The 54,750-nt window shown below is 63.1% G+C and carries 58 protein-coding genes, 1 tRNA gene, 1 other RNA gene, 2 pseudogenes and 1 riboswitch (2 of these 63 cut by a window edge); of the genes and pseudogenes, 26 read left to right on the top strand and 36 right to left on the bottom strand.

Going from position 1 to position 54,750, the window contains the following annotated elements:
- Positions 1 to 644: the 3' end of an MATE family efflux transporter gene (locus tag ACSQ84_RS28450; protein ID WP_436215040.1), read on the top strand. The gene continues 703 nt to the left of window position 1, outside the view; only the last 644 of its 1,347 coding nucleotides appear in the window; its start codon lies off the left edge, out of view; its stop codon occupies positions 642 to 644.
- A gap of 156 nt (positions 645 to 800) precedes the next feature.
- Here the strand turns inward: ACSQ84_RS28450 and ACSQ84_RS28445 are convergent, their stop codons facing one another.
- Together ACSQ84_RS28445 and ACSQ84_RS28440 are read right to left on the bottom strand one after the other, a co-directional pair.
- The gene (locus ACSQ84_RS28445) at positions 801 to 1,898 is read right to left on the bottom strand and encodes a quinone-dependent dihydroorotate dehydrogenase (protein WP_436215039.1); all 1,098 of its coding nucleotides are present in this window, start codon (positions 1,896 to 1,898) and stop codon (positions 801 to 803) included.
- Positions 1,895 to 2,239 (bottom strand): DUF952 domain-containing protein, encoded by a 345-nt coding sequence (locus ACSQ84_RS28440; protein ID WP_436215038.1) that lies wholly within the window; start codon positions 2,237 to 2,239, stop codon positions 1,895 to 1,897. The genes ACSQ84_RS28445 and ACSQ84_RS28440 overlap by 4 nt, the downstream gene beginning before the upstream one ends.
- 183 nt (positions 2,240 to 2,422) lie before the next feature.
- Here ACSQ84_RS28440 and ACSQ84_RS28435 point away from each other — a divergent pair, with 183 nt between their 5' ends.
- Both ACSQ84_RS28435 and ACSQ84_RS28430 read left to right on the top strand, forming a co-directional pair.
- Entirely contained in the window at positions 2,423 to 3,076 is a 654-nt protein-coding gene (locus ACSQ84_RS28435; RefSeq protein ID WP_436215037.1) for a S24 family peptidase, read from the top strand.
- Entirely contained in the window at positions 3,043 to 3,597 is a 555-nt protein-coding gene (locus ACSQ84_RS28430; protein WP_436215036.1) for a mismatch-specific DNA-glycosylase, read from the top strand. The genes ACSQ84_RS28435 and ACSQ84_RS28430 overlap by 34 nt, the downstream gene beginning before the upstream one ends.
- 254 nt (positions 3,598 to 3,851) lie before the next feature.
- Here the strand turns inward: ACSQ84_RS28430 and ACSQ84_RS28425 are convergent, their stop codons facing one another.
- The 6 genes from ACSQ84_RS28425 to ACSQ84_RS28400 all read right to left on the bottom strand — a co-directional run bounded on the left by ACSQ84_RS28425 (position 3,852) and on the right by ACSQ84_RS28400 (position 9,157).
- Positions 3,852 to 4,631 (bottom strand): class II aldolase/adducin family protein, encoded by a 780-nt coding sequence (locus ACSQ84_RS28425; protein WP_436215035.1) that lies wholly within the window; start codon positions 4,629 to 4,631, stop codon positions 3,852 to 3,854.
- A 291-nt stretch (positions 4,632 to 4,922) separates the two neighbouring features.
- Positions 4,923 to 6,566, bottom strand: a complete 1,644-nt coding sequence (locus ACSQ84_RS28420) for a lysine--tRNA ligase (protein ID WP_436215034.1) — start codon at positions 6,564 to 6,566, stop codon at positions 4,923 to 4,925.
- A 149-nt stretch (positions 6,567 to 6,715) separates the two neighbouring features.
- Positions 6,716 to 7,636: a transporter substrate-binding domain-containing protein gene (locus tag ACSQ84_RS28415; RefSeq protein WP_436215033.1), complete on the bottom strand. Its 921-nt coding sequence runs from the start codon at positions 7,634 to 7,636 to the stop codon at positions 6,716 to 6,718.
- Between the two features lie 93 nt (positions 7,637 to 7,729).
- Positions 7,730 to 8,320 carry an SCO family protein gene (locus ACSQ84_RS28410; RefSeq protein WP_436215032.1) on the bottom strand — a complete coding sequence of 197 codons (591 nt, stop codon included), beginning with the start codon at positions 8,318 to 8,320 and terminating at the stop codon, positions 7,730 to 7,732.
- 23 nt (positions 8,321 to 8,343) lie between these two features.
- Positions 8,344 to 8,580, bottom strand: a complete 237-nt coding sequence (locus tag ACSQ84_RS28405) for a hypothetical protein (protein WP_436215031.1) — start codon at positions 8,578 to 8,580, stop codon at positions 8,344 to 8,346.
- A 106-nt stretch (positions 8,581 to 8,686) separates the two neighbouring features.
- The gene (locus tag ACSQ84_RS28400) at positions 8,687 to 9,157 is read right to left on the bottom strand and encodes a hypothetical protein (RefSeq protein ID WP_436215030.1); all 471 of its coding nucleotides are present in this window, start codon (positions 9,155 to 9,157) and stop codon (positions 8,687 to 8,689) included.
- 286 nt (positions 9,158 to 9,443) lie between these two features.
- On the opposite strand from ACSQ84_RS28400, the gene ACSQ84_RS28395 reads away from it, so the two are divergent.
- From ACSQ84_RS28395 to ACSQ84_RS28365, 7 genes are all read left to right on the top strand, one after another.
- Complete coding sequence (locus tag ACSQ84_RS28395) at positions 9,444 to 11,102, top strand: FAD-binding dehydrogenase (RefSeq protein ID WP_436215029.1); 1,659 nt, start codon at positions 9,444 to 9,446, stop codon at positions 11,100 to 11,102.
- A 137-nt stretch (positions 11,103 to 11,239) separates the two neighbouring features.
- On the top strand, positions 11,240 to 12,466 hold the full coding sequence (locus ACSQ84_RS28390) for a serine hydrolase domain-containing protein (protein ID WP_436215156.1): 1,227 nt from the start codon (positions 11,240 to 11,242) through the stop codon (positions 12,464 to 12,466).
- 109 nt (positions 12,467 to 12,575) lie between these two features.
- Positions 12,576 to 12,926: a RidA family protein gene (locus tag ACSQ84_RS28385; RefSeq protein ID WP_436215028.1), complete on the top strand. Its 351-nt coding sequence runs from the start codon at positions 12,576 to 12,578 to the stop codon at positions 12,924 to 12,926.
- A gap of 154 nt (positions 12,927 to 13,080) precedes the next feature.
- Entirely contained in the window at positions 13,081 to 13,446 is a 366-nt protein-coding gene (locus tag ACSQ84_RS28380; protein WP_436215027.1) for a nuclear transport factor 2 family protein, read from the top strand.
- 352 nt (positions 13,447 to 13,798) lie between these two features.
- Entirely contained in the window at positions 13,799 to 14,482 is a 684-nt protein-coding gene (locus ACSQ84_RS28375) for an RNA polymerase sigma factor (RefSeq protein WP_436215026.1), read from the top strand.
- A 188-nt stretch (positions 14,483 to 14,670) separates the two neighbouring features.
- The gene (locus ACSQ84_RS28370; protein WP_436215025.1) at positions 14,671 to 15,192 is read left to right on the top strand and encodes a DUF4142 domain-containing protein; all 522 of its coding nucleotides are present in this window, start codon (positions 14,671 to 14,673) and stop codon (positions 15,190 to 15,192) included.
- Between the two features lie 11 nt (positions 15,193 to 15,203).
- Positions 15,204 to 15,524: a cupredoxin domain-containing protein gene (locus ACSQ84_RS28365; protein ID WP_436215024.1), complete on the top strand. Its 321-nt coding sequence runs from the start codon at positions 15,204 to 15,206 to the stop codon at positions 15,522 to 15,524.
- A gap of 13 nt (positions 15,525 to 15,537) precedes the next feature.
- Here ACSQ84_RS28365 and ACSQ84_RS28360 read toward each other — a convergent pair whose 3' ends face one another.
- The 5 genes from ACSQ84_RS28360 to rpiB form a co-directional block, all read right to left on the bottom strand.
- On the bottom strand, positions 15,538 to 16,107 hold the full coding sequence (locus ACSQ84_RS28360; RefSeq protein WP_436215023.1) for a hypothetical protein: 570 nt from the start codon (positions 16,105 to 16,107) through the stop codon (positions 15,538 to 15,540).
- Between the two features lie 134 nt (positions 16,108 to 16,241).
- Positions 16,242 to 16,604, bottom strand: a transfer-messenger RNA (tmRNA) gene (gene ssrA / locus ACSQ84_RS28355).
- A 16-nt stretch (positions 16,605 to 16,620) separates the two neighbouring features.
- Positions 16,621 to 17,064 carry an SgcJ/EcaC family oxidoreductase gene (locus ACSQ84_RS28350; protein WP_436215022.1) on the bottom strand — a complete coding sequence of 148 codons (444 nt, stop codon included), beginning with the start codon at positions 17,062 to 17,064 and terminating at the stop codon, positions 16,621 to 16,623.
- A 123-nt stretch (positions 17,065 to 17,187) separates the two neighbouring features.
- Complete coding sequence (locus ACSQ84_RS28345; RefSeq protein WP_436215021.1) at positions 17,188 to 17,439, bottom strand: hypothetical protein; 252 nt, start codon at positions 17,437 to 17,439, stop codon at positions 17,188 to 17,190.
- Between the two features lie 63 nt (positions 17,440 to 17,502).
- Positions 17,503 to 17,961 (bottom strand): ribose 5-phosphate isomerase B, encoded by a 459-nt coding sequence (rpiB, locus tag ACSQ84_RS28340; protein ID WP_436215020.1) that lies wholly within the window; start codon positions 17,959 to 17,961, stop codon positions 17,503 to 17,505.
- Between the two features lie 322 nt (positions 17,962 to 18,283).
- On the opposite strand from rpiB, the gene ACSQ84_RS28335 reads away from it, so the two are divergent.
- The gene (locus ACSQ84_RS28335) at positions 18,284 to 18,580 is read left to right on the top strand and encodes a hypothetical protein (protein ID WP_436215019.1); all 297 of its coding nucleotides are present in this window, start codon (positions 18,284 to 18,286) and stop codon (positions 18,578 to 18,580) included.
- A 63-nt stretch (positions 18,581 to 18,643) separates the two neighbouring features.
- On the top strand, positions 18,644 to 19,072 hold the full coding sequence (locus tag ACSQ84_RS28330) for a hypothetical protein (RefSeq protein WP_436215018.1): 429 nt from the start codon (positions 18,644 to 18,646) through the stop codon (positions 19,070 to 19,072).
- Positions 19,073 to 19,347: 275 nt separating this feature from the next.
- On the opposite strand, the gene ACSQ84_RS28325 is transcribed toward ACSQ84_RS28330, so the two are convergent.
- Positions 19,348 to 19,421 (bottom strand) — tRNA-Gly (locus ACSQ84_RS28325).
- 162 nt (positions 19,422 to 19,583) lie between these two features.
- On the opposite strand from ACSQ84_RS28325, the gene ACSQ84_RS28320 reads away from it, so the two are divergent.
- From ACSQ84_RS28320 to ACSQ84_RS28295, 6 genes are all read left to right on the top strand, one after another.
- A complete protein-coding gene (locus ACSQ84_RS28320; RefSeq protein ID WP_436215017.1) occupies positions 19,584 to 20,162 on the top strand; it encodes a methylated-DNA--[protein]-cysteine S-methyltransferase in 579 nt (192 codons plus the stop codon).
- Positions 20,163 to 20,171: 9 nt separating this feature from the next.
- On the top strand, positions 20,172 to 21,011 hold the full coding sequence (locus ACSQ84_RS28315) for a helix-turn-helix transcriptional regulator (protein WP_436215016.1): 840 nt from the start codon (positions 20,172 to 20,174) through the stop codon (positions 21,009 to 21,011).
- A gap of 54 nt (positions 21,012 to 21,065) precedes the next feature.
- The gene (locus ACSQ84_RS28310; protein ID WP_436215015.1) at positions 21,066 to 21,425 is read left to right on the top strand and encodes a VOC family protein; all 360 of its coding nucleotides are present in this window, start codon (positions 21,066 to 21,068) and stop codon (positions 21,423 to 21,425) included.
- Between the two features lie 160 nt (positions 21,426 to 21,585).
- Positions 21,586 to 22,026: an SRPBCC family protein gene (locus ACSQ84_RS28305; protein ID WP_436215014.1), complete on the top strand. Its 441-nt coding sequence runs from the start codon at positions 21,586 to 21,588 to the stop codon at positions 22,024 to 22,026.
- A 15-nt stretch (positions 22,027 to 22,041) separates the two neighbouring features.
- Positions 22,042 to 22,572: a hypothetical protein gene (locus ACSQ84_RS28300; protein WP_436215013.1), complete on the top strand. Its 531-nt coding sequence runs from the start codon at positions 22,042 to 22,044 to the stop codon at positions 22,570 to 22,572.
- Positions 22,573 to 22,669: 97 nt separating this feature from the next.
- Entirely contained in the window at positions 22,670 to 23,176 is a 507-nt protein-coding gene (locus tag ACSQ84_RS28295; protein ID WP_436215012.1) for a hypothetical protein, read from the top strand.
- 174 nt (positions 23,177 to 23,350) lie between these two features.
- Here the strand turns inward: ACSQ84_RS28295 and ACSQ84_RS28290 are convergent, their stop codons facing one another.
- Complete coding sequence (locus tag ACSQ84_RS28290) at positions 23,351 to 24,793, bottom strand: MATE family efflux transporter (RefSeq protein WP_436215011.1); 1,443 nt, start codon at positions 24,791 to 24,793, stop codon at positions 23,351 to 23,353.
- Between the two features lie 163 nt (positions 24,794 to 24,956).
- The gene (locus tag ACSQ84_RS28285) at positions 24,957 to 26,012 is read right to left on the bottom strand and encodes a hypothetical protein (RefSeq protein WP_436215155.1); all 1,056 of its coding nucleotides are present in this window, start codon (positions 26,010 to 26,012) and stop codon (positions 24,957 to 24,959) included.
- A gap of 150 nt (positions 26,013 to 26,162) precedes the next feature.
- On the opposite strand from ACSQ84_RS28285, the pseudogene ACSQ84_RS28280 reads away from it, so the two are divergent.
- Positions 26,163 to 27,500 (top strand): annotated as a pseudogene (locus tag ACSQ84_RS28280) (PQQ-dependent sugar dehydrogenase).
- Between the two features lie 180 nt (positions 27,501 to 27,680).
- Here ACSQ84_RS28280 and ACSQ84_RS28275 read toward each other — a convergent pair.
- Positions 27,681 to 28,787, bottom strand: coding sequence for a 2'-deoxycytidine 5'-triphosphate deaminase (locus tag ACSQ84_RS28275; RefSeq protein WP_436215154.1), 1,107 nt, complete (start codon positions 28,785 to 28,787; stop codon positions 27,681 to 27,683).
- Between the two features lie 136 nt (positions 28,788 to 28,923).
- Positions 28,924 to 29,003: riboswitch (SAM riboswitch) on the top strand.
- Positions 29,004 to 29,075: 72 nt separating this feature from the next.
- Here ACSQ84_RS28275 and ACSQ84_RS28270 point away from each other — a divergent pair.
- On the top strand, positions 29,076 to 30,269 hold the full coding sequence (locus ACSQ84_RS28270; RefSeq protein WP_436215010.1) for an O-succinylhomoserine sulfhydrylase: 1,194 nt from the start codon (positions 29,076 to 29,078) through the stop codon (positions 30,267 to 30,269).
- Between the two features lie 153 nt (positions 30,270 to 30,422).
- On the opposite strand, the gene ACSQ84_RS28265 is transcribed toward ACSQ84_RS28270, so the two are convergent.
- Genes ACSQ84_RS28265 through ACSQ84_RS28255 form a run of 3 tightly spaced genes read right to left on the bottom strand, consistent with a single transcriptional unit; the run spans position 30,423 to position 33,536 of the window.
- On the bottom strand, positions 30,423 to 31,523 hold the full coding sequence (locus ACSQ84_RS28265; protein ID WP_436215009.1) for a GDSL-type esterase/lipase family protein: 1,101 nt from the start codon (positions 31,521 to 31,523) through the stop codon (positions 30,423 to 30,425).
- 13 nt (positions 31,524 to 31,536) lie between these two features.
- Complete coding sequence (locus ACSQ84_RS28260; protein ID WP_436215008.1) at positions 31,537 to 32,295, bottom strand: SGNH/GDSL hydrolase family protein; 759 nt, start codon at positions 32,293 to 32,295, stop codon at positions 31,537 to 31,539.
- A complete protein-coding gene (locus ACSQ84_RS28255; protein WP_436215007.1) occupies positions 32,295 to 33,536 on the bottom strand; it encodes an OpgC domain-containing protein in 1,242 nt (413 codons plus the stop codon). The genes ACSQ84_RS28260 and ACSQ84_RS28255 overlap by 1 nt, the downstream gene beginning before the upstream one ends.
- Before the next feature lie 261 nt (positions 33,537 to 33,797).
- On the opposite strand from ACSQ84_RS28255, the gene apaG reads away from it, so the two are divergent.
- A complete protein-coding gene (gene apaG / locus ACSQ84_RS28250) occupies positions 33,798 to 34,190 on the top strand; it encodes a Co2+/Mg2+ efflux protein ApaG (RefSeq protein ID WP_436215006.1) in 393 nt (130 codons plus the stop codon).
- 286 nt (positions 34,191 to 34,476) lie between these two features.
- On the opposite strand, the gene ACSQ84_RS28245 is transcribed toward apaG, so the two are convergent.
- The 3 genes from ACSQ84_RS28245 to ACSQ84_RS28235 all read right to left on the bottom strand — a co-directional run bounded on the left by ACSQ84_RS28245 (position 34,477) and on the right by ACSQ84_RS28235 (position 37,802).
- Entirely contained in the window at positions 34,477 to 35,490 is a 1,014-nt protein-coding gene (locus tag ACSQ84_RS28245) for an Hsp33 family molecular chaperone (RefSeq protein ID WP_436215005.1), read from the bottom strand.
- A gap of 177 nt (positions 35,491 to 35,667) precedes the next feature.
- On the bottom strand, positions 35,668 to 36,594 hold the full coding sequence (gene argF, locus ACSQ84_RS28240) for an ornithine carbamoyltransferase (RefSeq protein WP_436215004.1): 927 nt from the start codon (positions 36,592 to 36,594) through the stop codon (positions 35,668 to 35,670).
- On the bottom strand, positions 36,594 to 37,802 hold the full coding sequence (locus ACSQ84_RS28235) for an aspartate aminotransferase family protein (protein ID WP_436215003.1): 1,209 nt from the start codon (positions 37,800 to 37,802) through the stop codon (positions 36,594 to 36,596). Before ACSQ84_RS28235 ends, argF begins: the two co-directional genes overlap by 1 nt.
- A 480-nt stretch (positions 37,803 to 38,282) precedes the next feature.
- Between ACSQ84_RS28235 and ACSQ84_RS28230 the strand changes: the two genes are divergently transcribed.
- On the top strand, positions 38,283 to 38,792 hold the full coding sequence (locus ACSQ84_RS28230) for a GcrA family cell cycle regulator (protein ID WP_436215002.1): 510 nt from the start codon (positions 38,283 to 38,285) through the stop codon (positions 38,790 to 38,792).
- Positions 38,793 to 39,000: 208 nt separating this feature from the next.
- Here the strand turns inward: ACSQ84_RS28230 and ACSQ84_RS28225 are convergent.
- Positions 39,001 to 39,939: pseudogene (locus ACSQ84_RS28225) on the bottom strand (LysR family transcriptional regulator).
- Positions 39,940 to 40,059: 120 nt separating this feature from the next.
- On the opposite strand from ACSQ84_RS28225, the gene ACSQ84_RS28220 reads away from it, so the two are divergent.
- A complete protein-coding gene (locus tag ACSQ84_RS28220) occupies positions 40,060 to 41,040 on the top strand; it encodes a tripartite tricarboxylate transporter substrate-binding protein (RefSeq protein WP_436215001.1) in 981 nt (326 codons plus the stop codon).
- Between the two features lie 8 nt (positions 41,041 to 41,048).
- The gene (locus tag ACSQ84_RS28215) at positions 41,049 to 41,627 is read left to right on the top strand and encodes a protocatechuate 3,4-dioxygenase (protein WP_436215000.1); all 579 of its coding nucleotides are present in this window, start codon (positions 41,049 to 41,051) and stop codon (positions 41,625 to 41,627) included.
- Positions 41,628 to 41,635: 8 nt separating this feature from the next.
- Here ACSQ84_RS28215 and phoB read toward each other — a convergent pair whose 3' ends face one another.
- From phoB to ACSQ84_RS28160, 11 genes are all read right to left on the bottom strand, one after another.
- Positions 41,636 to 42,337 carry a phosphate regulon transcriptional regulator PhoB gene (gene phoB / locus ACSQ84_RS28210; protein WP_436214999.1) on the bottom strand — a complete coding sequence of 234 codons (702 nt, stop codon included), beginning with the start codon at positions 42,335 to 42,337 and terminating at the stop codon, positions 41,636 to 41,638.
- Between the two features lie 80 nt (positions 42,338 to 42,417).
- On the bottom strand, positions 42,418 to 43,134 hold the full coding sequence (gene phoU / locus ACSQ84_RS28205) for a phosphate signaling complex protein PhoU (RefSeq protein WP_436214998.1): 717 nt from the start codon (positions 43,132 to 43,134) through the stop codon (positions 42,418 to 42,420).
- An 11-nt stretch (positions 43,135 to 43,145) separates the two neighbouring features.
- Positions 43,146 to 43,967, bottom strand: coding sequence for a phosphate ABC transporter ATP-binding protein PstB (gene pstB / locus ACSQ84_RS28200; protein WP_436214997.1), 822 nt, complete (start codon positions 43,965 to 43,967; stop codon positions 43,146 to 43,148).
- The gene (gene pstA, locus ACSQ84_RS28195) at positions 43,964 to 44,809 is read right to left on the bottom strand and encodes a phosphate ABC transporter permease PstA (protein ID WP_436214996.1); all 846 of its coding nucleotides are present in this window, start codon (positions 44,807 to 44,809) and stop codon (positions 43,964 to 43,966) included. The genes pstB and pstA overlap by 4 nt, the downstream gene beginning before the upstream one ends.
- A 3-nt stretch (positions 44,810 to 44,812) precedes the next feature.
- Positions 44,813 to 45,811 carry a phosphate ABC transporter permease subunit PstC gene (pstC, locus tag ACSQ84_RS28190; RefSeq protein WP_436214995.1) on the bottom strand — a complete coding sequence of 333 codons (999 nt, stop codon included), beginning with the start codon at positions 45,809 to 45,811 and terminating at the stop codon, positions 44,813 to 44,815.
- 227 nt (positions 45,812 to 46,038) lie between these two features.
- A complete protein-coding gene (gene pstS / locus ACSQ84_RS28185) occupies positions 46,039 to 47,049 on the bottom strand; it encodes a phosphate ABC transporter substrate-binding protein PstS (protein ID WP_436214994.1) in 1,011 nt (336 codons plus the stop codon).
- Between the two features lie 140 nt (positions 47,050 to 47,189).
- A complete protein-coding gene (locus ACSQ84_RS28180; protein ID WP_436214993.1) occupies positions 47,190 to 48,494 on the bottom strand; it encodes an ATP-binding protein in 1,305 nt (434 codons plus the stop codon).
- A gap of 43 nt (positions 48,495 to 48,537) precedes the next feature.
- On the bottom strand, positions 48,538 to 49,593 hold the full coding sequence (locus ACSQ84_RS28175) for a lysylphosphatidylglycerol synthase domain-containing protein (protein WP_436214992.1): 1,056 nt from the start codon (positions 49,591 to 49,593) through the stop codon (positions 48,538 to 48,540).
- A gap of 256 nt (positions 49,594 to 49,849) precedes the next feature.
- Positions 49,850 to 50,368 (bottom strand): DinB family protein, encoded by a 519-nt coding sequence (locus tag ACSQ84_RS28170; RefSeq protein ID WP_436214991.1) that lies wholly within the window; start codon positions 50,366 to 50,368, stop codon positions 49,850 to 49,852.
- 9 nt (positions 50,369 to 50,377) lie between these two features.
- On the bottom strand, positions 50,378 to 50,674 hold the full coding sequence (locus ACSQ84_RS28165) for a hypothetical protein (protein WP_436214990.1): 297 nt from the start codon (positions 50,672 to 50,674) through the stop codon (positions 50,378 to 50,380).
- A 2-nt stretch (positions 50,675 to 50,676) separates the two neighbouring features.
- Positions 50,677 to 52,071: an OmpA family protein gene (locus ACSQ84_RS28160; RefSeq protein WP_436214989.1), complete on the bottom strand. Its 1,395-nt coding sequence runs from the start codon at positions 52,069 to 52,071 to the stop codon at positions 50,677 to 50,679.
- 164 nt (positions 52,072 to 52,235) lie between these two features.
- Here ACSQ84_RS28160 and ACSQ84_RS28155 point away from each other — a divergent pair, with 164 nt between their 5' ends.
- Together ACSQ84_RS28155 and ACSQ84_RS28150 are read left to right on the top strand one after the other, a co-directional pair.
- Positions 52,236 to 53,294: a polysaccharide deacetylase family protein gene (locus ACSQ84_RS28155; protein WP_436214988.1), complete on the top strand. Its 1,059-nt coding sequence runs from the start codon at positions 52,236 to 52,238 to the stop codon at positions 53,292 to 53,294.
- A gap of 203 nt (positions 53,295 to 53,497) precedes the next feature.
- Positions 53,498 to 54,298, top strand: a complete 801-nt coding sequence (locus tag ACSQ84_RS28150; protein ID WP_436214987.1) for an SDR family oxidoreductase — start codon at positions 53,498 to 53,500, stop codon at positions 54,296 to 54,298.
- 160 nt (positions 54,299 to 54,458) lie between these two features.
- Here the strand turns inward: ACSQ84_RS28150 and boxB are convergent, their stop codons facing one another.
- Positions 54,459 to 54,750: the 3' portion of a benzoyl-CoA 2,3-epoxidase subunit BoxB gene (boxB, locus tag ACSQ84_RS28145; protein WP_436215153.1), read on the bottom strand. Its footprint extends 1,145 nt past the window's final position; the window shows 292 of its 1,437 coding nt (coding positions 1,146-1,437); its start codon lies beyond the right edge, outside the window; its stop codon occupies positions 54,459 to 54,461.

Below are 54,750 nucleotides of genomic sequence, written 5' to 3'. Positions count from 1 at the left end.
TGCGGATGCTCTCGGTCAACCGCGACATCATGATCCGCACCGCGTCGCTGATCGCGGTGTGGCTGTTTTTCACTGCCCAGGGCGCCCGCGCCGGCGATGCGGCGTTGGCCGCCAATGCGGTCTTGAGCAATTTCCTGCTGATCAGCGCGTTCTTCCTCGACGGCCTTGCCAACGCCGCCGAACAGCTCTGCGGCCGCGCCTATGGCGCCCGCGACAGGAGCAGCTTCGCCGGCGCGGTCAAACTGGTCGTGATCTGGGGTTTTGGTTTTGCGCTCGGCGTCGCCGCTGTCTTCGCGCTGTTCGGCCCCGCATTGATCGAAACGATGACGGCGAGCGTCGAGGTGCGGCGCCTCGCGCGCGAGTTTCTGCCGTTCGTGATCTTCGCGCCGCTGCTTGGCGTGTTCGCCTTTGCCTTTGACGGGGTCTATATCGGCGCGACCTGGGCGCGCGACATGCGCAACCTGATGCTGCTGGCGCTTGCAATCTTCCTTGGCGCATGGCTGGCGCTGCGCTCGTTCGGCAATGCCGGACTGTGGGGCGCGCTACTGGTGCACTACGCCGCCCGCGGCGGCCTGGAGGCGCTGCGTTATCCGGCGCTGTTGAAGAAGTCGTTCCGCACCAGTAATCCGTCATCCCCGGGATGAACGCAATTGCGTTCACCCGCGAGGCGCGAGCCTTGCGGCGCACTCGCGCCGCTGGGCGAGCCTCGAAGGATACGGCCACGGGCCGTCGCCCTTCGAGGGCCACGCTACGCGCGGCCGCCTCAGGGTGACGGATCACTTATTTCGGGCCTTGGCCCACTACTGCACCGGCCATTCTTCGGCGGTGATCGTCGCGGCATCGGCGCCGACGATTTCCGACAGCGAGTCACGCCCCGTCCGCAGCAAGGTCGAGGACAGATCGTTCTTGATGTCCTCGACCAGCCCGAGGCCCTTGTAGATCAGCGACGAGTAGAGCTGGATCAGGCTGGCGCCGGCGCGGATTTTCGTCAGGGCCGCTCCGCCTGAGTCGATGCCGCCGACCCCGATCAGCGGGAACGCGCCCTCGGCACGTACATAGGTCTCCGCCACCATCCGCGTCGACAATCGAAACAGCGGCCGGCCCGACAGACCGCCCTGCTCCCTGGCGCGGCTCGATTCGCGCAGCGTCGCGGGCCGCGCCAGCGTGGTGTTGGCCACGATCATGCCGTCGACGCGGCGCGAACGTGCGATGTGCACGACGTCGTCGAGCTCGTTGAGACTCAAATCCGGCGCGACCTTGAGCAGCACCGGGGAATCGCCGGCATTCTTGCGCACCCGCTCGCGCGCATCGATCACCTTGGCGAGGAGATCGTCGAGGGCTGCGGATTGCTGCAAATTGCGCAGGCCGGGCGTGTTCGGCGAGGAGACGTTGACGGTGAAATAGCTCGCGACCGGCGCAAAGGTCTCGATCAGCTTGACGTAGTCGGCGGTGCGGTCGGCCGAATCCTTGTTGGCACCGACATTGACGCCGACAATGCCGCCAAGATGCGCGCGCGCGGCGAGCCGCCGCAGCACGACCTCGGCACCGTCATTGTTGAAGCCCATCCGGTTGATCACGGCCTCGTCGCGCTCCATCCGGAACAGCCGCGGCCGCGGATTGCCGACTTGCGGTTTGGGCGTCACCGAGCCGATTTCGACGAATCCAAAACCCAGCCGCAGCAGCGCGTCGGGCACCTCCGCGCTCTTGTCGAAGCCCGCGGCCATGCCGATCGGATTGGGAAAGTTCAGGCCGAAGGCGCGCACCGCCAGTTTCGAATCGTCCGGCTTTGATCGGATCGGCGGCAGCAGCCGCAGGCCCTGGATCGCCATGCGATGGGCATCCTCCGGATCGAACCAGCGGAGCAGCGGCAGCGACAAGGCATCGAAGGCGCGGATCACGGCGCAAGCTCCGGAATGTCGTGATAGCCGTCGGACCGCGCCCGCATATCGAGGATCGCGGTAACGGCGCCGAGATCGAGTTCGCCATAGAGATGCGGGAACAATTCGTCATTGCGCGAGGCCTCCCAGCGCAGGCTTTCCCCAAGCGCATCGGCGTCGACCGCGATCAGAAACAGCCCGGTCTGGCCGAAATAGTGTTTCCGCGCGGTCTCGGCGACCTGGGAAGCTGTGGAAAAATGGATGTAGCCGTCGCGCAGATCGTCCGCGCTGCCTTTGTAGACGCCTTGCCGCTCGGCCTCGCGCCAGGCTGAGGCGGGGCTGATTTTGTAGATCGTGGGCACTCGCCGGCATTCCCTGCTTGTCGTTGAGTCTCTTGGGATTTTTCCCCGGGACTCCGGGTCGGGCGCCGACCGTAAAGGCGGCTGGGGCTTAACTCAAGCGTCGCCGCGCCGCCCGGCCAGAATCGGATTTGCGGACCGCCGCCGCTTCAGGTAATAATTCCTAAAGCGATTCAGGGTTGTTCCATGGCCAAACAGTCCAAAACCCAACGTATCCTCACCCACGGCCAGGTCTGGGCCGCGCTCGACCGGCTCGCCGAGCGCGCCGGGCTATCGCCCTCGGGCCTTGCCAAGCGCTCCGGCCTCGATCCCACCACCTTCAACAAATCCAAGCGCATCACGGGCGATGGCCGCGAACGCTGGCCGTCAACCGAATCGGTCTCCAAGGCACTGGCCGCCACCAATGCCTCGGTCGAAACCTTCGTGCAGCTGATCGGCGACGGCGGGCGCAGCCTGCAATCGGTGCCGTTGCTCGGCCTCGCGCAGGCCGGCAGCGGCAATCATTTCGACGACAGCGGTTTTCCCGCCGGCAAGGGCTGGGACGAGGTGGCGCTGCCGGCCGCGGGTGACGAGCACGCCTATGCGCTGGAAATATCCGGCGATTCGATGAAGCCCGCCTATCGCGATGGCGACATCATCGTGGTGTCGCCGGGCACCGCGATCCGGCGCGGCGACCGTGTCGTGGTGAAGACCAGTGGCGGCGAGGTGATGGTGAAGGAGTTGAAGCGCCGCACCACCAAGACGCTGGAGCTGCAATCGCTCAACCCGGCGCAGGCCGATCGCGCGCTCGACGCCGACGACGTCGAGTGGATCGCGCGTATCGTGTGGGCGAGCCAGTAGCGCTTCCCGCCGTGCCGGATGTCCTGCAGGATGTGCTGGAAGATTCGCTTCGCATCGTCCTGTGCGGGATGGCTGCGGGCACTGTATCCGCCAAGGCCAAGGCTTACTACGCGCACAAGCAGAACAAATTCTGGACGATCTTGCACGAGACCGGACTGACGCCGACGCGGCTGCTGCCGCACCAATACCGCGATCTGCTGCAGCACCGGATCGGCCTCACCGATCTGGTGAAGACGCACTCGGGAATGGATCACCAAATCCCGCTATCAGAACTGAGACTGGAGGCGCGATCTCGCTTGAACAATTCGGTAGCGGCGTTCCGGCCGAAATTTCTCGCGTTCACGAGCAAGGCGGCCGGGCAAGGATTTCTCGGTGGCAAACGCGATTACGGCGAGCAGGCTGAGCGGATCGCGGATACCCGGATCTGGATCCTGCCCTCCACGTCGGGCGCCGCGAACGGAACCTGGCGCCCGGAAGTGTGGCACGCGTTTGCGGATCGTGTGAGGGTGTATGGGAATTAGCATCTATCAACGTCGTCCCTGCGAACGCAGGGACCCATACCGCGAGGTCTTACGTTTCGCGATGTAGACGATTGTAGGGTGGGCAAAGCGAAGCGTGCCCCACCAATCGAGATCACGAATATAGATGGCGGGCACGGCGCAAGCGCGCCTTTGCCCACCCTACGTTTGCTGCGATGTAGTTGACGCCCTTCGCCAACAATTGGTGCCGGTGGTTATGGGTCCCTGCGTTCGCAGGGACGACAATAAACCTTCCACTACGTCGCGTAGTCAGGCTCTTTGCGATCGAGCATGCGCTTCAACGCATCGAAGTGCCGCTGCGCCGGCGTCGGTCCCTTGTAAAGATGCTCATCCTTGTATTCGCGCTTGGTCTTCTCCACCACGGGCGCGGGAAGCTGCTTCAGCTTCTGTCCGGTCCACATCGCGTAGATCTGCACCTGCGCGGCGCGCTCGACGTAATAGAGCATGTCGTAGGCCTCGGCGACGGTCGCACCGACCGTCGAGATGCCGTGATTGGCCATGAACAGCACGGTCTTGTCACCGATCACCTTCGCAAGCCGCGCGCCTTCGGCGGGATCGACGGCCGGGCCGGTGTATTCGTCGTCATAGGCGATGGCGCCCGACAGCCCGACCTCGGTCTGGCCGATCTCCTTGATGCGCGGATCGTCGAGGCGCGTCAGCGCGCTGGCATAGGGCATGTGGGTGTGAAACACCGCTTTCGCCTGCGGCAGCGCCTTGTGGATCGGCGCGTGGATGCAATAGCAGGAGCGCTCGACCTCGCCCTCGCCGCGCTTGACCTCGCCGTCATCGATGCCGACCTCCATGAAGGACGAGGCCGTGACCTCGGACCAATGCATGCCGAACGGGATCTGGTAGTAGCGATCGGTGCGGCCCGGCACCGTGTAGGTCAGATGGTTGAAGATGCCTTCGGAAAAACCCTGATTGAAGGCGAGGCGGTGCGCGGCCGCCAGATCAACCCGCGCCTGCCATTCCTCGGCGCTGCTGTCATTGAGCATGTTCGGCGAAACCAACTGCATGCGTCTGCTCCCGATGTTGCCTGCCCCTCGACGGGGGCTTGATGGCGAACATTGTAGCGCAATTTGGCGCAGCCTGCGGCTGAAATTGCGGCGGGCCTGCCATCCGGATTTGCGGCGCTGGCCGTTGCGATGAGGGATACGATGCGACCGTCAACCCACTTCCATCGTCGTCCCTGCGCACGCAGGGACCCATACCGCGTGATCTATCGATACTGCAGCGTGGCAGACGCGATCAAGGCAACTGCATTCGGCGGCGATGGGTCCCTGCGTGCGCAGGGACGACGGAGACTATTACGCACTCCGCGCCAGCGCGCCGTCGATCATGTTCACCGCATTGGTCAAGCCATACACCGCGACGAACGAGCCGAAGCGCGGGCCTTTTTCCTGACCGAGCAGCACCTGATAGAGCATGTTGAACCAGTCGAGCGAGACGCCCGGCCGGCCATCCTTGCCTTTCTTGACGGGATCGAGGAACGGCTCGCGGCGGCCGATCTCGTAGACCACGTTCTGGATCTCTTCCGCGGTTGACGACGCCGGCAATTGCGACAGCGCGTCGCGCAGATCTTGCAGCGCGACCCGTTCGTTGTCGGTCGGCTCACGGAATTTTTTCGTCGGCGCCACGAAGTCGCGATAGTAATTGATGGCGTAGCCGACCAATGCATCGAGCTTCGGATGGGTCTGCGGCGTCACGCCGGGCCGGTAACGGCCGATAAAACCCCACAGCGTCTCGGCATTCTCCGCGTTCGACGACGACACCAGCGTCAGCAACAGCTGGAACGTGACCGGCATGTCAGCCTTCGGCGGCTGGCCGGCATGGATGTGCCAGACCGGATTTTGCAGCTGTTGCTTGGCGTCCTGCCGCGGCAAGCCGTCGAGGAATTGCTGGTAGTCGTCGACATTGCGCGGGATCACGTCGAAATGCAGCCGCTTCGCCGCCTTCGGCTCGCGGTACATGAAGAGCGACAGCGATTCCGGCGACGCATAGCGCAGCCATTCGTCGATGGTGAGCCCGTTGCCCTTCGACTTCGAAATCTTCTGGCCCTGCTCGTCGAGGAACAGTTCGTAATTGAAGCCTTCCGGCGGCGTGGCGCCGAGCGCCCGGGTGATCTGGCCCGAAAGCTTCACCGAATCGATCAGATCCTTTCCGGCCATCTCGTAGTCGACGCCGAGCGCGACCCAGCGCATTGCCCAGTCGGCCTTCCACTGACACTTCACATGGCCGCCCGTGACCGGGGTTTCGACCTCTTCGCCGCTGTCCGGGTCGACATATGTAATCGTGCCGGCGGCGACATCGCGGCGGATCATCGGCACCTGAAGCACGATGCCTGTAGTCTTGCTGATGGGGAGGAACGGGGAATAGGTCGCGCGCCGGTCCGGTCCCAGTGTCGGGAGGATGATCGCCATCACCTTGTCGTAGGCGGCAAGCATCCTGAGCAGCGTCGCGTCGAAGCGGCCCGACGTGTAGTAATCGGTCGAGCTTGCAAACTCGTAGTCGAAACCGAAATGATCGAGGAAGGCGCGCAACCGCGCATTGTTGGCGGCACCGAACGAAGGGTGTTCGTTCGAGAACGGATCCGGCACCCGCGTCAGCGGCTTGCCGAGATGGGCCGTCATCATGTCGCGGTTGGGAACGTTGTCCGGCACCTTGCGCAGGCCGTCCATGTCGTCGGAGAACGCCAGCAGCCTGGTTTTGATCTTGTCCTCGGTCAGCACGCGAAAGGCATGCCGCACCATGGTGGTGCGCGCGACCTCGCCGAAGGTGCCGATATGCGGCAGCCCCGACGGGCCGTAGCCGGTCTCGAACAGCACCTCGTCCTTCGGGCTCTTTTTCAGCCGCGCGACAATCGCTTTCGCCTGCTCGAATGGCCAGGCGCTGGATTGTTCGGCGAGCGCACGCAAATCGCTCGGGCTGGCGGCAAGGTCGATGGTGGACATTTAGACGAGCTTTCTCCGAAGGGCCGGGAAACGGCGCCCAGCAGTATAGATCGTAGGGTGGGCAAAGCGAAGCGTGCCCACCACAACGTTGAATGCAAGATGGTGGGCACGGCGCAAGTGCGCCTTTGCCCACCCTACGAATCCAACTCCTAAAACGGGCTGATGGAAAAATAACGCAGCCACAAATCCGTGTAGCGGCCTTTTTCCCAGAGCCGGAACAGCGCCCAGTTCAGCGACTGCCGCAGCAAATCATTGCCCTTGCGGACCGCGATGCCGATGCCCTCGCCGAAGTAACGGCTTTCGACAAAGGGCCCGCCCGAAAAGGCGCAGCAGTCGGCGGAATCAGTGCCGTTGATCCAGAACGCCAGTGCGATCGCGTCGCCGAAGATGAAGTCGACTTCGCTCCGCCGCAGCGCCAGCCGCAGTGCCTCGTCGTTGGGGTAGGGCTTGATCTCGGCGTCGGTGAACATCGCCTTCAGATAGGCCTCATGCGAGGTGCCGGCGATGGCGCCGATTTTCTTGCCTTCGAGATATTCGGGGCGAACCTCCGGCATCACGGCGTCGCGCCGCGACGCGAAGCGTGCCGGCGCGCGGTAATAGGGATCGGTGAAATCGACGCGGGCGCGCAATTGCGGCGTCACCGCCATCGACGCGATGATCGCGTCGCCGCGGTTGCTGGCAATGGCGTCGATCAGGGTCTCGAACCGGCGCATCTGGATGGTGCAGGTGACCTTGATCTCGTCGCACAGCGCGCGCGCCAGATCGACATTGAAACCGGCGGGATTGCCGTCCGGACCGGTGAAGTTGAACGGCGGATAGTCGGTCTCGGTCAGAAACCGGATCACCGTGAGACGCGACATGTCGGGCCGGTCCGGCCGCCGCCTTGGGTCCCAGAACCCGGGCACCGCCTGCGGCGCCGCCTCGACCGCCGGCCGGGGCGCGGTTTGTGCGGAAGCCTCACCGGGCAGGACAACGGCCAGCGCAGCCGCAACCGACAACCCGGTCAGCAAGCTGCGGACGGATTCTGGCAATCTGGCGCTGGTCAAAAAGGCTGGCTGGTGGTGGGGCATTGCCGGCGTTTTATTGTGGAATTGGACGGCCTTATAGACCATCCGGAACCCGATGCGAGGCCGTTTTGCGGCTTTTGGGGCTTTCGGTGCTGCTCAGAGATACTTCTTCAGGTCGGTCGCCGCTTCCTGGGGCGTCCGTTTCAGGTTGAACGGCGAGACAAAACGGCCGTCGCGATCCATCAAATAGACCAGCGCGGTGTGGTCCATGGTGTAGTCGCCGTCCTTGAGCGGGACCTTCTTGGAATAGACCCGGTAGGCCGACAGCACCTTGGACACCGCCTCGGGATTGCCGGTCAGCCCCTTCAGATGCGGATCGAAGCTGGACAGATAATCTTTCATCGCGGCCGCAGTGTCGCGCTCCGGATCGACCGAGACGAAAAAGGCGTTGACCCGGTCGGCGTCCTTGCCCATCGCCTTCAGCACTTCGGAAATTTCGAACAGCGCGGTCGGGCAGACATCGGGGCAATGGGTGAAGCCGAAGAAGATCAGCGTCGGCTTGCCCTTGAGATCCTTGTCGGTGACGGTTCGGCCGGCCTGGTCGGTCAATTGAAACGGCCCGCCGATCGCGGCCGGCGTGGTCACGCCGCGCAAACCGCCGAGCGCCCACAGCATGATCAGGAGGCCAACCAACAGGCTGGCGGCGAAGGAAGCGACGATCACCAGCGGGCGGAGAGTCCGGTCCATGCAAGAATTCCTCAATGTCCGGATCAGAAACAGGCCGAGATGCCGGCGGCAATCATCTCAAAAAACACCGCCGTCCCGTAGTGGAACCAGAGCGCTGCGGCGCCGAACACCGCCAGCGCGCCAAGGCCGGCGGCGCTCCAGACGATCGCGGACGCCACCCTGCCCTGCGGCCCGGTCGCCGCGATCATCCGGTGCTGGGTGGAAATCGGCTGAACCATGGGGTTCAGATAGGGCCAGTTCCGGGGCCAGGCAAGCGCCATGACCGCGCGGCCAATCACCTCATGGGGAGGAATATCCGCAGCTTTAGCGAGACTCCGGGCGATCTCAGCGAGACGCCGGGCGATCTCAGCGAGACCCCGCGATCTCTCAGCGAAACGCGGGCTTGATTGCGGAGGCCTGGGCGTCGAGATAGCAGGGCTTGAACATCGCCTGCAATTGCTTGCCGCGCAGGAAGATCATGCGCTGGGTCAAGCCGCCGCGTTGGGCGATCCAGCGCCGAATCGGCGTCGGGTACATCGAATACAACATCTGGGTGGCTTCGGCGTTGGTGATCGCCCGGCCGTTGGCGCCGAAATCCCAGGCGGCATGGAAACCGAGATTGGCGTGCGAGGTGACGCAGATTCGGTCATGGGGAACCGCGCCGAGAACGATGGTGCAGGCCGATGCGCACAGGCCATCGATGATGACCATCTCGCCGGAACTCCGCAGGCCCTGATATTTATCGACATAGGTGCCGATCCGACCGCCGCGATCGTCGGCAATCCGGACCACCGCCTGGCTCGATGCAACCCCTGCCAGCAGCAATACCGCCGCCAGCACCCCCGTCACCAGCTTCATATCCCAGCCCCAGTCCTGAAACGTCGAACCCGAATCTGATTGTCTTTGTGATGCATGACTTCGCGAGCGTCGTTCGAGACTGTGATTTTGTCTAGGCAGACGAAGTCCCTCAAAACAAATTCAAATCAAGTGTTGCCGCGGCGCTGCACCCGGCCGCGGGAAAAGGTCCCAAACTGGAACAAGTTAACGCTTCCACGGTGGCCGCATCGCCACAGGCAAGAGCATTTGCCGTTGACCGCATTGCATAGCGTGGTCTTGAATCAACATCGGGTTGGGGGAGGACACGATGGCAGAGGACGCAGACGTAATTGTGGTCGGCGGCGGGCTGGCCGGCCTGGTCGCGGCATGCGAAGTCGCCGACGCCGGCAAGCGCGTCATCGTGATCGATCAGGAGGGCGAACAAAGCCTTGGCGGTCAGGCGTTCTGGTCGTTCGGCGGACTGTTTTTGGTCGACAGTCCCGAACAGCGCCGGCTCGGCATCAAGGACAGTGTTGACCTCGCGATGCAGGATTGGCTGGGCACCGCGGGCTTCGATCGCGATGAGGATCTCTGGCCGAGGAAGTGGGCGGAAGCCTATGTCGCTTTCGCCGCCGGGGAGAAGCGCGGCTGGCTGCGCGCGATGGGCCATCGCATCTTCCCCGTGGTCGGCTGGGCCGAACGCGGCGGCTATGACGCGATGGGGCACGGCAATTCGGTGCCGCGCTTTCATGTCACCTGGGGCACCGGCCCCGGCATTGTCGAGCCGTTCGAACGGCGGGCGCGCGAGGCGCAGAAGAGCGGCAGGCTGATTTTCAAGTTCCGCCACCGCGTCGATGCGCTCACCATCAGCAACGGCACGGTTGAGGGCGTCAGCGGCGCGATCCTCGAACCCACAAACGTCGAGCGCGGCCAGAGCAGTTCGCGCAAGGTCATCGGCGATTTCAGCTTGCGTGCGCAGGCGGTCATCGTCGCCTCCGGCGGCATCGGCGGCAATCACGACCTGGTGCGGCAAAACTGGCCGCAGCGGCTCGGCGCGCCGCCGAAGCACATGATCTCGGGCGTGCCCGAACATGTCGACGGCCGCATGATCGGAATCACTGAAGCCGCGGGCGCGCGGCTGATCAACCGCGACCGGATGTGGCATTACGTCGAGGGCATCCGGAACTGGGCGCCGATCTGGCCGCGCCACGGCATTCGCATCCTGCCCGGCCCGTCGTCGCTTTGGTTCGACGCGACAGGAAATCGGCTGCCCGCGCCGCTGTTTCCCGGCTCCGACACGCTCGGCCAGCTGCATTACATCATGGGCACGGGTTATGACTATTCCTGGTTCATCCTGACCCAGAGCATCATCAAGAAGGAGTTCGCGCTTTCTGGCTCGGAACAGAATCCCGACCTTACGGGAAAAAGCTGGCGCATGACCATCAAGCGCGCCACCAACAAGGGCGCGCCGGCGCCGGTGGAGGCGTTCAAGCAGAAGGGCGCCGACTTCATCGTGCGCGACAATCTCGCCGACCTCGTCAGCGCCATGAACGCGCTCAGCGGCGACAATCTGCTGCAGCTCGACCACGTCAAGCGCCAGATCGAGGCGCGCGACCGCGAGATCACCAATCCCTACGTCAAGGATGCGCAGGTGATGAACATCCACAATGCGCGGCGCTATATCGGCGATAAACTGATCCGCACCGCAAAGCCGCATCGCATCCTCGATCCCGAGCATGGCCCGCTGATCGCGGTCAAACTCAACATCCTGACCCGCAAGACGCTGGGCGGGTTCGAGACCGATCTGGACTCGCGCGTGTTCGGCACTGGCGGCGAGATCATCAAGGGGCTCTATGCTGTCGGCGAAGCCGCCGGTTTTGGCGGCGGCGGCGTGCACGGCTATCGGTCGCTGGAGGGCACGTTCCTTGGCGGGTGCCTGTTCACGGGACGAAACGCGGGCCGCGCGGCGGCGAAGGCGGTCGGATGACCCGGCGGACAGATCAGGGCCGCGGGGCCCGGAAACAAAACCGCGAAAACAACCCCATGCAAAGAAAGGAACCCATTGGCGGAGTTATCGTTTTGACACTGAAAATCATGGGGATATTGCTCGCGGCAAGCCTGACAATGGCCGCGAGCGGCCCGCCGGCTCGCGCCCAGAGCAATCCCGGCGCGCCAGCGCCCTCAGCCGCCAAGCTCGAACGCCTGTCGCAATATTTCGAAAACGAAGTGACGACCGGCAAGCTTGCCGGCGCGGTCGTGCTGATCCAGCAACATGGCAAGCCGGTCTATCTCAAAAGCTTCGGCGTGCGGGATGTCGCGACCAAGCTGCCGATGACGCCGGACACGATCTTTGCCGTCCATTCGATGACCAAGCCGATCACCAGCCTGGCGGCGATGATGCTGATCGATGACGGCAAACTGGCGCTGTCCGATCCGGTGTCCCGGTACATTCCGGCATTTGCCGCCACAAAAGTCGGCGTCGAGTCCAAAGCGAAGGATGGCAAGCCGATCTTGAAACTCGTACCGCCGAACCGGCCGGTGACGATCGAGGACCTGCTCCGGCATACGTCCGGCATCACCTATGAATACATTGGCGGCGAATTGATCATGAAGGCCTATATGGCTGCCAACATCTTCGAGGGACACTTCAACAACGCGGATTTTGCCGAACGCATTGCGCGCCTGCCGTTGGCGAGACAGCCCGGCACACTGTGGCGCTACGGCCATTCCACCGACGTTCTCGGGCGCGTCATCGAAATTGTCTCCGGCAAATCGCTGTATCAGTTCCTGAAAGAGCGCGTTCTCGATCCGCTCGGCATGACCAGCACGAAGTTCGTGCTGCAGGGCGCCGCTGAGGCGGCGCGCATGGCCGAGCCGCTGCCGGGCGATACCGTCCTGCGTATGTCGGCGGAGGAACGGCGCCGGCATCCCGAATGGGAATCAGCCGGCGGCGGTCTCCTTTCGACCATCACCGACTACGCGCGATTTGCGCAGATGCTGCTCAACGGCGGAAAGCTCGACGGCAAGCAGTATCTCAGCCCGGCCGCGTTCAAGCAGATGACGTCAGACCAGATCGGACCAGGCTCCGGCGTCGGGCGGGATTACTATTATTTTCCCGGCGATGGTTTTGGTTACGGTTACGGCCTTGCGGTTCGCGTGGAACCGGGAAATGCCAAGCCGCCGCCGGCGGGCTCGATCGGCGAACTCAAATGGGACAGCGGCAGCGGCACTTACTTCGGCGTCGATCCCAAGCTGGACATGGTCTACATCCTGATGGAGCAGACCCAGATGGAGCGCCAACGCATCACTCCCGCTTTCAAGGCGCTGGTTTATGATGCGTTCGAAAAATAGGCTGACTGCGGCGGCGAAAGCGGCCTTCTGAAGGCTGCTCGCAGGAACCAGTGGCGCATGCCGGCCCGCCGCGCTAAGGAGGCGCGCCACACAAAAAACGGAGAACAACATGTCAGTCGAGCGTTTCGAAACCGGTCCGCGCATGAGCCAGGTCGTCGTCCACGGCAATACCGTCTATCTCGCGGGCGTCGTCGCCAACAAGGCCGCAGGCAAAAGCGTGACCGAGCAAACGCAGGATATCCTTTCGATCATCGACGGCCATCTCGCCAAAGCCGGCACCGACAAATCGAAACTGTTGAGCGCCACGATCTACATCACCGACATGAAGACGTTTCCGGAAATGAACGCGGCGTGGGACGGCTGGGTCTCGGCGGGCAACACCCCGGCGCGCGCCACCGTCGAAGCCAAGCTGGCGGCGCCGCAATACAATGTCGAGATCATGGTAGTGGCTGCGAAGTAATTTCTGCCGAGTGAATTTTGACAGAGCGATTCTGGCGGCGCGAGGTTTTCATCCTCGCGCCGAATCTCCTTGACCTCAGAGGTAATCGATCCGCCCGCGCGAACCTTCGATAAAGGGCCAGCCGATCCGTTCGGCCGCAACGAAGGAGAGTCTCATGACCGACGCAACGACGATTGCCACTGGCTACATCGATCTGTGGAACGAACGAACCCCTGCCCGCCGCCGCGAGATCCTCGCCGCCAACTGGGCCAAGGATGCCCGCTATGTCGACCCGCTGATGAGCGGCGACGGCCATGACGGCGTCGATGCGCTGATCGCAGGGGTGCAGCAGCGCTTTCCCGATTTCAAGTTCAAGCTGATCGGCGAGCCCAACGGGTACGGCGATCACGTCCGCTTCTGCTGGGGCCTTGGCCCCGAGGGCGGCGACAGCCCGATCAAGGGAACGGACTTTGCCGTGCTCAGCGACGGCCGCATCCGCAGCGTCACCGGCTTCCTCGATCAGGTGCCGCCGGGCGCGTAAGCAAGCAGACGGGCGGCTGCCTTCCGTGAACCAGGGCGGGATGAAGTTAAGTTGAATCGGTGGGGCCGCAGATTCGCTGCACCTCTCCCGCTTGCGGGGGAGGTCGGATCGCATCGGAAGATGCGATCCGGGTGGGGGCTCTCTCCACACGAACAGTCTCGCTTGCGGCCACACCCCCACCCCAGCCCTCCCCCGCAAGCGGGAGAGGGAGCGCACCTGCCTCGCGGCTCGCAATCAGACCTAAACTCATCACGCTCTAGTTTAGGGCAGCCGCATCTGCCCCGAATTATTCCGGGAACCTCTTCCGCCTTGCCGCATCCAACCCCAATACAATGCTATTGGTGGAGCCATCATGCGTCAGGCCCGCACGCCGCATATCCCGCCGGTCGATACTGGTGACCTCGACCTGATCCGCCGCGCGCTCGCGCGCGACGAGAGCGCGGTTCGCGCCATCATGCAGGCGAACAACCGCCGGCTCTACCGGCTTGCCCGCGGCATCCTGCGCAACGACGGCGAGGCCGAGGACGTCGTGCAGGAGACTTACGTCCGCGCCTTCACGCAGCTGAAGAGTTTTCGCGGCGATTCCAGCCTCGCGACCTGGCTGGCGCGGATTGCCATGAACGAGGCGCTGGGACGATTGCGCCGGCAGCGGCCGGGCGTGGAATTGTCGTCATTGCCGCAGGGTATGCTCGAAGCCCAGATCATCCAGTTTCCCCGCGCCGCCGCCGACGATCCGGAAAAATCCATGGCCCAACGTGAAATTCAGCATGTCGTGGAGCATGCCATCGACGAATTGCCGGAAGCGTTCCGGCTGGTCTTCATCACCCGTGTGATCGAAGGCATGAACGTGGAGGAGACCGCCGAGATTCTGGGGCTAAATCCTGTGACCGTGAAGACGAGGTTGCACCGCGCCCGCGCCATGTTGCGCGACAATGTCGAGAAGAAGATCGGCCCTGTCGTGATGGAAGCGTTTCCGTTTGCGGGCAAGCGCTGCGAACGGCTCACCGCTGCCGTGCTGAACCGGCTCGGATTCTGATTCTGATTTTGACGCGTTTTCTTCACGCGAACCGGTACCCACCCACGGATCAAGTCCGAGGGCATGCTTCGCTCGAAAACGCTTTGTATAATTTTTCGGGAACCTCCGGCCGCCAGCGCCATCCAACTCCTGTGCAATCAACTTGAAAAGCCGGCCGCTCGCGGCCGGCGCCACAGGAGTGTCAAACCATGTTCGTTCGATTGAGCGCAGCCATTGCCGCGTTGAGCCTTTTGGCCAGCGCCGCGCTGGCGCAGGGCGCAAAGCCCACCGACCCGCAGATCGCGCATATCGCCTACACCGCAGGCGTTATCGACATCGCCGCCGCCAAGCAGGCGATCACCAAGGCCAGCAACAAGGACGTCAAGGCGTTCGCGGAAGGCATGGTGCGCGACCATGAAGCCGTGAACAAGCAGGCGCTCGACCTGGTCAAAAAGCTGAAGGTGACGCCCGAGGATAACGACACCAGCACGACGCTGTCGAAGCAGGCCGCCGACAAGCTCGCCGAACTCGGCAAGCTGAAGGGCGCCGACTACGACAAGGCCTATGTCGCCAACGAGGTCGCCTACCACAAGGCGGTCAATGGCACGCTGGAGACGCTGTTGATCCCGTCAGCCAGCAATGCCGAGCTGAAGAGCCTGCTGCAGACCGGCCTGAAGCTCTTTCAGGGCCACCAGCAGCACGCCGAACACGTTGCCGCCGGTTTGAAGTAAGGGAGAACGCCATGCTGCCGAGACGCACGTTTCTCATCGTGACCGCCCTGATATCGGGCGCAATCGCCGTCCCGGCGCATGCCGCAACCATCCAGATCGTGATGGACGATCTCGTGGTGTCGCCGGCGCAGGTAACCGCCAGGGTCGGCGACACCGTCGAATGGATCAACAAGGATGTTTTTGCCCACACCGCCACCGCGCGGAACGGCGATTTCGATGTCGCCATGCCGCCGAAGAAAACTGTGACGTCGGTGCTGAAGAAGGCCGGTACGGTCGAATATTACTGCCGCTTCCATCCCAACATGAAGGCGGTGCTGACGATCGCGCCGTAGGCCGGCGCCCTCTTCAGGCCAGCTTGCCCCGCTGCAGCACCATCGCCAGCCGCACCGCGACGGCGGCCTGCCACACCGGATAGAGCACCGAGGTCAAATCGAGGTCGAGCGCGCTGTCGACCGTCATCAGCGCGCCGGCCAGCGTGCCTGTCAGCACCATCCGCATCCACACCGCCGCATCGCGCGGTCCGGCCGGCAGCAGGGCGATGCCAAGCGCCATCAACCCGGCGCCGACGAAACCGCCGGCGAGGCCCGCCAGCACATTGCGCATGACCTTGGCGGCGCCATAGGTCTGCGCGTCAATGAAGATCGCAGCGTTCACCGCGCAGACGAAGGCGACCATGGTGACAATGCCGGCAACCAGCGCCGCCCACCATGGATTGGCGCTGCAGCGCCTGACCACGAAGAAGACCAGCAGCGCAAACGGCACCGCCACCAGCGCCATGCGCAGATTGCCGGAACCGCCGGTGAACTTGTCGATCAGCTGCGGCGTCAGCGGCGTCAGGATGCCCGACAGCAAACCGCCGGCGGCGATGACAAGCAGATTGCGGGAGGTGTTGTCGGCAGCGATGGCCTGGGTCAACGCGATCACCTCCATCTCAGCGCGGGCCCATCGTCTAGCACGATAGCGGCTGTGACTGTAGTCGCGCGCGGCGCAAGCCCGGTTCACAAACACCGGTTCACAAATAAAAGCCGCGCCAACCCGAAGGCTGACGCGGCCATGGCCGTTCTGTTGCCAGGTGGACCAACCCCGAACAGGTTACGCCGCGAGGCGCACTTCGTTCAATGCAACGTTATCGTTTGCATTTAGGTTTTTGACCCGATAACGGCGGTATCATGCCGAGCACAATTCAGAACTTCTTTGCGACCATCGATCCTGGTTCGCCCCCGCCATAGCAGCCCTGGGATTTTGCCTTGCGGCAGAATCGATCTCACCAAAGTGAGACCTTTAAGCTCAAGCTGCTAAGGTGGAGGCGCCGGGTACTGCCCCCGGGTCTGCCCGCAGTCCATTCTAAGGTTCAGCGCCATCGTCTTGCGACGGGAGCGGTTGTACGCGGGATTGAGGGCGAAAGATAGTCCGTTGGCGCGCGCATTCTCATCGAGGCATCGCGGATCGATGAAAGTGGACAATCTGCCATTCTGGCCCGCGCTTGGCGATTACGAACGTCACGCGGCCTGGATTACTAAACGGCTTGCCGTCCAGGACCCCCATTGAGTCGTTCAATCCAGCGACTACGACGGCAGTGTCCGACAGCACCATCACCTCTGAGGAACTTATAGGAGCTGCGCGGGGCCGTCGGGTCAGGATCGCGTCCTCGAAGTATTTGCGAATAGCCGCCGTGTCCGTCACCACCGTCTTGCTGCCCGTGCCCATGAAAAGTGCGTCGGGAGCATAGAGAGCGACGATTGCGTCCACGTCTGAAGCTGCAAACGCCTGAGTCCACTTGTCCAGGATCGCCATGGCATCTTCTCTTGGCCCTGCGACAGCAGAGCATGAGAGCAGTGCAGTGATAGAAAGAGCGGCCAGGAATACGCGCATGTCTCCCTCCACGTTTCAGCTAGCCAATAGGCGGACAGTCAGCAGCGCAGCTCGTAGCTCGTAGGGCGGATTGGAGCCGAAGGCGTAATCCCGCCCTACGAATTTTCCGCATCTGCCGGCGTATTAATTGTCCCACACCGCGTTTTGTCCTGCCGTCGTTAGGTATGGAGCGTCTTCGCGCATCGCGACCAAGCCAAGCTCGATCAGCTTTGCCAAATGGTCCCTGTTGATCATCAATGTTCGCTTTGCGGCAATATCCCGCAATGTCCATTTTAGATCGATCCCGTCGCGCCCGAACTGAGCGAGCGGATCTGCTTCGTCGTTCATTTCGCGTTCGCCTTCGGCCCCTGTTTCTACCAGCCGGATATTCTGCATTAGATCCAAGCCAGTGACCAGCGGGAGGGCACAAACCGACTGACGCGCCCGAACTCTGCAGTCCTAGCAGGAGCCCAGTTTATCGACGCGCTTTTGATGGTGACCGCCGTCGAAGGTCGTTCGCAAGAACACTTCGACGCATTCTTTCGCCACCGCTTCGCCGATCGTCCGTCCGCCCAGCGCCAGGACATTCGCGTCATTATGCTGACGGCACAGCCGCGCGCCCGTGACATCGTGCGCAAGCGCGCAACGGATGTGGGCATGGCGGTTGGCGGCGATCGAAATGCCGATGCCCGATCCGCAGATCAGAATGCCGCGTCCGGCCTTGCCCGCCTTGATCGCATCGGCCAGCTTGCCGGCGAAATCGGGATAGTCGACGGAATCGGCGCTGTTTGTGCCCAAATCCAGCCACTTCACATCGGGCAAAGCTACTTTCAGCGCTTCCTTGAGGGCAAAGCCCCCGTGATCACAGGCAATGGCTACCATGTGTTCCAAACGCGCGCCCTCGCCTTCGTCGGCCATTCGTTGCCCCCACAGCCATGAGCCCTGCTTTAGCAATTCAGGATTCTTGTAGATGTTGCCAATGACTTCATATCTCAGCCCAACTCATCCAGTCATCCATGTTGTGATAACGTGAGGCTGGATTATCTCGATGGTGCTTTAAAGGGTTTTGGAGCGAGCGAAGGGAATCGAACCCTCGTATGCAGCTTGGGAAGGATTCTACGCCCTAACGATTTTAGTTACTTATAGACTTTTAGCACTGTTTTGGCTCCGCTTTTTTGCTGTTTTCCATGGAGACCAACGCGGTGCTATGTTCCTTGTTGGATTAGATGATGGAGTTCAGATGCCACAGGTTCAGATGATCGATGTGAGACAGGCAGTGGCGGCTGCCATTGATTACGTGAAGGGTTTTGCTGATTTGCTTCCCACAAAGGATGTGCGCCTGGAGGAAACTGAACTTAGCGACCAACAGGGTGTTTGGCGCATTACACTAAGCTTCTTGGAAAATCAGATTATTGGCTCGCGCTCGTACAAAATTTTCGAGATTGACGCTTTGGATGGTAGCGTAAAATCCATGAAGGCTCGAAGCTTCTTGAGCGGCCCTACTGGATACACCGGCCCGTCAGGTCCTAGGCCATAGGGCATGTATCCGAACAGTTTGTTCGAAAAATATAGGGACAAGGGGGTCCTAATAGATACCAACTTGTTGCTGATGGTTGCGGTCGGGAACTATAGCGCAGCCAGGATTCTCTCATGGAAGAGAACGCAGCAATACACCCTGGACGACTATGCGCTGATGCTCAGAATCCTAGAGTACTTTCCACGGCGCGTTACGAGCCCAAACATCCTCACAGAAGTAGACAATATCGCACGGCAATTGCCGGAGTTTGAGCATGAAGCAATTTCGGTTGCCTTATCTCAACTCATCTCGACTTCGTTCGAGGTTTACACCGCGTCAGCAATGGTAGTGCAGGCACCAATCTACCCAGCTATCGGCTTGACGGACTGCGTAACTATGAGTTTGGCACAGGAAGTTTTAGTTCTGACAGATGATTTCGAGCTGTCAAATCGCATCGCAAGCCTGAACAGAGACGCTTTGAACATCAATCACATTAGGCATTTTGACCTTTAAGCAGATAATTTTCTTAGCTCGAACGTGAGGCCGTAGTGACAGCCCCACACTCGAACGCACTACTAGTATGTCGGTAATTGAATCACAGGACGAAAATCCTGCAAATTAGCTGTGTGTCTAGAATGGCTCCGTTTTGGCTCCGGAATCACTCCGATAAGGGCCAATAAGTACCAAAAATCACAATTGCTTCAACGAACGGGTATCCACTGCAAGCTAGAAATGCAGCTCTTTCCAAAGACGTGCCTTGCGCACAAACCCCTTAAAATAAGGGGTGTTGGAGCGGGCGAAGGGAATCGAACCCTCGTATGCAGCTTGGGAAGCTGCCGTTCTACCATTGAACTACGCCCGCGAACGCCTTGGCCGACCATGGCTTTGCGCTCCCCTGCTTAGCCGACCCCGGGCGTTCCGCCAAGCGGTACCCGCCCTCCCCGATCCAGGCCCCAACCGGTTACAAAGATTCCAGATGCGCGCTTTTATGGCGGTGTTATGATCCTGCCGGGGTTGGTGGCGTATGGCGGGGCGTGGCTACAGCATTTTTGACACGGGGATCGGCCGCTGCGGGATCGCATGGGGCGATCTCGGCGTTGTCGGCGTGCAGCTCCCGGAAGCCCGCGAGATCGACACCCGGCGGCGGCTGTTCCAGCTTTATCCCGACGCCCGCGAACTTCGTCCCCCTGACAATGTCGAAGTCGCGATCGAGGGCATCGTCACGCTGCTGCGCGGCGGCGACAGCGACCTTTCCGAGGTCACGCTCGATATGACCGGCATTCCCGGCTTCAACCAGCGGGTCTATGCGCTGGCCCGCAGCATCCCGCGCGGCGAGACCCGGACCTATGGCGAGGTCGCCAGCGCCCTGCGCGCCTCCGGCGCGGTGTATTCGGTGGCGCAGGCGATCGTCCGCAACCCGTTCATGCTGATCGTGCCCTGCCATCGCGTGCTCGAGGCCGGGCACTATGCCGACAAGATCTCGCCGAACGGCGGCGCCATCTCCAAGCGGAGACTGCTGTCGATCGAGGGCACCCGTCCGACCGCCAGCAAAACCCTGTTCGATGTGCTGCTGCCGGTTGCGCCGCCGCGATCGCCTACTTAAGTTTGCGCGATGGCCGCGACCACGCTTCTGGAACGCAAATCCATTTCGGTGTCCGATTTCCGCTGCAGCGCGGGACCCGGCGATAAGCCGTTTGCCGAGCTGCATCGCCGCCACTCGATCTCCTATGTCCGCAAGGGCAGCTTTGGTTTGCACTGCCGCGGCAAGTTCAGGGAATTGGTGGCGGGCTCGGTGCTGATCGGCCATCCCGGCGACGAATATACCTGCACCCATGATCACGTCTGCGGCGACGAATGCCTGTCGTTCTTCTTAGGACCAGAACTGGTCGAGGCGATCAGCGACAGCAAGGATATCTGGCAGATCGGCTCGGCGCCGCCGCTGCCGGAGTTGATGGTGCTCGGCGAGCTGGCGCAGGCGGCGGCAGATGGCAGCAGCGACATCGGCCTCGACGAAATCGGACAGGTGTTGGCCAGCCGCTTTGTCGAGGTGGTTTCCGGCAGGCCGCGCAAGGCTGGTCCCGACGCCGCCCGCGACCGCCGCCGCGCGGTGGAAACCGCGCTCTGGATCGACGCTCATTCGCACCGGCAGATCGACCTGGAGGACGCCGCAGCCCAAGCCGCCATCAGCCCGTTCCATTTCCTGCGGCTGTTCTCGGACGTGCTGGGCGTCACCCCGCACCAATATCTGCTGCGCTCCCGACTGCGCCATGCGGCGCGGCGGCTGGCCGACGACGACAGCCCGATCACCGATATCGCCTATGATGTCGGTTTCGGCGACCTCTCCAATTTCGTGCGCACGTTCCACCGCGCCGCGGGCGCCTCGCCGCTGCGGTTCCGTCAGGCCTCGCGGGGGAAGCGCAAGATTCTCCAAGAACGGCTCGCCCTCCACTAGCTAGGGTTTCTCCAGTTCGCGCGGCATCCCGCGCACTTTTGACTGGAGAACACCATGTACGATCACATCGGATTACGCGTCGGAAACCTCGACGCCAGCGTGCGCTTCTATACGGCCGTGCTCGCGCCCCTCGGCCATGTGTTGTGTTCACGCGACGATTCCGGCGCGGGTTATGGTCCCAAGGGCCAACCCGCACTCTGGCTGCACCTGCACAAGGGTTCGAGCAACACCGGCGCCCATGTCGCCTTCCGTGCGCCGGACCATGCCGCGATCAAGAAATTCCACGCCGAGGGGCTGAAGGCCGGCGGCCGCGACAATGGCGGCGCGGGCGCGCGGGCGGATTACAGCCCGACCTACTACGCGGCGTTTCTGATCGACCCTGATGGCAACAATGTCGAGGCGGTTTGTACGTAGGTACGATTCGCAACCCACCCACCGTCGTCATCCTGAGGTGCGCGCACTTGCGCGCCTCGAAGGATGGCCGCAGGCACCGAGCTAGTCATCCTTCGAGGCTCGCCGAAGGGGCTCGCACCTCAGGATGACGCCACAGCAATTTCTCAGAAGGACCTCAACCATGGCTTCCATCCACAAAGACATCATCATCGACGCCAACCCCGCCGACGTGTGGGACGCGGTGCGCGATTTCGGCGCGGTGCATACGCGGCTGGTGCCGGGCTTCGTGCTCGATTCGAAACTCGACGGCGACGCGCGGATCGTGACGTTTTCCAACGGCATGGTGGCGCGCGAACTCTTGGTCGATTGCGACGATGCGCGGCGGCGGCTGGTCTATGCCGTGATCAGCGAACGGATCAAGCAGCACAGCGCCTCGGTGCAGGTGTCCGCCGAAGCCGGCGGCCGCTGCCGGCTGGCCTGGACCGTCGACGTGCTGCCGCATGACATCGCGCCCTACATGAATGCGCAGATGGATCAGGCGGCGCTGGCGATGCAGAAGGCGCTCGCGCGATCAGCAAAAGTGGATCCGGTTTTGCGTCCGATCGCGCGACAAAATGTATAGAGGGAAGGCAGCGGCATGATTCCGGCGTTCCTCGAAGCGCTCGGCGCGGAAGGCCCATCGGCCGACCGCGCCGGCAAGATGGATCTCTACGGACGCTTCGTCGGCTCCTGGGATCTCGACGTCAGGCAATTCTCGGGCGACGGCCGCGAGCGCCGCCGCGCCGGCGAATGGCATTTCGGCTGGGCGCTGGAGGGCCGCGCGATCCAGGACGTCTGGATCGTGCCGCCCCGCGGCGATGGGCGCCACGGCGACGCCGCCGCCAACATCAACTCCTATGGCACGACGCTGCGGGTCTACGATCCCGATATCGATGCCTGGCGTATCCAGTGGACCGATCCGGTGACGCGAAGCTTCCTGCAGATGATCGGCCGCGCCGAAGGCCGTGACATCGTGCAGCTCGGCACGCGGCCGGACGGCCATTTGATGCGCTGGAGTTTTTCCGGGATCACACCTAACTCGTTCGTGTGGCGCGGCGAGATCTCCGCCGACAACGGCGCGAACTGGCGTGTCAACACCGAGTTCACCGCCAAACGCCAAGCACCGTGATCTTTCGCACAGATCGGCGTTTCGCCCGCTCCTAGCGTCACCATTTGCGCCCGGATGGCACCGCCTCCGCGGGCCGCGGCGCATTGGAGTTCGAACCATGACTGGAGCTGACAAGGTTGTGTGCCAGGCAGCCACGCTGCTGCTGCTGCTGTTTGTCCTGACGACGACGCCGGCGAAGGCGCAGTTCGCCGGCTTCGGTGGTGGTGGTGGTGGAGGCGGCGGCGACGACATGATGACGCAGATGGCGCCGATGCTGGAAATGATGAAGGCCAAAATGGGCAAGCGCCGCTTTGGCATGATGATGCAGACCATGGGGCCGATGATGGGCCGCATGATGGAAGGCGGCGGCGGTGGCGGTCTCAGTGGCCTTGGCGGCATGATGGGCGGCGGCGGAATCCCCGGCGGCTCCGGTGGCGGCTATGGCGGCGGCATCCCCAGCGGCTATGGCGACAGCTATGGCGCCAACATGGGCGGCATGGGCGGCGGCAACATCATGGGCATGCTCGGCGGCGCCGGCGGCGAGATGATGAGCATGATTCCGCAGCTGATGCGCATGGCCAATACGGGCGGCGGCCGTCACGGCCGCCGGCATCGGCGGCGGTAGGACGACGTCAGCGCCTTAGCTATCTCCGTCATCCTGAGGTGCTCGCCTCTTCGGCGAGCCTCGAAGGATGTGCGGCCCGAACTGTGGCCGATTCATCCTTCGAGGCGCGCAAGAGCGCGCACCTCCCGAGCGAACGCAAGTGCGTTCGTCCGGGGATGACGGAGATGGATGCAGTCAAGACAACGCCGGCCGAACCTTGGGAACGGGACCGTGCTTCGGTCCCCACCGGGTCAGGATCACGCTGGCGCAGGACAACAGGCCGAGCAGCATCATCGATGCCGCCGTCAGCATGAAGTAATCCTGGGCGGTGGCGTTGTGCGTCGACAGCCACCAGCCGCCGACACCGATGAACAGCAGCCGTGCGGTCTGCGCCAGCACGGGGCCGATCACCTTGGCCGCGCCCTGCGATGAAAAATAGCACGTGGTGGCAAGGCCGAGGAAGGCATACATCGGCGCCGCCGTGGCAAGATACTGCCGGCTTGCGGCGCGCACGCCGGCATTGTCGGTGAACAGATTGACCCAGAGGTCGGGGAAGATCGCAATCAGGGTGGCGAGCGCGCCGACCCCGACAAAAGCCACACCGCCCGCGATCCAGCAGATCCTGCGGGCCCGCGCGATGCGCTTGGCGCCGATCGCCATGCCGACCATCGGCACCGTCGCGATGCCGACCGCAAACGCGATCGACGTCAGCATGAATTCGAGACGCGCGCCGATGCCGTAGCCGGCCAGGATTTCGGTGCCGAAACCCGCCAGCATGTAGGTGAAGATGCTGATGGTCAGCACCGACTGCAGCGGCGAGAAGCAGGCGATGGCGCCGACCTTGAGAATGTCGATGAACATCGCCCAGCGAATCCGCAAGCCGACGATCTTGGGAACGACGCGCGCGCGGCCGGAAAACAGATACCACGACATCACGGAGATGCTGATGATGTAGGCAATCAGCGAACCGGCGGCGACGCCGCGCATGCCGAATTGCGGGACCGGCCCGAGACCGAGACCGAGCGTGCCGCCGAGGATGATCTGGCAGACGGCGGAAACCAGCATCAGCAGCGACGGCAGTTTCATGTTGCCGGTGCCGCGCAGGATGCCGGCCATCGTGTTCATCAGCCATGGCACGACGGCGCCGCCGAAAAATATCTGGGTGTAGCCGATCGCCTGCGCCAGCACGTTGCCGCGGCCGCCGAGCAATTCGAGCAGCTTCGGGCCGAAGATCAGCATGCCCAGCATGAAGACGAGGCCGAAGCAGAGCCCGATCAGCAAGGCATGCGCTGCCAGCGTCGAGGCACGCTCGACGTCGCCGGCGCCGAGCGCGCGCGCGATCGCGGATGCGACGCCGCCGCCCATGGCGCCGCCCGACATCGTCATGGTCAGGATCACGCAGGGAAACACCAGCGCCATCGCGGCCAGCGATTCCACACCGAGCCGGCCGATATAGGAGGTCTCGGCGATCACCACACAGGTGCCGGCCGAGAGTGCAATGACGTTGGGCCAGGCCAGCCACAGCAGCGTGCGCAGGATCGGACCATCGACCAGCGCGTTCTTCGCCGGCGGCGGCGGTGGCGGCAGCGGGCGTTCTTCCTCATCGACGGGAATTTCGGCAACGCCGATATCGGACATTTCTGCTCCCGCGCGCGGGGGAACCCCTGAGATCGCACGCCAATTCAATGTTTTTGGGCGCATTATCCGGCCGCGCCAAACTGCTTCCTAGCACGGCAAGGCCTGATTCCGCGTGCGCGGAACGCAATGGGGGCCTGCACGATTGCGGGCGAACGCGCTCGCCTTAGCCGATCGACCAGACGAACGGTGGCCTTCCGCCGGCCGGCGGCTTCAAGTGCACGGGAATATGGCGGCCGCAGCCGGCGGCCAGGCCCTCGAACAATCCCCGCAGCACGCTGGCGCAAGCCGGGTGATAATCGCCGACATCGGCCATCAGCTTCCAGCTCTGCTGCCGGATTTCGAACGCGCCATCGGACTCGCTGATGTCTGCGACGTCGTCCTGCGACTCGAACAGGATGCGCAGGAAGGCCGCGAACTCCTTCGCGCCGCCACGGCTCGCACCAAAGCTTGGCGCGATCTCCTCGAAATACTGCATGCCGATCAGTTTGCCGGTGAGGCGCAACAAATATCCGGCATCCTCCGGCCCGAAGCATTGCACCAGTACCGGGGCCGCGGTCTTCACATATTCCATCGCGTAGTTGCGATAGGCCTTTTCCAGCCGCGGCTTTGGCCAGCTGGCAACCGGCAATTCGGGGGCGGCGGCCGGATCGAAGCGCGGCGCCTCGAGATGCCGCGCGAACACCATGCGCGCATCGAGTTCGAGCGGATGATCGTATTCGCAATAATAGCCTTCCAGCCCGTCCTGACCGTCGACGCTCTGCTTGGTGCAGACGAAGCCGAGATTGAGATTACCCAGCGCTGCGCCATTGTTGGCGTGCCATCCCCGCAGCATCGCGCGCGACACTTCGCCGGGCACGCCGCAGATCGCAGTCCCGCGCCAGATCCAGCGCGGCGGCGGATAGCGGATCCAGGCTTTTCGATCGGTCTCGTACATGTATTCGACATGGACGCCGCCGATCCAGTTGGAGAGATAATGATACTGCGCCGCCGCGACCGCCGGCGGCAGATGATCGAGGCCAAGTTTTTTCAACCCGGGCAGGAAGCGTTCCCTCTGCTGGCGGCGAAACACCCGGAACACGAATTCTGCGGCATCCGCCGTACCGCGGCGGGAGACGACGGTGAGAACAAGGCCGGTGAAAAACGCGTGGTAGAGATCGGCGACGCTGCGCCATCTGGCCCATTGCGCTTGCTGCGCGCGGTCATCGTTCGCCTCGGTCATCGCCATCCCGGTTCCCTTTCTCTCCGCAAGCACGCGTTGCGGTTGCTCAATTCACGCGAATTTCATGGCGGGCACCGCGAACGATGGCCGGCGTTCCGCATTGGTGCAGCGATATGCACCGCATTGTACATCGATATGCAAGGAGCCGTCATGCATAGCCATCTTCGGCTGGCGCTATGTCTGGGCGCGCTGGCACTTCCGCTCGCCGCCTGCAACGAACAGGCCCCCTCGGGCTCCGCGGAGCAGACCTACGGTCCCTCCCCCAAATTGCCGTCGCCGCAAATCTCGTGGATACCGACCGTCAACATCGCCGCCGCCAAGGGCTGGCCGGAAGGCGGCAAGCCCACCGCGGCCAACGGCATGGCCGTCGATGCCTTCGCCAGGGGGCTCGAACATCCGCGCACAATCTACGTGCTGCCAAATGGCGACGTGCTGGTGGCCGAGTCCAACGCGCCGCCGCAACCGGAAGGCGGCAAGGGGATCAAAGGCTTCTTTTTCAAGTGGGCGCAAAGTCGTGCCGGCGCCGGCGTGCCGAGCGCGAACCGCATCACGCTGCTCCGCGACGCCGATGGCGACGGCGCCGCTGAAACCCGCAGCGTCTTCCTGAGCGGCCTGAACTCGCCGTTCGGCATGATGCTGGTCGGCGAGGATTTCTATGTCGCCAATACCGATGCGATCATGAAGTATCCCTACCATACCGGCGATACCAGCATCACGACACCCGGCGTCAAGCTCGTCGACCTGCCCGCGGGCCCCCTCAACCATCACTGGACCAAGGACCTCACCGCCAGCCCCGACGGATCGAAGCTTTACGCCACCGTCGGCTCCAACAGCAACGTCGCCGAGAACGGCATCGAGGCCGAGACCGATCGCGCCGCCGTCCTCGAGGTCGATCGCGCCAGCGGGTCGCGGCGGGTGTTTGCATCCGGCCTGCGCAATCCGAACGGACCTGCCTGGGAGCCGCACACCGGCGCTCTTTGGGTCGTTGTCAACGAGCGCGACGAACTCGGCAACGATCTGGTGCCGGACTACATGACCTCGGTGAAGGACGGCGCGTTCTAGGGCTGGCCCTACAGCTACTTCGGCGACCGCGTCGATACGCGCGTGGAGCCGCGACGTCCCGACATGGTCGCGAAAGCGATGGCGCCGGACTACGCGCTGGGCGCGCACACCGCTGCGCTCGGACTGACGTTCAACACCGGCAATCTGTTTCCGCCAGCGATGGCCGGCGGCGCCTTCATCGGCCAGCACGGCTCGTGGAATCGCAAGCCACTGGCCGGCTACAAGGTGATCTTCGTGCCGTTCACTGGTGGCAAACCTTCCGGCCCGCCGCAGGACGTGCTGACCGGTTTCGTCAATGACGACGGCGAAGCTCGCGGACGTCCGGTCGGCGTGCGGCTCGACAAGCAGGGCGCGCTCCTGGTCGCCGACGACGTCGGCAACACGATTTGGCGCGTGACGCCTGCGACGAAGTCGGCGGCGCGGTAACTCACCCCTCATGGTGAGGAGCGCGTCTTCGCGCGTCTCGAACCACGCTTTGCCCTACGGGCTACGCGTGGCGCAGCCACTCACCAAAAAGCAAAGCGTGCCCGGCGAAGCCCAACGGGCGAAGACGGGCTCCTCCAGCGATGAGCTTACGCTCACGCGGGGATGAGGGAGTGAACCTGGCTACACCCGGAAATGCTTGCTCAGCTTCAGGCCCTGCGCCTGGTAGTTCGAGCCGATGCGCTGGCCGTACATGGCGTCGGGCCGCGCCAGCATTTTCTCGTAGACGAGGCGGCCGACGATCTGGCCGTGCTCGAGGATGAACGGCACCTCGCGCGAGCGCACTTCGAGCACGGCGCGCGAGCCCTGCCCGCCGGCGCCGGCATAGCCGAAGCCGGGATCGAAAAAGCCGGCGTAATGCACACGGAATTCGCCGACCAGAGGGTCGAACGGCACCATCTCGGCGGCGTAATCCGGCGGAATCTGCACCGCCTCTTTCGAGGCGAGGATGTAGAATTCGCCGGGATCGAGGATCAGGCTGCCGTCGGGGCGCGCGGCGATCGGCTCCCAGAATTCATCGACCGCATAGCCGCCGCGGCGGTCGACATCGACCACGCCGGTGTGGCGCTTGGCGCGATAGCCGACGAAGCCGCCGGAACTCTCGCCGCTGAGATCGACGCTCAGTGCCACGCCATTGGCGAGATCGGCGTCGTCGATATCGACCAGCCGCTCGGCGTCATGCAGCGCGTCCAGCTCGTCGGCGTTCAGAATCGCGTCGCCGGTGCGAAAGCGCACCTGTGACAGCCGCGATCCCTCGCGCAGCAACACCGGAAACGTCTTCGGACTGATTTCGGCATAGAGCGGCCCGTGATAGCCCGCGCCGATCATGTCGAAGCGGCGCGTGCCATCGGCGATCACGCGGGTGAACACGTCGAGCCGCCCGGTCGAACTTTTCGGGTTGGCGGCGGCGACGATCTCCGGCGGCAACGCAAGGCTCTCCAGCAGCGGCACGATGTAGACGCAATTGGTCTCCAGCACCGCCCCGTCGGTGAGGTCGATCTCGTGCAGTTTCAGTTCGTCGATACGCTCGGCGACCGTCGCACCCGGCCCGGGCAGGAAGCTCGCGCGCACCCGGTAGGCGACGTCGCCGAGGCGCAGGTCGAGGCTGGCGGGCTGGATCTGGCTTTCGACAAAGGGATAGGCCGGCAGGATCAGGCCCGCATCCGCCATCGCCGCGATCATGCGGTCGGGCAGGATTCCGTTGGCGTCGGGCGGCAGCGTGAACGGCACGGCGGTCCTCAAGGAGCCCGGGTCCTGAAGGAGCCCGGAAGGATGACCCAGATGTCATCCAAACCTCATAAATATGGGTATTTACGGGTTATCCGATGGCTGGCTTGACGAAAAGGGCGCGAGGGAATATCAGCATGACTTATCCCGTGGTGATTTGAGCCGGCCGGCTTGCAGCCACGTTAAACAAGTCGCTAAACAGGCCGGGGACACGTGTGATCCCGGCCTGTGGAAATTTTTCCAGGCCGGTTTTTTGTGACCATTTTCAATGGTGGTCACGACGGAGGTCACATGTCTGAGACTGGTTCTACCAAGCGTTTTCGTCCCGAAACCCGCCTTGTCCATGGCGGCACGCTACGCTCGCAATTCGGCGAGACGTCTGAGGCGCTATTCCTCACCCAAGGCTACGTCTACGACTCCGCGGAGCAGTGCGAGGCCCGATTCAAGGGCGAGGATCCCGGCTTTATCTATTCGCGCTATTCCAATCCGACGATTGAGATGTTCGAGCGCCGCATGATGCAACTCGAGGGCGCGGAAGCCGCGCGCTCGACCGCGACCGGCATGGCCGCGGTGACGACCGCGATCCTCGCACCGCTCCGGGCCGGCGACCACGTCGTCGCTTCGAAAGCCCTGTTCGGCTCCTGCCTTTACGTGGTGCAGGATCTCCTGCCGCGCTACGGGATCGAGACGACGCTGGTCGACGGTCTCGATCTCGACCAGTGGCAGCGCGCATTGCGGCCGAACACCAAGTCCTTCTTCCTGGAGAGCCCGACCAATCCGACGCTCGACGTGCTCAACATCCCGGCGATTGCCGAGATCGCGCACAGTGGCGGCGCACGGTTGATCGTGGACAATGTGTTCGCCACACCGATCTGGCAGAGCCCGCTTTCGCTTGGCGCCGACGTCGTTGTCTACTCCGCCACCAAGCACATCGATGGCCAGGGCCGCTGCCTCGGTGGCATCATCCTGTCCTCGGAAGCGTTCGTCGCCGAGCACCTCCATAATTTCATGCGCCACACCGGCCCGTCGCTGTCGCCGTTCAACGCCTGGGTCCTGCTCAAGGGACTGGAGACGCTGGCGGTACGGGTGCGCGCGCAGACCGAGACCGCCGGCAAGGTCGCCGACGCGCTGGCGAACAATCCGAAAATCTCGCGGCTGATCTATCCCGGCCGCGCCGATCATCCGCAGGCCGAACTGGTGAAGCGACAGATGCGCGCCGGCTCGACCCTGATCGGCTTCGAGGTCAAAGGCGGCAAGCAGGCCGCGTTCCGCACCCTCAATGCGTTGCAGGTCTCGCGGATCTCGAACAATCTCGGCGACGCCAAGAGCCTCGTCACCCATCCGGCGACCACGACCCATCAGCGGCTGTCGCCGGAGGCGCGCGCCGAACTCGGCATCAGCGAGGGCTTTATCAGATTCTCCGCCGGGCTCGAGCATGCCGATGATCTGATCGAGGATTTTGCGCAGGCGCTGGAGCAGGCGTGAGAGGGCGGCACACGCAGCCACACACAGGTGTCGTCCCGGCCTTGAGCCGGGACCCATAACCACAGGGTGTTGTGAGTTAGGGAAGTCGTCAACCACTGCTTCAATCAGCAGGGCCGCGGCCTGGGTCCCGGCTCAAGGCCGGGACGACAAAACTCACATCGGCCTGTACGTCCGCACGTTCGAGGGCACGTTGACGCCGAGCTTGATCTGGCCGACGGAGCGGATGATGTCGTCGCCGAGCAGTTGCGCAAAGCAGGCGTAGCCCCAGTCGCTCATGTGCAGGCCGTCGGCGATGACGAAATTCTCGATCGGGATCGCTTGCTTCTCGTGCCAGTCGCGCATCACCTCGAAGCGCGGGAAGATGCCGACCTTGCGCAGCTCGGCGACCTTGTTGAGCAGATTGATCATCTTGCCCGCGCTCTCCGCGCGTGCGTTGACGGCCGGCGAATATTGCGGATCGATCAGCACCAGATCGGCGCCGGTCTTCTGAATGCGCGCGATACCGTCTTCCACCAGCTTGATGGTGTCGGCGGGATCGAGATTGCGCAGCACGGCGTTGGTGCCGACCTGCCAGATCACCAGATCCGGGTTCATGTCGATGACCGAGGTCTGCAGCCGCTTCATCATTTCAGGCGCGTCCTCGCCGCCCTGGCCGCGATTGATCACGGTGATGTCGGCGGTCGGATATTGCCGGCGCAGCTGCGCCGCGAGGCGGTTGGGATAGTTGAATTCCGGCGAGGTCGCGCCGAAGCCCGCGGTCGACGACGAGCCGAACGCGATGATGACCACCGGCTCGCCCGCCGCGAGCTTGCCCGCGACACGCGGCAGCGATGCCATCTTCTTGCCGCCACCCTTTGCCGGCAGGCAGGGAACGCGGCTGAAGATATCGGCGGCTGATTTCGCGACTTCCTTTGCCTTGTCGACCGCCTTGCCGGTGAGGCTCCTTTGCTGCGCCGGAGCGGACGGGTCGGTGGCCGCCACACTGCCCGCCCCCGCGCTCGGCGCCTGTGGTTTAGCCGCTTCCGCCTTGTTCGATTCAGCCTTGTTCGATTCAGCTTTGCTCGCTTCAGTCTTGCTCGTCTCAGCCTTGCCCGGTTCAGCCTTGCCCGAGCCGGATAGCGTCGCCGCCTGCTGGGCGGCCTGGGTCGGCTCCGCCTGCACCGGCAAAACCGACGCCGGCGTCAGCAGTGCCGTCGCCGCGAGGGCGAGCGCTGCCAGCGATGCGGACGGGGAAAAAGGGCAGTAGCAACTCATTTACGCCAGTTCCTCAATTCTGCTGCGCCGGGTTCACATGCGCCGCGTCGATCACGAATTTCGACAGCGCGCGGCCGAGGCAATCGTGCACCCGCTTGGCGAGGTCGAGGCCATGCGCCGTGCTGGACAGGTCGAAGTCTCCGGCGTCGCTCCAGTGCCGCATGATGGCGAAACGGTCGAACAGGGGAACGTCATGCTGCTGCGCCACCACCCGCATATTATCCAGGTAGGGCGGTGCGGAAATCATCGTTTCGGTGCGCGGACTGTATTGCAGGTTCATCAAGACCACGTTGGCCCCTGCATTTTGCACCGCAACAACGCCTTCGTCGACAGCGGCGCGAAAATCATCGGGATCGATGGATCGGATAGCATCGTAGGTGCCGGTCTGCCAGATAACCAAAGTAGGCTTTCTTGCTTCCACGAGCTTAACAAGTCCGCTTGCGACCTCTTCGGCCGTCTTCTTTACCTGTAGTTCCAGGGAGACGTTCACCGCGACCTTCGGAAGCATCTCCTTTAACATCGCCTGCAGGCGGCCAGGATAGGCGCTGCCTTCGGATGCCAGGATGGTCGAAGACCGGCTGCCCACCACCAGAATTTCCAGCCGGCGTTCGCTGACGATGGCCGTCTCGACCTTGGGCAGCGGGCTCTCGGAGGTGAGCAGATAGGCCGGGACCTCGCAATTCGGCGGGGCAAGCTCGGCGCGCGCGGGGGCCACGGCCAGCAAGCCGGCAAACAAGGTCAGACCCAGGATCATCACCGGGTTGGACGTCATCAACCCCCTCCCGCCATATCGGCGTTGCCAACAGCGCCCTTTTTCCGGGATGCATTCTTGTCGGCGGAATGCTTGTACCACGAAATGACCCACGCCATGCCGGACATGATGAGGATTCCGGCGACGCTGATGAGGAAATGCAGGCCTGCTCCACCGGAGATTTCGGCCAGCACGAAATGCCCGGCAAAGGCGAGAAAGACGCCGAGGCAGAATATCTCGAGCGAATGCTGTCCGCACAGGATCAATGGTCGCAGCCAGGGTGAATTCAGCCCCGGCCAGTCCTTGCGCAGGAAGCGCACGGTGAGCGCTGCCAGCGCCAGGAAGTGTGCAAAGCGCAGCACATCCAGATCGGTCTTGGTGATCGGGTACATCCACTGCTCGATCAGCTTCGGCATGAAGCGGCTCAATTGCGGGATGTGCCAGGTCATCGTGACGAAGAAGGCGGCGAGCAGATAGACGATGCAGATCCACATCGTGATCCGCGAGGAGAGGATCGCCGACATCCGCACCGCGCCGCCGAGCGCGCACCAGGCGCCGAACACGAACAGCAATTGCCATGCGAACGGATTGAAGGCCCAGAATCCGTTCGGATAGGCCGACAGGTACAGGTCGAACTGCCAGGTCACCGCGTAGAGCGCCACCGACAGCGCCAGCGAGACGTCGGGCCGCCATTTCATCAGCCACAGGATCAGCGGCAGGAACAGCATCAGCACGATATAGAGCGGCAGCACGTCCATGTTGACGGGACGGAATCGCAGCAGCAGCGCCTGGATGATCGTGACATCGGGCTGCTTGAGGAAATCCATGATCCCCATTTCTTCCGCATACAGCGGGTTGTTGAAATTGGTGGCGACGTAGGAAATCTCCGCCAGGAAGATCGTGAACAGGAACACATGCGCCACGTAGATCTGCCAGACCCGCCGCATGATGCGCGCGGTGGCGATCACGAAACCTGCCTCCAGCATCGCCCGGCCATACACGAACGCCGCGGTATAGCCGGAGATGAAGATGAAGATCTCGGTGGCGTCGGAAAATCCGTAATTGCGGATCGTGAACCAGGTCAGGATGTTCGGCGGCAAATGATCGATGAAGATCAGCCACAGCGCGAGCCCGCGAAACAGATCGAGCCGCAGTTCGCGCTCGCCGGCTGCCGGCAGCGTGATCGCCGGCGCCGAGGCATCGTCCTTTGCGCGCGCGTCCGCAACGGACGGTCCGGCAATTTGATCGACAAGGGACGACATCGGGCACCGTTTTGGCAGTCGAATCTACGCAAATTGCACGACAGAAAGGATAATATCGGCCCGCAGATTGCAGGCAAGGAAGATCGGGCAAGGAAGATCGGGCAAGGAAAAACAGACAAGGGTCGGGAACCGCGCGGGTGCGCCTTAGGGCGAAACTATGTTGAAACGAGGATGGAATACCTCAACCATCCTCCGCCCGCCGATTGGTTCCACCGGCTTTCTTCGCTATGCTGCGCCACAGGATTCTGGAAGCTCTTATTCATGTACCGCGCCGTCACCCGTCAGATCGAAGTCACCGTCGAACCGAATTTCCTCCCGGAGCGCTCGTCGGTCGACAAGGGCCAGTATTTCTGGTCCTACACCATCGTCATCACCAATTCCGGCAACGAAACCGTGCAGCTGCGGACGCGGCACTGGATCATCACCGACGCCACCGGCCGCAAGCACGAAGTCCGCGGCGAAGGCGTGGTCGGCGAGCAACCGGTGCTGGCCCCCGGCGAGCGCTTCGAATACACCTCCGGCGTCCCGCTCCCGACCGCGTCGGGCTTCATGACCGGGCGCTACCAGATGGTCAGCGAAAGCGGCCTGCATTTTGAGATCGACGTGCCGACATTCTCGCTGGATAGCCCGGACAATAAGAGGGTGTTGAATTAGGGGGGTGCCCTCCACGCGTCGTCCCGGCGAACGCAGGGACCCATACTCCGCGGCGGTCATTGTTTGCAGAAGGGCTCAAACGCCGGCGCTCTAACCGATAGGCCGCGGCGTATGGGTCCCCCGATGCGCAATTGCGCATCTGAGCTCAAGGCCGGGACGACGTGGATGGGTCATCGCAAACACAACATCACGATCTCGTCGCGCAATCCGCGCGAATTTTGCTCTTGAATATTTCGCCCTTTTTTCGCGGCCACTGTCTCCACATCGTCATTGCGAGCGCAATGCCCTACTCCACACCCGCTTCTTCCGGCGTGAATTCATAGACCGACGAGCAGAACTCGCAGGTCACCATCACCTTGCCGTCCTTGACCATTTCGGCGCGGTCGTGCGCGGCAAAGCTGGTCAGCATCGCGGACACCGCGTCGCGCGAGCAGGAGCATTGCGCGCGCATCGCCAGCGGCGCGAATACCCGCACGCCGCGCTCGTGAAACAGGCGGTACAATAATCGCTCGCCCGACAAATCCGGATCGATCAGTTCGACATCCTCGACGGTCGAGATCAGCGACTGGCCCTCGAGCCAGGCGTCGTCTTCCGCCACCGCATGCGCGGCCGCGCCTTCCGGCGCATCGCCGGGATGGAGGTCGGCCTGCCGCGCCCGCTCCGGCGCCTTGGGTAGGAATTGCAGCAGCATGCCGCCGGCGCGCCAGCGGTGTTTCGGGCCGTCGCCGCTGCCGCGCCATTCCTCGCCGACCGCGAGGCGCACGCGGGTCGGGATCTGTTCCGAGCGCAGGAAATACTCGTGCGCGGCGTCTTCGAGATTGCCGCCATCGAGCGCCACCAGGCCCTGATAGCGGCTCATGTCCGCGCCCTGGTCGATGGTCATCGCCAGATGACCCTTGCCGAGCAGCGCACCGGAATCACGGTAGGATTCTTCGCCTTCCTTCAGCCGCGTCGCATCGAAGCGCGCATAGGCGCGCAAGCGATCGGGCAGCTGGAAATCCACGATCAGGAACGACACCGGGCCGTCGGTCTGGGTCTGCAGGATGAAGCGGCCGTCGAACTTCAGCGATGAGCCGAGCAACGTCGCCAGCACGATGGCCTCGCCGAGCAGCTTGCAGACCGGCGCCGGGTAATCATGCTTGGTCAGGATGTCGTCGAGCGCCGGACCGAGCCGGGTCAGCCGCCCGCGCAGGTCGAGTGCATCGACCTCGAACGGCAGCGCCGTATCATCGACGGGAACCGCCGATGGAGCGCGGGTCGGCGCCTCGGCCGTGATTTTGATGTCGGGGGATTGAGTCATGGCGCTTTATCTGGGGTCGGAAGGAGTGAATCGAAAGGGGTTATTGTCGTCCCTGCGAACGCAGGGACCCATAACCACAGGGAGTTCTGAGTAAGGCAAGGCGTCAACCTCTGCCTTTCAATCATTAGGGCCGCAGCGTATGGGTCCCTGCGTTCGCAGGGACGACGGGAGAGCCCGCTACGCCACTTCGTTAAAGCACCAGGCCAAGATGCCCTTTTGCGCGTGCAGGCGGTTTTCGGCTTCGTCGAACACGACAGACTGCGGGCCGTCGATCACTTCGTCGGTGACCTCCTCGCCGCGATGCGCCGGCAGGCAGTGCATGAACAGCGCGTCGGGCTTGGCCAGCGACATCAGCTGCGCGTTGACCTGATAGGGCTTGAGCACGTTGTGGCGATGTTCGCCGTCCTTGTCGCCCATCGACACCCAGGTGTCGGTGACGACGCAATCGGCGCCGGCTACGGCCGCTTCGGGATCGTTGCCGAGCACGATCGGCGCCTGCGTCGCCTTGATCCAGTCCTTCATCGCCTTGTTGGGCGCGAGCTGCGGCGGGGTTGCGACGTTGAGATTGAACTTCAAACGTTCCGCCGCATGCGCCCATGACGCCAGCACGTTGTTGTCGTCACCGGTCCAGGCCACGGTACGGCCTTCGATCGAACCGCGATGTTCCTCGAACGTCATCAGATCGGCCATCACCTGGCAGGGGTGCGAGCGCCGGGTCAGCCCGTTGATGACGGGCACGGTGGCGTTGGCCGCAAGCTCCAGCAGCGCATCGTGGTTGAGGATGCGGATCATGATCGCATCGACGTAGCGCGACAGCACGCGCGCGGTATCGGCGATGGTCTCGCCGCGCCCGAGTTGCATCTCGGCGCCGGTCAGCATGATGGCCTCGCCGCCGAGCTGGCGCATGCCGACATCGAACGACACCCGGGTGCGAGTCGACGGCCGCTCGAAGATCATTGCCAGCGTCTTGCCCTCGAGCGGCTTCCTGGGCGCCTCATGCGCCTTCAGCTTCGCCTTCATGGCGACGCTCAAGGCCAGCATGTTGCGCAATTCCTTGGGCGGCAGCTCGCTGATATCGAGGAAGTGGCGAAGAGATTTGCTCATCACCCCGCCGCCTTCTTCAAACTGTCGCCGGACAGCGCGATGCAGGCGCGTTCGAGGCTCTGGACCGATTGTTCGATCTCGGATTCGGAGACGATCAGCGGCGCGAGGAAACGCACGACATTGTCGCCGGCGCCGACGGTCAGCAGCTTCTGGTCTCGCAGCGCGCCAACGAGATCGCCCGAGGGCACCACGGCCTTGACGCCGATCAGCAGGCCCTCGCCGCGCACTTCGGCCAGCACGGAAGGATAGCGATCGACCACGGAGGCCAGCTTCTGTTTCAGGAGCAGCGACACCTTCTGCACGTGATCGAAGAAGCCGGGCTTGAGCATCACGTCGAGCACCGCGTTGGCGGACGCGATCGCCAGCGGATTGCCGCCGAAGGTCGAGCCGTGCGAGCCCGGCGTCATGCCGGAAGCCGCCTCTGAAGTAGCCAGGCAGGCGCCGATCGGAAAACCGCCGCCGAGCGCTTTTGCCAGCGACATGATGTCGGGGGTGACGCCGAGGCGCTTATAGGCAAACAGATCGCCGGTGCGGCCCATGCCGGTCTGCACCTCGTCGAAAATCAGCAGCAGGCCGTTGTCGTCGCACAATTGGCGCAACGCCTTGTAGAACGCGTGCGGCGCGCTACGCACCCCGCCCTCGCCCTGCACCGGTTCGATCAGGATCGCCGCGGTCTCTGGCCCGACCGCCTTCTTCACCGCTTCGAGATCGCCATGCGGCACCTGGTCGAAGCCATCCAGCGGCGGACCGAAACCTTCCAGATATTTGGCCGAGCCGGTCGCCGCCAGCGTGCCCAGCGTGCGGCCGTGGAACGCGCCTTCGAAAGTGACGAGGCGATAGCGCTCGGGATGGCCCTTGGCGGCATGATAGCGGCGCGCGACCTTGATCGCGCATTCCATCGCTTCCGCGCCGGAATTGCAGAAGAACACCAGATCCGCAAAGCTCTGCTCGCACAGCCTTGCGGCAAGCTTGTCGCCGTCCGGGCTCCTGAACAGGTTCGACATATGCCAAAGCTTGGTGGCCTGCTCCTGCAAGGCTGCGACCAGATGCGGATGGCAATGACCGAGCGCATTCACCGCGACACCTGAGGTGAAGTCGAGATAGCGCTCGCCTGTCGTCGAGATCAGCCACGCGCCCTCGCCGCGCTCGAAGCCGAGATCGACTCTCGCGAATACGGGAAGCAGATGCGACGGGGCGCTGTTGGTCATGGCCATCACTGACGGTTGGAGACCGGCCACAAAGCGTGCATTGGCGCGAACGCGGCACAGCCGGTCTTGCGAAAACAAAACGTGCCGCCTTTTCGGGGCGGCACGTGGCAGGCATTCTATGCGGGCGGTGGACCGTGTCAACACACCTCAAAAGCGCCTTCCTGCGGTGCGAAACAGCAATCCTGCAGGATTCCGGGGCGGTGGAAAACGCCGAATACAATGCATAGATAGTCGGAACATGTGGACGCACCGATGCGGACTCTTGCGCCTGAGTCACGCCATATTGTAGCCTCTGGGCTGTCGGGTACGACATCTCGTGCGGCGGTACTGACCCTTAGAAGCCCATTTTGTACGGCGTAGACGTTCGGGCGATTTTCGCGCCCGGCGAGGGCTAAGGGATTCTGCCCGCTGGGATTTTTGAGAATTGGCATCGCCAGCGCTGCCCCCGGTTTGGCCGGCTCTGTGCGAAGGGAAAATGCGATGACGGTATTGACCTGGTCGGACGATCGCGTCGAGCAGCTTAAGAAACTCTGGGAGGGCGGACTTTCCGCCAGCCAGATCGCCGCGGAACTTGGAAATGTGACGCGAAATGCGGTGATCGGCAAGGTTCACCGGCTCGGCCTTTCCGGCCGCGCCAAAAGCCCCTCCTCGGCCGCGCCGCGGCAGCGCAAGGCCCGCCCCGCCCCGCAGATGATGCGGGTGGCGCGTCCGGTGTCGCGCGGCAACACCGCGCTGGCCCATGCCTTCGACGTGGAGATGGAGCCGGATCCGGTCGCCTACGACAATGTGGTGCCGATGAGCCAGCGCCTGACGCTGCTCGAGCTGAACGAGGCCACCTGCCACTGGCCGATCGGCGACCCCTCGAGCTCGGAATTCTTTTTCTGCGGCGGCAAGGCGCTCAACAGCCTGCCCTATTGCGCACATCACTCGCGCATCGCCTATCAGCCGGCCTCCGATCGCCGCCGTCCGGCACCGAAGCCGACGCGGTAAGGCGACGCTCACTGATGTCGTCCCGGCCTTGAGCCGGGACCCATAACCACCGATAGCAGTGGTTATGCTTAGCTGGTGCTCCAGCTTTTAAAACAATCAAGATTTGTGGTTATGGGTCCCGGCGTTCGCCGGGACGACGCGGATGTATCTGCGCCGCGCCCTACTCCACCTTCGCAAAACCGGTCATCCAGCGCATCACCGCCGCCCTTCACGGTGCGCGGACAAGTGATTTGGTGACCTCCCGCGCGCAATTGATAAACGCCTCCACCGCGGGGCTGAGTGTTCGATTTTTCAGGAATACGATTTCGGCCGAAATCCGAGGTCCGGAGGATTTCAGCGGTAAAACCTTCAAGGCGGCCTGATGCGCGCTCAGCGCCGCGACCGACGCCGGCAGGATTCCGACAAATTCGCCGCTGGCAATGAGCGACACCGTGAGCTGAATTGCTATGGTTTTGACCAACGGCTTCGGCGGCGAAAAATCATTGGCGCGAAACACCTCGGCAACCAGAGCACCCGGCGCGCTGTCGTAGGGTGGCAGGACCCAGTTGCCCTCGACGATATCCTTGAGAGCAATTCGGCGCTTTCGCGCCAATTCACTCTGTTACCCCACAACGAAGACAAACGGCTCATCGAACAGGACTTCGGAATGGAAGTCGTCCTGCTGGCCGGTGGCTCGCGTGATCAGCAGATCAATCTTGCGCTCGCGCAGCTCCTGGATCTGATGGTCGCCCGGATTGGTGAGCCTGACGTCAAGCTGAACACCGGGATGTTGCCTGGAAAATCTCCCCACAATGGGAGGCACTAGGCTGTGCAGAATGATGTCGGTGCATCCGAGCCTCACTTCGCCCGAATTTGGATCAGACAGATATTCCAGCGAGCGAAGGCCCTGCTGCATCTCGTCGAAGACATTGATTCCGCATCGAAGCAGCACCTCGCCATAGGCCGTGAGTTCGGCGCCCCGCGAGCCGCGATCGAACAATCGCACGCCGAGCGTGCCTTCGATTTCGGATATCGCCTTGGAAACGGCGGGATGGGAAATGCTGAGCCTGGCGGCGGCCTTCGCCATGCTACCGGTGTCGGCGACCGCCATCAGGATATGAAGGTCGCGCAGCTTGAGGCGACGGCCAATTCGATCCGACCAGTCCATCGCGAGCCTTAACCCAGTAGTTACAGGGATGTCGCGGTTTTCGGTCTACCAGATAATGGTCGGGAGGACCAGAGTGGCGGCGGTTTCGATGATGATCGACAGCCCCATGAGGATGATCACATGATCACAAAACGAAGGTTCGTATCGCTGGCGTGCGCCGGCGGTATCGCCGCCATCATCCCCGATGCGATCCGGATGGCGGCCGCTGAGACCGTCTCGCGCATGCTGGTGGGCTTCGGCGCCGGGGGCGCGATCGACGTGATCGCCAGACTGCTCGTGGAGGGAATGAAGCATGACGCCCCTTCCTTCATCGTCGAAAATCGTCCCGGCGCCGGCGGGCGTCTCGCGCTCGGAGCGCTGAAGAACAGCCCGGCCGACGGCACGGCGATGATCCTGACGCCTGCCTCCAGCGTCGCCGTATTCCCCCATGTCTACAAGACGCTTGGCTACGACGCGTTCAAGGATTTCGTTCCGGTCTCCACGGTTTGCTCGTTTCCGTTTCTGATCACCGTGGGTCCGATGGTGCCGGCCGACGTCAGAACGATGCCCGACTTCGCCAAATGGTGCGCGGCCAATCCGAAGCAGGCGACCTATGGCACGGCTGCGGCTGGTTCGATGCTGCATTTCACCGGCGTGACGCTGGCCAAGGCGGCTGGCTTCGAATTCGTGCATCTGCCCTATGGCGGCCCGGGCGGCATCCAGGATCTGACGGGCGGTCGAATTGCCGCAACGATCTATCCAATCGGGACCGCGCTTCCACACGTGCAATCCGGCGCCATTCGAGCGCTGGCGACAACCGGGCCACAGCGATCGCCACTGCTTCCCGATGTGCCGACGGTCCGGGAAGCAGGATATCCGGCGCTGGAAGCGATTGAATGGTTCGGCATCTTCGTTCCGGCCCATACGCCGGCCGAAACGGTGAAACGCCTCAATGCGGCGATCCGTGCCGCCGTGAGTGCCGGCAGCTTCAAAACCGCCTTGGCCAGGCTTTCAATGGACCCTGCCGGCGAAACGCCGCAGCAATTTGCGCAGCTGGTCAGATCCGATTTTGACCGCTGGGGGCCGATCGTGAGGGCCTCCGGCTTTGCGCCGGAAGATTGAGGCGCACCATGTCCATCTCAACCAACACGCGCCGACACCGGACACCGGACCAGATTCTCGGTCCCTACTTCCCGACAGGCCATACGCCGGTCCCGCAAGCCGACCTGACCTCAGTCAACGGGATCGACGGGCTGGCGCGGGGCGAGATCATCGAAGTCACCGGGAAGATACTCAATCTCGATGGCGAGCCTGTCCGCGGCGTCCCTGTCACAATCTGGCAGGCCAATACGTTTGGCCGATACGTGCACGCCAACGACCCCAATCCGGCGCCACTCGACCCACACTTTGTCGGCTGCATCGGCATTCGTTCCGATGACGACGGCATCTACCGGATCAAGACCGTAAAGCCCGGCGCCTATCCGGCAGGCCTGGACTGGATGCGGCCGCCGCACATCCACTTCGAGGTTCACGGCCGGTTCGAACGGCTGATCACCCAGATGTATTTTCCGGACGAACCGCTCAATGCCTGCGACAGGCTGCTCAACGCCGCGCTGCGTCCGGATTTGTTGATCGCAAAGCCGGTTCCGTCGGAAGGAGGATCCGGCCACCGCGTGCTGAATTTCGATATTGTTCTGGTACGGGGCTAAGCCGTGCCCTACTCCACCTTCGCAAACCGGTCGTCCAGCGCGTAGCCGGCGCCGCGCACGGTGCGGATCGGGTCCTGCTCGCGGCCGGGATTGAGCAATTTGCGCAGGCGGCCGATATGGACGTCGACGGTACGCTCGTCGATATAGATGTCGCGGCCCCAGACGCTGTCGAGCAGCTGCTCGCGGCTGAACACGCGGCCGGGATGTTCCAGGAAAAACTCCAGCAGGCGATATTCGGTCGGGCCGAGATCGATCGGGCGGCCCGAGCGCGCGACGCGGCGCTTTTCGCGATCGAGTTCGATGTCGCCATAGGTCAGCACGGTGGCGAGCCGCTCCGGGCTTGCCCGCCGCAACAGGCCTTTCACCCGCGCCAGGAGTTCCGGCACCGAAAAGGGTTTGACGATGTAGTCGTCGGCGCCGGTAGCCAACCCCCGCACCCGCTCGCTTTCCTCGCCGCGCGCAGTCAGCATGATGATCGGCAGCGTCTTGGTCTCCGGCCGCGCCCGCAAGCGCCGGCACAGCTCGATGCCGGACAGGCCCGGCAGCATCCAGTCCAGCACGATCAGGTCGGGCACGCGCTCCTTTAGCCGTGTGTCGGCGTCATCGCCGCGGCCGACGGTTTCGACCTCATAGCCTTCGGCATCGAGGTTGTAGCGCAGAAGCGTGGTCAGCGCCTCCTCGTCTTCAACCACCAGAATGCGTGCGTTCATCTATATGAGCCTCTTGATATCCAAATACCTTGACGCGATTGCCGTATGCGAACGTTTCTGGTTACGCTGTTAGTTCCGCTTTAGTTGCCTGGCACCGTGGTGGCGAAATTGGTCATGTCGCCCTTCGGACGCTTGTCGAGCATCTGCTGGCCTTCGATCATGTAGAACACGGTCTCGGCGATATTGGTGGAGTGGTCGCCGATCCGTTCGATGTTCTTGGCGCAGAACATCAAATGGATGCAGAACGAGATGTTGCGCGGATCTTCCATCATGTAGGTCAGCAGTTCGCGGAACAGCGAGGTGCAGATGGCGTCGACTTCCTCGTCGCCCTTCCAGACCGCCATCGCCGCCGGCAGATCGTGCGAGGCATAGGCGTCGAGCACCGACTTGACCTGCGACTGCACCAGATCGGTCATGTGTTCGAGGCCGCGGATCAGCTTCAGCGGCTGGAAATCGTTCTCCAGCGCCGCGACCCGCTTGCCCATGTTCTTGGCGAGGTCGCCGATCCGCTCCAGATCGGTGGCCACCCGCATGGCGCCGACGATCTCGCGCAGGTCGACCGCCATCGGCTGGCGGCGCGCAATCGTCAGCACCGCGCGTTCCTCGATCGCGTGCTGCAGGCGGTCGATTTCGACGTCGGAAGCGACGACGCGCTTGCCGAGCGCGACGTCGCGGCGGATCAAGGCATCGACGGATTCGGTGATCATGCGTTCGACGAGGCCGCCCATCTCGGCGACGAGGCGGGTCAGTTCCTGCAAGTCGCTGTCGAACGCCTTGGCGGTGTGTTCAGAAACCATGTGTTATCTCCTCAACCGAACCGGCCGGTGATGTAGTCCTGGGTGCGTCGATCGCCCGGCGAGGTGAAAATCTTGTTGGTGTCGTCGAACTCGACCAGTTCGCCGAGATACATGAAGGCGGTCTTGTCGGAGACGCGCGCCGCCTGCTGCATATTATGGGTCACGATGGCGATGGTGTAATCCTCCGCCAACTCCTGGATCAGTTCCTCGACCTTGGCGGTCGAGATCGGATCCAGCGCCGAGCAGGGCTCGTCGAACAGGATCACTTCCGGGCGCACCGCGACCGTGCGGGCGATGCAGAGCCGCTGCTGCTGGCCGCCGGACAGGCTGAGGCCCGAGGCATTCAGCTTGTCCTTGACCTCGTTCCACAGCGCCCCGCCACGCAACGCCTTTTCGACGCGGCCGTCCATCTCTGATTTCGAGATCTTCTCGTACAGGCGGATGCCGAACGCGATGTTCTCGTAGATCGTCATCGGAAACGGCGTCGGCTTCTGGAACACCATGCCGACGCGGGCGCGCAGCAGATTGAGATCGAGCTTGGGGTCCAGAACGTTGGTCTGGTCGAGCATCAATTGCCCGGTCGCCTTCTGGCCCGGATAAAGATCGTACATCCGGTTGAAGATCCGCAGCAGCGTGGACTTGCCGCAGCCGGACGGCCCGATGAAGGCGGTAACCCGATGGGTGCCGAGCGCGAGGTTGATGTTCTTCAGCGCGTGGTGTTCGCCATAGTAGAAATTCAGGCCGCGCGCGGTAACCTTCGGCGGCGCGTCGGGCAGCGTGACCTGGGGAACGGGTCCGTTCGCGGAACTGACGGATACAGAGAGATCGTTCATTTTGCTGTCCTCTCGGCGCCGAGGATGCGGGCGCCAATATTCAGGGCAAGTACGGTGAGGGTGATGAGCAGGGCCCCGCTCCAGGCGAGCTGCTTCCAGTATTCGTAGGGGCTCTGCACGAAATTGTTGATGGTGACCGGCAGGTTCGCCATCGTCTTGGTCAGGTCGAGACTGAAGAACTGGTTCGACAGCGCGGTGAACAGCAGCGGCGCGGTTTCGCCGGCGACGCGGGCGGTAGCCAGCAGCACGCCGGTGATGAGGCCGGCGCGGGCCGCACGATAGGCGATCCGCTTGATGACGAGCGAGCGCGGCAGGCCGAGCGCGGATGCCGCTTCGCGCAGCGGATTGGGTACCAGCAGCAACATGTCCTCGGTGGTGCGCACCACCACGGGGATCACGATCACGGCCAGCGCCAGGCAGCCGGCAAAGGCCGAGAAGCCGCCCATCGGCACCACGATGGCGCCATAGACGAACAGACCGATGATGATCGAGGGCGCGCTGAGCAGGATGTCGTTGATGAAACGGATCACCGAGGTGAGCTTGTCGTTCCTGCCATATTCGGCGAGATAGGTGCCGGCGAACAGGCCGAGCGGCGCGCCGATGCCAACGCCGATCACGGTCATGATGATCGAGCCGACAATCGCATTGAGCAGGCCGCCATCGGTTGAGCCGGGCGGCGGGGTATTCTGGGTGAAGACCTGCAGGTTCAGACCCGCGAGGCCGTTATAGAACAGCGTGAACAGGATCAGCCCCAGCCAGGTGACGCCAAAAATCGCGGCGCTGAGGCACAGGAGCTTGATGATGACGTCGGCGCGGCGGCGGGATCGATAAATCGAATTCATGGTTCAGTTCCCCGCCTTCTTTTCCAGCCGCGACAGCATCAGCCGCGCGGACGCCAGCACGAAGAAGGTCAGCACGAACAGCAGGAGGCCGAGCAGGATCAGGCCGGACTGATGCAGCCCGTCGCTTTCGGCGAATTCGGAGGCGATAGCCGCCGAGATCGTGGTGCCCGGCGAAAACACCGAACCCGTGATCTTGAAGGCATTGCCGATGATGAACGTCACCGCCATGGTTTCGCCGAGCGCGCGGCCCAGCGCCAGCATGATGCCGCCGATGACGCCGACACGGGTGTAGGGAATCACGACGTTGCGGACGACTTCCCAGGTGGTGCAGCCGACGCCGTAGGCGGCTTCCTTGAGCACCGGCGGCACCGTCTTGAACACGTCGACCGAAATCGCGGTGATGAAGGGCAGCACCATGATCGCGAGGATCAGCGAGGCGTTGAACAGGCTGAGATAGGACGGCGGACCGGCGAAGATCGTGCCGAGCACCGGAACGCCGTCGAACACCTTGATCATGAACGGCTGAAAATGATCGGCCATGAACGGGCCGAGCACGAAGAAGCCCCACATGCCGTAGATGATCGAGGGGATGCCGGCGAGCAATTCCACGGCAATGCCGATCGGGCGGCGCAGCCACTGCGGACAAAGCTCGGTGAGGAAGATCGCAATGCCGAGCCCGACCGGAATGGCGATCATCATCGCGACCACGGACGTGACCAGGGTGCCATAGATCGGGCCGAGCGCGCCGAGGACCGGCGGATCGTTGGAAGGCGCCCAGCGCGAGGTGAACAGGAAGGAGAAGCCGTATTCCTTGATCGCCGGCCAGGCGCCCGCAATCAGGGAGACGATGATGCCGCCGAGGATGAGCAGGACCGAAATCGCGCAGGCGCGGGTGATCCAGTAAAATGTGATGTCGCCGAGCTTGAAAGCGCCGAGGGCCCTGGCACGATCGTAGGGTCCTGCAGCTTCCATCACGTCGCGCTGAACGGCCATGTCTGCCACGCCAATCCCCTGTACTTTATAACCCAACCGCCCCGGATCCGGTGCCGGTTTTGCACCGGACTTTTCAACCAGACCTCTGGTCAACCAAGTCTCTGGTAACCAGACACGCCCGCACTCGCCCTCCCGCCCGGAGGGAAAGACCCAACCCGGGAGACCCGAGTTGGGTAAAGTGGGAGCACGCTCCCATTGTCGCCAGGCCGGAACGCGGCCCGGCTCGTGTTCGCGGCTTAGCTCTTGATGTCGGAAGACCAGGTCTTTTCGATCATCTTGACCACCGAGTCCGGCATCGGAATGTAGTCGAGTTCCTCAGCCATCTTGTCGCCCTTCGCGAAAGCCCAGGTGAAGAACTTGATGGCTTCCTTGGCGGCCGCCTTGTCGGTGGGGTCCTTGTGCATCAGGATGAAGGTCGCACCGGTAATCGGCCAGGACGCTTCACCGGGCTGGTCGGTGAGGATCACGAAGTAGTTCTTGGCGCTGGTCCAGTCGGCGTTGGCGGCTGCGGCCTGGAATGCCCCAATGGTGGGCTGCACGGCCTTGCCCGCCTTGTTGATCACCCCGGCGTGGGTCAGCTTGTTCTGCTTGGCATAGGCGTATTCGACATAGCCGATCGAATTCTTGGTCTGACCGACATTGCCCGCCACGCCTTCATTGCCCTTGGCGCCGACGCCTGCCGGCCATTCAACCGCCGTACCGGCCCCGACCTTGGTCTTCCACTCGGCATTGGTTTTCGAAAGGAAGTCGGTCCAGATGAAGGTCGTGCCGGAACCGTCCGAACGGCGCACCACGGTGATGGCGTCGCTCGGCAGCTTCACTTTCGGATTGAGCTTGGCAATCGCGGGATCGTCCCACTTCTTGACCTTGCCGAGATAGATGTCGCCGAGCAATTCGCCGGAGAATACCAGTTCGCCCGGCTTGATGCCTTCGAGATTGACGACCGGCACCAGGGCGCCCATCGCCTGCGGCCACTGAATCATGCCCTCCTTGTCAAGCTGCTCCGGCTTGAGGGGCATGTCGCTGGCACCGAAGGTGACGGTCTTCGCGATGATCTGCTTGATGCCGGCGCCCGAACCGATCGACTGATAGTTCAGACCATTGCCGGTCTCTTTCTTGTAGGCATCGGCCCACTTGGAATAGAGCGGGAATGGGAAGGTGGCGCCGGCGCCGGTGATGTCGGCCGCAAACGCCGACGTCGAGGCGGCCACGAGGCCTGCCGCGACGATTGTCTTGATGAAATTCATGGCTGGTCTCCATCTGGTGAGCGAAGCGCCTGTTACGCCCGATCGCGCTCACGCCGCCCATTTAGGTGCGGTCGATAGAGCTTTTACGAAGGTTCGATGACAGTTGGATGACAGTCGCAAGCGATTGAAATCGCTAAACTTTATACCGCCACCGGGGGCTTGGCCTGGGGGAAACAGGCGGTAAAAGTGGCGCCGTTTTTGGGCACGCTTTCGATCAAAAGCCGTCCGCGATGACGGTTAACAATATGTTTCACCAAGGATAAACCGAGCCCGGTTCCACCCTGCGCCCGGCTGTCGCCGACATCGACCCGGTAGAACCGCTCGGTCAGCCGCGGCAGGTGTTCCGGGGCAATTCCGGGCCCGAAATCGCGCACCAGGACGCGCACTTCCGGCGTGCCGTCGGTAGAGTTCGCCTGCACCAGCGAAACGATGACCTTGCCGCCGGACGCGCCATATTTGAGCGCGTTCTCGATCAGATTTTCGAACAGCCGCAGCAGCTCCTCGCGGTCGCCCGCGATCGTCACCGGCGCCTCCGGCAGATCGATCTCGATCACCACCTGGCGTTCGTGCGCCAGCGGTTCCAGCCCATCGGCGACCTGGCGGATGATCGGCACGATGTCGACCGAGGTGTCGGGGCGAACATGCGCCGACAATTCGACCCGCGACAGCGACAGCAGATCGTCGATCAGCCGCGCCATGCGCGTCGCCTGCGCGTGCATGATGCCGAGAAAGCGCTCGCGCGCCTTGACGTCATCCTTGGCCGGCCCCTGCAGCGTATCGATGAAGCCGGACAATGCGGCAAGCGGCGTGCGCAGTTCGTGGCTGGCATTGGCGACGAAATCGGCGCGCATTTCCTCGACCCGGCGCAGCGGCGTCTGGTCGTGGAACGTCATCAGCATGCATTTGTCAGTGCCGCCGAACAGCGTCGGCACCGGTACCGGCGTGATGATCAGCTCCATCCAGCGGTCGACCGGCACATGGTCGAGATAGGTCGCGCGGCGCGGTTCGGTGGTCGCGATCGCCTCGCGCAGCGCGGTGATGATTTCGGGCGAGCGCAGCGCGAACTGGGCCAGTTCGTTCTTGCGCAGCGCGGGCGCGAGCTGGGCGGCCGCCGCATTGAGATGCAGGACGCGGCCGGCGCGGTCGAGCAGCACGGCCGGATCCGGCATGCCGGCCACCACGGCGTTGACGGCGGCGGCTTCGACCGGATTGACGCCGCGAACGTCTTCGCGCGAGGTCACCCTGTCATGCAGCCGCCACGGCACCAGCGCCGCGGCGGCGATGCAGATGAAGGCCGCGACGGCGCGCGCGACCCCGAGTTCGCCGGTCGCAACGAATACCGACAGAGCGAGGCCCGCGACCAGCAGGATGATGGCCGAATGCCGTAGCCGGTCCGACCACGGGGCAAAATAGGAGGAGGAAGAGGAGGAATCGTCTATCGCCATCGTTGGCTTTGTTCCCTCTGTCTTTCAGGCCTTTTGCGCGTTTTCAGGCGCCGGTGTCGCCACGCTCGCGCACATAGACGGCCTCGCGTCTCGGCTCGGCGTCGGGGCCAGGCGTCAACTGGCGCAGGCGCTTCGACCGCGCACCGAGGATAACCTCCCGAAGCGTCAGCAAGATTACAGATATGACAAAAGGCGCAATATAATAGAGGACCCGGAACAGCAGCATCCCGGCCAGCAGGTCCTCCCGGTCCATCTGCGAGAGGCCGACCAGCATGGCGGCATCGAAGACGCCGAGCCCGCCAGGGGAATGGCTGGCGAAACCCAGTAGCGTCGCCGAGACGAAGATCACCGCAACGAAGATAAAGTCGACATTGGACTCGTCCGGCACCAGCATATACATCGCCAGCGCGCAGAACCCGAGATCGACGATGCCGATGCCGATCTGCAGCAGCGTCAGCGGCCCGCCCGGAAGCGTCACGCTCCACGGGCCGCGGCCGACGCTGCGGGGCTGGGTCCAGACCCAGACCACATAGCCGACCAGGCCGGCGATAATCGCAAACGCCAGAGCGCGATTGAGCCAGGCCGGCAACTGATCGATCGAAGCCGCGGCTTCCGGATGATAGGCGATGCCCAATCCGAGCACGGCGGCATTGCCGAGCCAGAAGGTGAGCCCGGCCAAAAAGCAGATCTTGGCGACGTCGATCGCGTTCAGGCCCCAGGCCGAGTAGATCCGGTAGCGCACCGCGCCGCCGGTGAAGACACTGGCGCCGACATTGTGGCCGATCGAATAGGAGGTGAAGGCGCCAAGCGCGGTGATGCGGTAGGGGACGTGGGTGTGGCCGATCGCCCGCACCGCGAACAGATCGTAAAAGGTCAGCGTGAAGTAACCCGCGGCCACGAACAGCGCCGCCAGCACGATCTGGCGCAGCTCGGTGCTCTTGATGGCCTCGATCACCTCGTTGGAGTCGATGCCACGCAGCATGTGATAAAGGACGTAGCACGCGGTTCCGATGACCGCGATACTGATCACAACCCCGAGCTTATGCAGGACCTGCTTCTGGCGCAGAAACGTAATCGCCCTGCGTATTGCTTCCAGCATCTAGACCTCGAATTGCGATCTCGCGACGACGGCAACGGTGCGAATCCCGCCGACGCTCCGCTGCTCCCTGGGCCCTCTGGTAGCGCGTTTTGGCCCGGAGTGGAATTCGTCTAACGACAATAAAACGCGCTTCTTCAACCTATTAGGCGGAATTGATGACAGCGGATGCACAGATTTGCTGCATTCTGCGCGCCCAGAGCGGGTTCTAACACACCGGCCGGTCCGGTCACTGGCAGGTGAACCCGGCCGCGGCGCACTATCCAACATCGGATTTGGCCGAAAGCCGCTGATAGAACAACAGATCGAGCTCCGGCGCCTGGCCGACGAGACCCGTCAATAGCGCATGAATCTGGCCGCGGTGATGGGTCTGGTGATTCACCCAATGCGCCAAGGCCGACGCCAGAGGCTGCTCGAATACTTCCGGTGTCGAGACCCGGCGGTATCTGATCGTACCGGCAATCCGGGCATCGTCCAGCCCATCGACAAAATCGACGATTCGCCGGTCCTCGGCTTCGCGCGCCGGGCGAAGTTCGTCGAGCGTCTCGAACAGGATGGCATCCACCCGGTCCGGCGCCTTGCCCGTACCGGTGAACCGCTGCATCCAGATCCGATCGGTCGCCAGCAGATGATTGAGCGTGCCGTGGACCGATTTGAAAAAGGCGCCACGATCGGCGCGATATTGTTCGCGGCCAAGCCGCGCCGCTGCATCGTACAGCCGCGTGTTGGCCCAGGCATTGTAGCGACCGAACATTTGATAATGGGCTGACAGACTCATGGGAGAATCTCAAGCCGCAGGCGCGCTGCGCGAGACCACCCAGTCCCGCAGCCACGATCCCACCGCGCAGCCGCAAAGATAGAGCGCGAACATGACCAGGCCGAGGTCGAGCCAATAGCCGAACCGGCCCGGGACCACCCGCGACAGCGCGGCGGCAACCAGCACCACCGCCAACGCCGCCAGCCACCGCTTCGCTTTTTTCGACACGCCCTCGCCGTGCTGAACCACGGAAATCCAGCCCATTGCCAGCCCCAGCAGCAGCGACGCCAACAGCCAGCCCCAGAAGAATGTTGCCAGATTGGTCATGCTTACCTCACCACGAAGTCGATGCGGCGGTTCTGCGCCTTGCCCTGGTCGGAATCATTGCCGGCGATCGGCTGCGCGCTGCCATGGCCGATCGACGTGAAGCGGTTCGCCGGCAGCCCTGCCCTGATCAGGTAATCGGTGACGGCCTGCGCACGCTTCTCCGAGAGCGCCTGATTGGCGGTTTCCTCGCCGTCGGCATCGGTATGTCCGGCGACCTCGATGTTGGCGTTCGGGCAGCGCAATGCCGTCTCGATCAGCCGGTCGAGCAACCCGGCGGAATCCGCCACGATGTCGGCCTTGCCGGACTCGAACCGGATCCGGGCCTTGCCGAGCAGATCGGTGAACAGCTGCTGGCAGACCGTAGGGTCGACCGGCGCCGCGGTCGGCTTGACCGAGATTTCAGGCTTGAATTGCCAGCCTTGCGGAAACTCCTTGCCGAGGCCGGCGCGGATCTGGGTCGCGGCCGCCTCGTAAAGCGCATCGCCCGACAGTTTCACCTCGCGGTCGCTGACCACGAGCGTCCCGGTCGACAGCCGCGACAGCGCACCGAGTGCCGGCACGACGGCCGCGGCAAATCCTGCGGGCGCACCGACGCTCGCCTTCAGATTATCGACGACTTTCTCGCTGAAGAATTTGCGGCCCGCCGCCGCCACCAGCGCCGCATGGACATTGTTATCGGGTACATAGCCGGTCAGCGTCAGCGTCACCGCGACCGGATCCTTGTAGGCTTGGAAGACGTATGGCGGCGCCTTGACGTCGTTGGCAGCGACCGAATAGCCCTCCGGGAGATTTTTCAGCGCGGCGGCGATGGCTTCCCGGCCGCCAAGCTCACGCGCCATCCCGGACAGCGTGACCTTGTTGTCCGACAGCGTGATCTTTCCATCTTTCAGTTTTGCGATCTGATCGAGCAACAACAGCGCGGCGCTGTCGAAGCGCTGCGGCGCCCCACGCGCCAGGTTCATGCGATCGGAGACTTCGACGCCGCCGAGCATGGCGCGCGCGGCTTCCATCAGCTTGTTCTTGCTTGACGGCAGCGGCGCACCGCCGCCCAGCGTCACCCGGACAACGTCGCGTTCAGCCGACCAGACGAACGGCCTGGCTTCGGGGACGAGCCGGGTTTCGTCGTTGACCAGCCGCACGCCCGGCACCGCTTCCACCGACGCGACCGCGTTGAGCCGGCCCTCTTCCGAGAAGGCTTCGGCCGCAAGCGTCACGTCGCGGCCCGCGACCGCTATTCGCCTTTTGTCGAGGACGGTATCCTTGAGCGCCGTGGTCGCGCGCTGCGCCACGTCGGCTTCCAGCGGTTCGGTGCTGGTCCAGGCGGCGAGAGCCCAAAAGACGGCGAGCACAATCACGCCCGGCCACCATTTGCCGCTCCACCTGAAAAGTCCGTGCATTCGAGTTCCTAAGGGTCCGGGAACAGAGAGAAAACAAACCCTTGCGGGGCTGTCAAACCCGAAATAACACAGAAGCGTCAGGGTGCGGATATTTGCCCAGCTAACCGTTTCTTCAACGGTCTGTCGCTAAGTTCGAATCGTAATGAAACAGGCGGCAAGCCCTGATGAAAATGCTCCGCAACACCGTTATCCGCGCCGGACTGGAAGCGCTGTACTTCTCCGGTGCGCACTATCTGCTGCGACCAATCTTCGCAGGTGTCGGCGCTATTTTCATGCTGCACCATGTGCGCCCGCGCCGCGACGTGGAATTCCAGCCCAATTATCATCTCGAGGTCGAACCGGACTTCCTGCGCGCCGTGCTGGCGCATCTGCGGTCCCTCGACGTCGACCTCGTCACCATGGACGAGGCCCATGCGCGGCTCTCCCAGGGCAGTTTCGCGCGGCGCTTCGCCTGCTTCACGTTCGACGACGGCTACCGCGACAACCGCGATTTCGCATTGCCCGTGATGCGTGAATTCGACGCACCCATGACGGTCTACGTGACCAGCGATTTCGCCGAAGGCACCGGCCGGTTGTGGTGGGTTGCGATGGAGCTGACGCTCGCCAAGGCCTCCGCGATCGAGGTGCCGATTGGCGGTGTGGTTACCCGTCTCGATACGTCGACGCCGGCAGCCAAGCTGGCCGCTTTCGAGCGGCTGCACGAGTGGCTGCGTACCCTTCCGGGCGAGCTGGACGTGCAGCGCGAAATTTCCGCGCTATGCACGCGGTATGATGTGGATGAGACAAGGATCGCGCGCGACCTCTGCATGTCCTGGGACGAGTTGAAGGCGTTTGCGGACGATCCCCTGGTCACCATCGGCGCGCATACCATCACGCATTGCAATCTGGCGAAGCAGACCGAGGCGACCGCCAGTTTCGAAATCGCCACCAGCCGCGCCCGGATCGAGGCGGCGCTGCAACGTCCGGTGCTGCACCTCGCCTACCCCTATGGCGACAAGATCGCCGCCGGCCAGCGCGAGTTCACGCTCGCCAAGGCGGCCGGCTTCAAGACCGCGGTGACGACCCGGCCGGGCATGATCTTTCCCGAAGCCGCGGCGCATCTGACCGCGCTGCAGCGGGTTTCGCTGAACGGAAATTACCAGGACCAGCGCATCATCCCGGTGCTGACCTCCGGCGCCGCGACCGCGATGTGGAACGGTTTTCGGCGCATCGACGCGGTTTAGCCGTCGTCCCTGCCTAGTGCGCAATTGCGCACGGGCGCAGGGACCCATAACCACCGTCGCTTATTGTTACGAAGGCAACCACTCCATCGTCTTACCGATGGGCCGCAGCGTATGGGTCCCTGCGTTCGCAGGGACGACGGTTGTTGCCTTGACTCGCCTCCTGCCCGCGCTCAAAACCACCGCAAGCGCAAAAGGAGGTACGCATGTTCAAGGATCTGTTTTCGCTGAAGGGCCGCGTCGCGCTGGTGACGGGTGGGTCGCGCGGCATCGGCAAGATGATCGCGGCTGGTTTTCTCGCGCAGGGCGCAGCAAAAGTTTACATCACCGCGCGCAAGGCCGGCCCCTGCGAAGCGACCGCAAAGGAACTCTCCGCCACCCATGACGGCGAATGCATCGCGCTGCCGATCGACATTTCGACGGTCGAAGGTTGCGACAGACTGGCCGCCGAAATGATCAAGCTCGAGCCGAAGCTCGATATCCTCGTCAACAATGCCGGCGCGGCCTGGGGTGCGGAGTTCGATGAATTCCCGGAGAGCGGCTGGGACAAGGTCATGGACCTCAACGTCAAGTCGCTGTTCTTCCTGACCAAGGCGCTGGCGAAACCGCTGCGCGCGGCGGCCTCGCACGAACGGCCCGCCAAGGTCATCAACGTCGCCTCCATCGACGGTATCTTCGTCAATCCCGGCGAGACCTATTCCTATGCGGCCAGCAAGGCCGCCGTGATCCACCTGACGCGACGGATGGCCACCAAGCTGGTCAAGGACCATATCAACGTGACCGCGATTGCGCCCGGCGCGTTCAAATCAGACATGAATCGCACCGCGCGCGATCACTCCGATGAACTTGCCAAGCGCATCCCGGCGAAGCGTATCGGCACCGATGAGGATATGGCGGGTGTTGCGATCTATCTTGCCTCGCGTGCGGGCGACTATGTGATCGGCAATACCATCGCCGTCGACGGCGGCGTGGTCTACGCCAACGCCGGGCTTGAGATCTCGGGGTAGTGCACGCAGGAGAGAGCCAAAAAACCCGGTGTCGTCCCGGCCTTGAGCCGGGACCCATAACCACAGAAGCTGGTGGTTGAAAGAAAGTCGTCGAACAGCGCCTCTCAAAACAAGCGCCGCGGCGTATGGGTCCCGGGTCAAGCCCGGGACGACGTAAAACTCACGTCTCGATCTTCACGTACTCGAAATCGCCGGGCTTGTTGTCGATGCCGACTTTCGGCGGCGAGATCCAGGAGGCGTAGGTGCCGGCTTCGGTGACTGGGGTCATCAAGGAAGCAATGAAGTCGCCGTCGGCCGATGACGGCAGCCACTCGTTCTGGCGAGCGTTCCAGGTGGCGTCGTCGATCAGCACGCCCTCCGGCGTCGCTTTGACATCCTTGAACTCGCCGATATGGCGATGGAAGGCGACGTTCGGCAGCGTCAGCTTGTACTGGTAGCCGGCGAGCGAGATG

The sequence above is a fragment of the Bradyrhizobium sp. LjRoot220 genome (assembly GCF_964252915.1).
Classification (GTDB): Bacteria; Pseudomonadota; Alphaproteobacteria; order Rhizobiales; family Xanthobacteraceae; genus Bradyrhizobium.
Note: the sequence above shows the minus strand (reverse complement) of the source record. Positions and strands in the feature narration are given on the sequence as shown.

Coding starts and splice junctions, on each gene's coding strand:
- ACSQ84_RS28285 (WP_436215155.1), bottom strand. CDS start 26,012: ATGACCGAGGCGAACGATGACCGCGCGCAGCAAGCGCAATGGGCCAGA.
- pstS (WP_436214994.1), bottom strand. CDS start 47,049: ATGAATTTCATCAAGACAATCGTCGCGGCAGGCCTCGTGGCCGCCTCG.
- ACSQ84_RS28290 (WP_436215011.1), bottom strand. CDS start 24,793: ATGTCCGATATCGGCGTTGCCGAAATTCCCGTCGATGAGGAAGAACGC.
- ACSQ84_RS28150 (WP_436214987.1), top strand. CDS start 53,498: ATGTTCAAGGATCTGTTTTCGCTGAAGGGCCGCGTCGCGCTGGTGACG.
- ACSQ84_RS28320 (WP_436215017.1), top strand. CDS start 19,584: ATGGCGGGGCGTGGCTACAGCATTTTTGACACGGGGATCGGCCGCTGC.
- ACSQ84_RS28350 (WP_436215022.1), bottom strand. CDS start 17,064: ATGCGCGTATTCCTGGCCGCTCTTTCTATCACTGCACTGCTCTCATGC.
- ACSQ84_RS28435 (WP_436215037.1), top strand. CDS start 2,423: ATGGCCAAACAGTCCAAAACCCAACGTATCCTCACCCACGGCCAGGTC.
- ACSQ84_RS28270 (WP_436215010.1), top strand. CDS start 29,076: ATGTCTGAGACTGGTTCTACCAAGCGTTTTCGTCCCGAAACCCGCCTT.
- ACSQ84_RS28300 (WP_436215013.1), top strand. CDS start 22,042: ATGATTCCGGCGTTCCTCGAAGCGCTCGGCGCGGAAGGCCCATCGGCC.
- apaG (WP_436215006.1), top strand. CDS start 33,798: ATGTACCGCGCCGTCACCCGTCAGATCGAAGTCACCGTCGAACCGAAT.
- phoU (WP_436214998.1), bottom strand. CDS start 43,134: ATGGTTTCTGAACACACCGCCAAGGCGTTCGACAGCGACTTGCAGGAA.
- ACSQ84_RS28305 (WP_436215014.1), top strand. CDS start 21,586: ATGGCTTCCATCCACAAAGACATCATCATCGACGCCAACCCCGCCGAC.
- ACSQ84_RS28170 (WP_436214991.1), bottom strand. CDS start 50,368: ATGAGTCTGTCAGCCCATTATCAAATGTTCGGTCGCTACAATGCCTGG.
- pstB (WP_436214997.1), bottom strand. CDS start 43,967: ATGAACGATCTCTCTGTATCCGTCAGTTCCGCGAACGGACCCGTTCCC.
- ACSQ84_RS28390 (WP_436215156.1), top strand. CDS start 11,240: ATGGCCGCGAGCGGCCCGCCGGCTCGCGCCCAGAGCAATCCCGGCGCG.
- ACSQ84_RS28155 (WP_436214988.1), top strand. CDS start 52,236: ATGAAAATGCTCCGCAACACCGTTATCCGCGCCGGACTGGAAGCGCTG.
- ACSQ84_RS28345 (WP_436215021.1), bottom strand. CDS start 17,439: ATGCAGAATATCCGGCTGGTAGAAACAGGGGCCGAAGGCGAACGCGAA.
- ACSQ84_RS28265 (WP_436215009.1), bottom strand. CDS start 31,523: ATGAGTTGCTACTGCCCTTTTTCCCCGTCCGCATCGCTGGCAGCGCTC.
- ACSQ84_RS28310 (WP_436215015.1), top strand. CDS start 21,066: ATGTACGATCACATCGGATTACGCGTCGGAAACCTCGACGCCAGCGTG.
- ACSQ84_RS28295 (WP_436215012.1), top strand. CDS start 22,670: ATGACTGGAGCTGACAAGGTTGTGTGCCAGGCAGCCACGCTGCTGCTG.
- ACSQ84_RS28180 (WP_436214993.1), bottom strand. CDS start 48,494: ATGGCGATAGACGATTCCTCCTCTTCCTCCTCCTATTTTGCCCCGTGG.
- ACSQ84_RS28380 (WP_436215027.1), top strand. CDS start 13,081: ATGACCGACGCAACGACGATTGCCACTGGCTACATCGATCTGTGGAAC.
- ACSQ84_RS28315 (WP_436215016.1), top strand. CDS start 20,172: ATGGCCGCGACCACGCTTCTGGAACGCAAATCCATTTCGGTGTCCGAT.
- ACSQ84_RS28160 (WP_436214989.1), bottom strand. CDS start 52,071: ATGCACGGACTTTTCAGGTGGAGCGGCAAATGGTGGCCGGGCGTGATT.
- ACSQ84_RS28175 (WP_436214992.1), bottom strand. CDS start 49,593: ATGCTGGAAGCAATACGCAGGGCGATTACGTTTCTGCGCCAGAAGCAG.
- ACSQ84_RS28375 (WP_436215026.1), top strand. CDS start 13,799: ATGCGTCAGGCCCGCACGCCGCATATCCCGCCGGTCGATACTGGTGAC.
- ACSQ84_RS28230 (WP_436215002.1), top strand. CDS start 38,283: ATGACGGTATTGACCTGGTCGGACGATCGCGTCGAGCAGCTTAAGAAA.
- ACSQ84_RS28415 (WP_436215033.1), bottom strand. CDS start 7,636: ATGCCCCACCACCAGCCAGCCTTTTTGACCAGCGCCAGATTGCCAGAA.
- ACSQ84_RS28235 (WP_436215003.1), bottom strand. CDS start 37,802: ATGACCAACAGCGCCCCGTCGCATCTGCTTCCCGTATTCGCGAGAGTC.
- ACSQ84_RS28365 (WP_436215024.1), top strand. CDS start 15,204: ATGCTGCCGAGACGCACGTTTCTCATCGTGACCGCCCTGATATCGGGC.
- argF (WP_436215004.1), bottom strand. CDS start 36,594: ATGAGCAAATCTCTTCGCCACTTCCTCGATATCAGCGAGCTGCCGCCC.
- ACSQ84_RS28220 (WP_436215001.1), top strand. CDS start 40,060: ATGATCACAAAACGAAGGTTCGTATCGCTGGCGTGCGCCGGCGGTATC.
- ACSQ84_RS28385 (WP_436215028.1), top strand. CDS start 12,576: ATGTCAGTCGAGCGTTTCGAAACCGGTCCGCGCATGAGCCAGGTCGTC.
- ACSQ84_RS28410 (WP_436215032.1), bottom strand. CDS start 8,320: ATGGACCGGACTCTCCGCCCGCTGGTGATCGTCGCTTCCTTCGCCGCC.
- ACSQ84_RS28370 (WP_436215025.1), top strand. CDS start 14,671: ATGTTCGTTCGATTGAGCGCAGCCATTGCCGCGTTGAGCCTTTTGGCC.
- ACSQ84_RS28215 (WP_436215000.1), top strand. CDS start 41,049: ATGTCCATCTCAACCAACACGCGCCGACACCGGACACCGGACCAGATT.
- ACSQ84_RS28165 (WP_436214990.1), bottom strand. CDS start 50,674: ATGACCAATCTGGCAACATTCTTCTGGGGCTGGCTGTTGGCGTCGCTG.
- ACSQ84_RS28405 (WP_436215031.1), bottom strand. CDS start 8,580: ATGGCGCTTGCCTGGCCCCGGAACTGGCCCTATCTGAACCCCATGGTT.
- pstA (WP_436214996.1), bottom strand. CDS start 44,809: ATGAATTCGATTTATCGATCCCGCCGCCGCGCCGACGTCATCATCAAG.
- rpiB (WP_436215020.1), bottom strand. CDS start 17,961: ATGGCCGACGAAGGCGAGGGCGCGCGTTTGGAACACATGGTAGCCATT.
- ACSQ84_RS28395 (WP_436215029.1), top strand. CDS start 9,444: ATGGCAGAGGACGCAGACGTAATTGTGGTCGGCGGCGGGCTGGCCGGC.
- ACSQ84_RS28400 (WP_436215030.1), bottom strand. CDS start 9,157: ATGAAGCTGGTGACGGGGGTGCTGGCGGCGGTATTGCTGCTGGCAGGG.
- ACSQ84_RS28425 (WP_436215035.1), bottom strand. CDS start 4,631: ATGCAGTTGGTTTCGCCGAACATGCTCAATGACAGCAGCGCCGAGGAA.
- phoB (WP_436214999.1), bottom strand. CDS start 42,337: ATGAACGCACGCATTCTGGTGGTTGAAGACGAGGAGGCGCTGACCACG.
- ACSQ84_RS28420 (WP_436215034.1), bottom strand. CDS start 6,566: ATGTCCACCATCGACCTTGCCGCCAGCCCGAGCGATTTGCGTGCGCTC.
- ACSQ84_RS28255 (WP_436215007.1), bottom strand. CDS start 33,536: ATGTCGTCCCTTGTCGATCAAATTGCCGGACCGTCCGTTGCGGACGCG.
- ACSQ84_RS28335 (WP_436215019.1), top strand. CDS start 18,284: ATGCCACAGGTTCAGATGATCGATGTGAGACAGGCAGTGGCGGCTGCC.
- ACSQ84_RS28245 (WP_436215005.1), bottom strand. CDS start 35,490: ATGACTCAATCCCCCGACATCAAAATCACGGCCGAGGCGCCGACCCGC.
- ACSQ84_RS28260 (WP_436215008.1), bottom strand. CDS start 32,295: ATGACGTCCAACCCGGTGATGATCCTGGGTCTGACCTTGTTTGCCGGC.